This window comes from Lysobacter sp. 05T417 (assembly GCF_056396405.1).
In genome coordinates, this window is sequence record NZ_JBFTLK010000002.1 from 1 (window position 1) to 56,610 (window position 56,610).

At 68.2% G+C, this 56,610-nt stretch carries 53 protein-coding genes and 1 tRNA gene; 29 read left to right on the plus strand and 25 right to left on the minus strand.

Features of this window, described 5'->3' with window-relative positions; genetic code table 11:
- Window positions 1–198: 198 nt before the first annotated feature.
- From AC1DER_RS03365 to AC1DER_RS03395, 7 genes are all read right to left on the minus strand, one after another.
- Window positions 199–960, minus strand: a complete 762-nt coding sequence (locus AC1DER_RS03365; protein WP_477245444.1) for a slipin family protein — start codon at window positions 958–960, stop codon at window positions 199–201.
- 12 nt (window positions 961–972) lie between these two features.
- Window positions 973–2,388 carry an NfeD family protein gene (locus AC1DER_RS03370; protein ID WP_477245446.1) on the minus strand — a complete coding sequence of 472 codons (1,416 nt, stop codon included), beginning with the start codon at window positions 2,386–2,388 and terminating at the stop codon, window positions 973–975.
- Between the two features lie 89 nt (window positions 2,389–2,477).
- Window positions 2,478–4,718, minus strand: coding sequence for a hypothetical protein (locus tag AC1DER_RS03375; RefSeq protein ID WP_477245448.1), 2,241 nt, complete (start codon window positions 4,716–4,718; stop codon window positions 2,478–2,480).
- A 78-nt stretch (window positions 4,719–4,796) separates the two neighbouring features.
- The gene (locus tag AC1DER_RS03380; RefSeq protein ID WP_441814680.1) at window positions 4,797–5,261 is read right to left on the minus strand and encodes an aminoacyl-tRNA deacylase; all 465 of its coding nucleotides are present in this window, start codon (window positions 5,259–5,261) and stop codon (window positions 4,797–4,799) included.
- A 163-nt stretch (window positions 5,262–5,424) separates the two neighbouring features.
- Window positions 5,425–6,009 carry an OmpA family protein gene (locus tag AC1DER_RS03385; RefSeq protein ID WP_477245451.1) on the minus strand — a complete coding sequence of 195 codons (585 nt, stop codon included), beginning with the start codon at window positions 6,007–6,009 and terminating at the stop codon, window positions 5,425–5,427.
- A 361-nt stretch (window positions 6,010–6,370) separates the two neighbouring features.
- Window positions 6,371–7,183 (minus strand): amidohydrolase, encoded by an 813-nt coding sequence (locus tag AC1DER_RS03390; RefSeq protein WP_477245453.1) that lies wholly within the window; start codon window positions 7,181–7,183, stop codon window positions 6,371–6,373.
- Window positions 7,180–8,328 carry a pyridoxal phosphate-dependent aminotransferase gene (locus AC1DER_RS03395; RefSeq protein ID WP_477245455.1) on the minus strand — a complete coding sequence of 383 codons (1,149 nt, stop codon included), beginning with the start codon at window positions 8,326–8,328 and terminating at the stop codon, window positions 7,180–7,182. Before AC1DER_RS03395 ends, AC1DER_RS03390 begins: the two co-directional genes overlap by 4 nt.
- Before the next feature lie 148 nt (window positions 8,329–8,476).
- On the opposite strand from AC1DER_RS03395, the gene AC1DER_RS03400 reads away from it, so the two are divergent.
- From AC1DER_RS03400 to AC1DER_RS03505, 22 genes are all read left to right on the plus strand, one after another.
- Entirely contained in the window at window positions 8,477–8,983 is a 507-nt protein-coding gene (locus AC1DER_RS03400; RefSeq protein ID WP_477245458.1) for a DUF3293 domain-containing protein, read from the plus strand.
- Between the two features lie 140 nt (window positions 8,984–9,123).
- On the plus strand, window positions 9,124–9,774 hold the full coding sequence (gene ccmA, locus AC1DER_RS03405; RefSeq protein WP_477245460.1) for a heme ABC exporter ATP-binding protein CcmA: 651 nt from the start codon (window positions 9,124–9,126) through the stop codon (window positions 9,772–9,774).
- A complete protein-coding gene (gene ccmB / locus AC1DER_RS03410) occupies window positions 9,771–10,460 on the plus strand; it encodes a heme exporter protein CcmB (protein ID WP_441814686.1) in 690 nt (229 codons plus the stop codon). Before ccmA ends, ccmB begins: the two co-directional genes overlap by 4 nt.
- A 146-nt stretch (window positions 10,461–10,606) precedes the next feature.
- Window positions 10,607–11,359 carry a heme ABC transporter permease CcmC gene (gene ccmC, locus AC1DER_RS03415; RefSeq protein ID WP_441814687.1) on the plus strand — a complete coding sequence of 251 codons (753 nt, stop codon included), beginning with the start codon at window positions 10,607–10,609 and terminating at the stop codon, window positions 11,357–11,359.
- A complete protein-coding gene (locus AC1DER_RS03420; protein WP_441814688.1) occupies window positions 11,356–11,532 on the plus strand; it encodes a heme exporter protein CcmD in 177 nt (58 codons plus the stop codon). The genes ccmC and AC1DER_RS03420 overlap by 4 nt, the downstream gene beginning before the upstream one ends.
- A 25-nt stretch (window positions 11,533–11,557) precedes the next feature.
- Window positions 11,558–12,022: a cytochrome c maturation protein CcmE gene (ccmE, locus tag AC1DER_RS03425; protein ID WP_441814689.1), complete on the plus strand. Its 465-nt coding sequence runs from the start codon at window positions 11,558–11,560 to the stop codon at window positions 12,020–12,022.
- A 33-nt stretch (window positions 12,023–12,055) separates the two neighbouring features.
- Window positions 12,056–14,071, plus strand: coding sequence for a heme lyase CcmF/NrfE family subunit (locus AC1DER_RS03430; RefSeq protein ID WP_441814690.1), 2,016 nt, complete (start codon window positions 12,056–12,058; stop codon window positions 14,069–14,071).
- Window positions 14,068–14,643, plus strand: coding sequence for a DsbE family thiol:disulfide interchange protein (locus tag AC1DER_RS03435; protein ID WP_477245463.1), 576 nt, complete (start codon window positions 14,068–14,070; stop codon window positions 14,641–14,643). The genes AC1DER_RS03430 and AC1DER_RS03435 overlap by 4 nt, the downstream gene beginning before the upstream one ends.
- Window positions 14,640–15,146: a cytochrome c-type biogenesis protein gene (locus tag AC1DER_RS03440; protein ID WP_477245465.1), complete on the plus strand. Its 507-nt coding sequence runs from the start codon at window positions 14,640–14,642 to the stop codon at window positions 15,144–15,146. Before AC1DER_RS03435 ends, AC1DER_RS03440 begins: the two co-directional genes overlap by 4 nt.
- The gene (locus AC1DER_RS03445) at window positions 15,146–16,150 is read left to right on the plus strand and encodes a tetratricopeptide repeat protein (RefSeq protein WP_477245467.1); all 1,005 of its coding nucleotides are present in this window, start codon (window positions 15,146–15,148) and stop codon (window positions 16,148–16,150) included. The genes AC1DER_RS03440 and AC1DER_RS03445 overlap by 1 nt, the downstream gene beginning before the upstream one ends.
- Window positions 16,151–16,161: 11 nt before the next feature.
- The gene (gene metX / locus AC1DER_RS03450; RefSeq protein ID WP_477245543.1) at window positions 16,162–17,298 is read left to right on the plus strand and encodes a homoserine O-acetyltransferase MetX; all 1,137 of its coding nucleotides are present in this window, start codon (window positions 16,162–16,164) and stop codon (window positions 17,296–17,298) included.
- 78 nt (window positions 17,299–17,376) lie between these two features.
- Entirely contained in the window at window positions 17,377–17,973 is a 597-nt protein-coding gene (locus tag AC1DER_RS03455; protein WP_441814694.1) for a cysteine dioxygenase family protein, read from the plus strand.
- Window positions 17,974–18,078: 105 nt separating this feature from the next.
- The gene (locus AC1DER_RS03460) at window positions 18,079–18,531 is read left to right on the plus strand and encodes a DUF2214 family protein (protein ID WP_477245469.1); all 453 of its coding nucleotides are present in this window, start codon (window positions 18,079–18,081) and stop codon (window positions 18,529–18,531) included.
- Window positions 18,532–18,580: 49 nt separating this feature from the next.
- A tRNA-Leu gene (locus AC1DER_RS03465) sits at window positions 18,581–18,664 on the plus strand.
- A gap of 436 nt (window positions 18,665–19,100) precedes the next feature.
- Window positions 19,101–19,370: a hypothetical protein gene (locus AC1DER_RS03470; RefSeq protein WP_441814707.1), complete on the plus strand. Its 270-nt coding sequence runs from the start codon at window positions 19,101–19,103 to the stop codon at window positions 19,368–19,370.
- 157 nt (window positions 19,371–19,527) lie between these two features.
- A complete protein-coding gene (locus AC1DER_RS03475; protein WP_477245545.1) occupies window positions 19,528–20,208 on the plus strand; it encodes a hypothetical protein in 681 nt (226 codons plus the stop codon).
- Window positions 20,209–20,317: 109 nt separating this feature from the next.
- Entirely contained in the window at window positions 20,318–21,277 is a 960-nt protein-coding gene (locus AC1DER_RS03480; protein ID WP_477245472.1) for an SOS response-associated peptidase family protein, read from the plus strand.
- 172 nt (window positions 21,278–21,449) lie between these two features.
- Entirely contained in the window at window positions 21,450–21,908 is a 459-nt protein-coding gene (locus tag AC1DER_RS03485) for a hypothetical protein (RefSeq protein WP_441814709.1), read from the plus strand.
- Window positions 21,909–22,015: 107 nt separating this feature from the next.
- Window positions 22,016–23,182 carry an AI-2E family transporter gene (locus AC1DER_RS03490; protein WP_441814710.1) on the plus strand — a complete coding sequence of 389 codons (1,167 nt, stop codon included), beginning with the start codon at window positions 22,016–22,018 and terminating at the stop codon, window positions 23,180–23,182.
- Between the two features lie 34 nt (window positions 23,183–23,216).
- A complete protein-coding gene (locus tag AC1DER_RS03495) occupies window positions 23,217–24,788 on the plus strand; it encodes a TolC family protein (RefSeq protein WP_477245475.1) in 1,572 nt (523 codons plus the stop codon).
- Window positions 24,785–25,939 (plus strand): HlyD family secretion protein, encoded by a 1,155-nt coding sequence (locus AC1DER_RS03500; protein ID WP_477245477.1) that lies wholly within the window; start codon window positions 24,785–24,787, stop codon window positions 25,937–25,939. Before AC1DER_RS03495 ends, AC1DER_RS03500 begins: the two co-directional genes overlap by 4 nt.
- A 14-nt stretch (window positions 25,940–25,953) precedes the next feature.
- Window positions 25,954–26,997: a DUF2955 domain-containing protein gene (locus AC1DER_RS03505; protein WP_477245479.1), complete on the plus strand. Its 1,044-nt coding sequence runs from the start codon at window positions 25,954–25,956 to the stop codon at window positions 26,995–26,997.
- Here the strand turns inward: AC1DER_RS03505 and AC1DER_RS03510 are convergent.
- Genes AC1DER_RS03510 through AC1DER_RS03520 form a run of 3 tightly spaced genes read right to left on the minus strand, consistent with a single transcriptional unit; the run spans window position 26,994 to window position 30,167 of the window.
- On the minus strand, window positions 26,994–29,582 hold the full coding sequence (locus AC1DER_RS03510) for an ATP-binding protein (protein ID WP_477245481.1): 2,589 nt from the start codon (window positions 29,580–29,582) through the stop codon (window positions 26,994–26,996). The two genes, AC1DER_RS03505 and AC1DER_RS03510, sit on opposite strands and share 4 nt — an antisense overlap.
- Before the next feature lie 36 nt (window positions 29,583–29,618).
- Entirely contained in the window at window positions 29,619–29,891 is a 273-nt protein-coding gene (locus AC1DER_RS03515; RefSeq protein ID WP_441814715.1) for a DUF4242 domain-containing protein, read from the minus strand.
- Window positions 29,892–29,921: 30 nt separating this feature from the next.
- Complete coding sequence (locus AC1DER_RS03520) at window positions 29,922–30,167, minus strand: hypothetical protein (protein ID WP_441814716.1); 246 nt, start codon at window positions 30,165–30,167, stop codon at window positions 29,922–29,924.
- Window positions 30,168–30,420: 253 nt separating this feature from the next.
- Between AC1DER_RS03520 and AC1DER_RS03525 the strand changes: the two genes are divergently transcribed.
- Window positions 30,421–30,648, plus strand: coding sequence for a hypothetical protein (locus AC1DER_RS03525; RefSeq protein WP_441814717.1), 228 nt, complete (start codon window positions 30,421–30,423; stop codon window positions 30,646–30,648).
- On the opposite strand, the gene AC1DER_RS03530 is transcribed toward AC1DER_RS03525, so the two are convergent.
- Together AC1DER_RS03530 and AC1DER_RS03535 are read right to left on the minus strand one after the other, a co-directional pair.
- Entirely contained in the window at window positions 30,622–31,983 is a 1,362-nt protein-coding gene (locus AC1DER_RS03530) for an alpha/beta hydrolase family protein (protein WP_477245484.1), read from the minus strand. The genes AC1DER_RS03525 and AC1DER_RS03530 overlap by 27 nt on opposite strands.
- Before the next feature lie 122 nt (window positions 31,984–32,105).
- Window positions 32,106–32,312, minus strand: a complete 207-nt coding sequence (locus tag AC1DER_RS03535; RefSeq protein ID WP_441814719.1) for a hypothetical protein — start codon at window positions 32,310–32,312, stop codon at window positions 32,106–32,108.
- Window positions 32,313–32,528: 216 nt separating this feature from the next.
- Between AC1DER_RS03535 and AC1DER_RS03540 the strand changes: the two genes are divergently transcribed.
- From AC1DER_RS03540 to AC1DER_RS03550, 3 genes are all read left to right on the plus strand, one after another.
- Window positions 32,529–33,311: an NRDE family protein gene (locus AC1DER_RS03540; protein WP_441814720.1), complete on the plus strand. Its 783-nt coding sequence runs from the start codon at window positions 32,529–32,531 to the stop codon at window positions 33,309–33,311.
- A gap of 113 nt (window positions 33,312–33,424) precedes the next feature.
- Window positions 33,425–34,342: a DedA family protein/thiosulfate sulfurtransferase GlpE gene (locus AC1DER_RS03545; RefSeq protein ID WP_477245487.1), complete on the plus strand. Its 918-nt coding sequence runs from the start codon at window positions 33,425–33,427 to the stop codon at window positions 34,340–34,342.
- 22 nt (window positions 34,343–34,364) lie between these two features.
- Window positions 34,365–35,282 (plus strand): LysR family transcriptional regulator, encoded by a 918-nt coding sequence (locus AC1DER_RS03550; RefSeq protein WP_441814722.1) that lies wholly within the window; start codon window positions 34,365–34,367, stop codon window positions 35,280–35,282.
- 27 nt (window positions 35,283–35,309) lie between these two features.
- Here the strand turns inward: AC1DER_RS03550 and AC1DER_RS03555 are convergent, their stop codons facing one another.
- From AC1DER_RS03555 to AC1DER_RS03595, 9 genes are all read right to left on the minus strand, one after another.
- On the minus strand, window positions 35,310–35,753 hold the full coding sequence (locus AC1DER_RS03555; RefSeq protein WP_441814723.1) for a hypothetical protein: 444 nt from the start codon (window positions 35,751–35,753) through the stop codon (window positions 35,310–35,312).
- 19 nt (window positions 35,754–35,772) lie between these two features.
- A complete protein-coding gene (locus AC1DER_RS03560) occupies window positions 35,773–36,399 on the minus strand; it encodes a M15 family metallopeptidase (RefSeq protein ID WP_477245490.1) in 627 nt (208 codons plus the stop codon).
- Window positions 36,400–36,409: 10 nt separating this feature from the next.
- Window positions 36,410–36,622, minus strand: a complete 213-nt coding sequence (locus AC1DER_RS03565) for a PspC domain-containing protein (protein WP_441814725.1) — start codon at window positions 36,620–36,622, stop codon at window positions 36,410–36,412.
- Between the two features lie 45 nt (window positions 36,623–36,667).
- Window positions 36,668–37,084: a YfeK family protein gene (locus AC1DER_RS03570; RefSeq protein ID WP_477245492.1), complete on the minus strand. Its 417-nt coding sequence runs from the start codon at window positions 37,082–37,084 to the stop codon at window positions 36,668–36,670.
- A 7-nt stretch (window positions 37,085–37,091) separates the two neighbouring features.
- Complete coding sequence (locus AC1DER_RS03575) at window positions 37,092–37,784, minus strand: SGNH/GDSL hydrolase family protein (protein ID WP_477245494.1); 693 nt, start codon at window positions 37,782–37,784, stop codon at window positions 37,092–37,094.
- A 107-nt stretch (window positions 37,785–37,891) separates the two neighbouring features.
- Entirely contained in the window at window positions 37,892–38,989 is a 1,098-nt protein-coding gene (locus AC1DER_RS03580) for a class III poly(R)-hydroxyalkanoic acid synthase subunit PhaC (protein WP_441814728.1), read from the minus strand.
- A 1-nt stretch (window position 38,990) separates the two neighbouring features.
- The gene (gene phaE, locus AC1DER_RS03585; protein WP_477245496.1) at window positions 38,991–40,025 is read right to left on the minus strand and encodes a class III poly(R)-hydroxyalkanoic acid synthase subunit PhaE; all 1,035 of its coding nucleotides are present in this window, start codon (window positions 40,023–40,025) and stop codon (window positions 38,991–38,993) included.
- 66 nt (window positions 40,026–40,091) lie between these two features.
- On the minus strand, window positions 40,092–40,706 hold the full coding sequence (locus AC1DER_RS03590; RefSeq protein ID WP_477245498.1) for a CDP-alcohol phosphatidyltransferase family protein: 615 nt from the start codon (window positions 40,704–40,706) through the stop codon (window positions 40,092–40,094).
- 72 nt (window positions 40,707–40,778) lie between these two features.
- A complete protein-coding gene (locus AC1DER_RS03595) occupies window positions 40,779–42,593 on the minus strand; it encodes a 3-hydroxybutyrate oligomer hydrolase family protein (protein WP_477245500.1) in 1,815 nt (604 codons plus the stop codon).
- A 96-nt stretch (window positions 42,594–42,689) separates the two neighbouring features.
- On the opposite strand from AC1DER_RS03595, the gene AC1DER_RS03600 reads away from it, so the two are divergent.
- On the plus strand, window positions 42,690–43,364 hold the full coding sequence (locus AC1DER_RS03600; RefSeq protein WP_441814732.1) for a response regulator: 675 nt from the start codon (window positions 42,690–42,692) through the stop codon (window positions 43,362–43,364).
- Window positions 43,365–43,371: 7 nt separating this feature from the next.
- Here AC1DER_RS03600 and AC1DER_RS03605 read toward each other — a convergent pair whose 3' ends face one another.
- Together AC1DER_RS03605 and AC1DER_RS03610 are read right to left on the minus strand one after the other, a co-directional pair.
- Window positions 43,372–46,716: a hybrid sensor histidine kinase/response regulator gene (locus AC1DER_RS03605; RefSeq protein WP_441814733.1), complete on the minus strand. Its 3,345-nt coding sequence runs from the start codon at window positions 46,714–46,716 to the stop codon at window positions 43,372–43,374.
- Window positions 46,717–47,028: 312 nt separating this feature from the next.
- On the minus strand, window positions 47,029–49,275 hold the full coding sequence (locus tag AC1DER_RS03610; RefSeq protein WP_477245503.1) for a TonB-dependent receptor: 2,247 nt from the start codon (window positions 49,273–49,275) through the stop codon (window positions 47,029–47,031).
- A gap of 319 nt (window positions 49,276–49,594) precedes the next feature.
- Between AC1DER_RS03610 and AC1DER_RS03615 the strand changes: the two genes are divergently transcribed.
- Entirely contained in the window at window positions 49,595–50,992 is a 1,398-nt protein-coding gene (locus AC1DER_RS03615) for a GntP family permease (protein ID WP_477245505.1), read from the plus strand.
- A gap of 11 nt (window positions 50,993–51,003) precedes the next feature.
- Here the strand turns inward: AC1DER_RS03615 and AC1DER_RS03620 are convergent, their stop codons facing one another.
- Complete coding sequence (locus AC1DER_RS03620; protein ID WP_477245507.1) at window positions 51,004–53,703, minus strand: bifunctional acetate--CoA ligase family protein/GNAT family N-acetyltransferase; 2,700 nt, start codon at window positions 53,701–53,703, stop codon at window positions 51,004–51,006.
- Between the two features lie 181 nt (window positions 53,704–53,884).
- Here AC1DER_RS03620 and dinB point away from each other — a divergent pair, with 181 nt between their 5' ends.
- Window positions 53,885–54,985 carry a DNA polymerase IV gene (dinB, locus tag AC1DER_RS03625; protein WP_477245509.1) on the plus strand — a complete coding sequence of 367 codons (1,101 nt, stop codon included), beginning with the start codon at window positions 53,885–53,887 and terminating at the stop codon, window positions 54,983–54,985.
- Between the two features lie 15 nt (window positions 54,986–55,000).
- On the opposite strand, the gene AC1DER_RS03630 is transcribed toward dinB, so the two are convergent.
- The gene (locus AC1DER_RS03630) at window positions 55,001–56,500 is read right to left on the minus strand and encodes a ComEA family DNA-binding protein (RefSeq protein ID WP_477357676.1); all 1,500 of its coding nucleotides are present in this window, start codon (window positions 56,498–56,500) and stop codon (window positions 55,001–55,003) included.
- Window positions 56,501–56,610 lie beyond the last annotated feature (110 nt).

Consider the following 56,610-nt stretch of genomic DNA (forward strand, 5'->3'; position numbering starts at 1 on the left):
GCGCACGTCCCGGCGGCGCAGGCCGTCCGGCCGGCGGCCCGCGTCCTGGCGGTCCGCGCGGTGGCGGACGCCCGGGTGGCGGTCGCGGTCCGCGCGGCGGCGCTTGACGGCAATCGGCACTGAACGAGTGAAATGACAAAGGGCGCTTCGGCGCCCTTTGTTTTTTGACGAGCAAGTTTTCCTGACGAGCAAGGCTGCCTACGACCGCCCTTGCCCGCCCTTGTCCATCAACTGTTGCAGCAGATCCATGGGCAGCGGGAAAACAATCGTCGAGCTCTTCTCGCCGGCGATCTCGGTCAACGTCTGCAGGTAGCGCAACTGGATCGCGCGCGGATCGCCGCCCAGCAGCCGCCCCGCTTCGACCAGCATCGCGGCGGCCTGCGCCTCGCCTTCGGCATGGATCACCTTCGCCCGACGCACGCGCTCGGCTTCGGCCTGGCGCGCGATCGCGCGGACCATCGTCTCGTTGAGGTCGACCCGCTTGATCTCGACATTGGCGACCTTGATGCCCCACGCATCGGTCTGGCTGTCGAGGATGTTGCGAATGTCGTCGTTGAGCTTCTCCCGCTCGGCCAGCATCTCGTCGAGCTCATGCTGCCCCAGCACCGAGCGCAACGTCGTCTGCGCAAGCTGGCTGGTGGCTTCGTAGAAATGCTCGACGTTGATGATCGCCTTCTGCGGGTCGACCACGCGGAAGTACACCACCGCGTTGACCTGCACCGAGACATTGTCGCGCGAGATCACGTCCTGTGGCGGCACGTCCATCACCACGGTGCGCAGGTCCACGCGCACCATCTGCTGCACGATCGGTATCAGCAGGATCAACCCGGGTCCCTTGACCTTCCAGAAGCGGCCGAGCTGGAACACGACGCCGCGCTCGTATTCACGCAGCACCTTGACCGCGGTGATCAGGATCACCGCCAGCAGCACGATCACCGGGAAGTACATGGCCATGTACATGCAAGCTCTCCTTCAGTCAGACGCAGGTGTGTCGTTCTCGGGTGCGACCTGCAGCACCAGTCCGTCCAGCGCCAGCACGCGCACCGCCTGGCCGCCCCGCACCGGCACAGCCGACCGCGCCTGCCACTGTTCGCCACGGATGCGCACTTGCCCGCGTCCGTCGAAGTCACGCATGGCTACCGCCAGGTGGCCGATCATTTCTTCGCGGCCGCTGACCACCGGCCGTCGTCGCGCACGCGCGGCCAGCCACACCATGCCCATGAACCCCAGCGCGCTGGCGATCGCTATCCCGGCAATGAGCCCGCCGGGTACGCCGAATCCGGGCACCTGTGTGTCGAACAGGATCAGCGAGCCGGCCACCAGCGCGACCACGCCACCGACGCCGGCCGCACCCAGGCTGGGCACCGCGAACTCGATGGCGATCAGCGCAACCCCGAGCACGATCAATGCAACCCCGGCGTAATTGACCGGCAGAACCTGCAGCCCGTAGGCGGCCAGCAGCAGGCAGATCGCACCGACCATGCCGGGCAGGATCGCGCCGGGGCTGTAGCCCTCGAACACCAGCCCGTACAGACCGATCAACAGCAGCAGATACGCCACCGTCGGTTCGGTCAGCACCGCGAGCAAGCGTGCGCGCCAGTCCGGGGTCACCACCGTCACCGGCTGCCCGGCAAGGTCGAGCGTCACTTCGCGCTGCGCCAGCCGGACCCTGCGACCGTGCGCCTGCCGCAGCAACTCGTCGACGTTGCCGGCAACGATCTCGATCACGCCCTGCGACAGCGCCTGCGATGCCGTCAGCGTCGCGGCGTCGCGCACGGCGGCTTCGGCGAACTCGCCGTTGCGTCCGCGCAGTTCGGCAAGACTGCGCAGGTAGCCGGCGGCATCATTGACCACCTTTCGCGCCATCGCGTCGCGCGGCTCGCGCCGTGGCGACGGCGTGGCCGTGGGTGCGCCTGGCGGCTGGTTGCGCGGGTCGGCCGCCTCGTCCGGCTCCTTCTCCGGCGCGCCTGCGGGTCCGCTTCCACCCATCGACACCGGCGTGGCCGCACCGAGCGACGTCGCCGGCGCCATGGCTGCCAGATGGCAGGCATAGAGGATGTAGGTGCCGGCACTGGCCGCGCGCGCGCCTTCCGGTGCGACCCAGGCGATCACGGGCACCGGCGATGCAAGGATCGCCTGGTTGATGTCGCGCGTGGCCGCATCGAGCCCACCTGGGGTGTCGATCCGCAGCACCACGGCGCGGGCACCGTCGTCGCTGGCGCGCTTGAGCCCGCTGCGAAGGTAGTCGCGAGTGGCCGGGCCTATACCGCCCTTGATGTCGAGCAGCAGCACGCCTGCCGATGGCGCCGGTGCCGGCTGCGCGTGCACCGCCAGCGCCGCCAGCAGCACAGCGCAGGCAATCGTCCACATCCGGAACTGCACGTTCATGGGTGCGCCGCAGGGCGCGCCAGGCGCCCGCCGTGGTACGAGTTAACTCCACCGCGCGTTAAGGAAACGGAATCGCTGCGACGGCGATCTCAGCGCAGCAGGTTCGGCTGCGATTCGTACCACTGCTTGGCCTTGATCATGTGGAAATCGCGCTGACCGTTGTTGACCGCCACCGCGCAGCTGAGCACACCCCAGTTCGCATAGAGGCTGCCGACACGGCTCTTGCCCTTCAGGCGCAGCCGGGCCTTGAGTTCGTAGCGCTGGTTGCTCGCTTCGACCCGGTCGAGCACCAGCACGTCGTCCTTCCACTGCACGTTGGCGCTGACCTGGGCCTGGCCGGAATCGATCATCTTGAAGACCCACTGCGGGTAGTCGCGCTTGCGCGAGAACAGCGCCAGCAGGAACCCGACATCCTTCATGGCGACGTTGGCGCGGCCGCTGACCGTGGCCGGTTTGTCCCAGTCCATGCGCGCCCGCTGCAGGTCGATCCGCGCCCACCAGCCGCTGCGCGACTCGCCACCGGGCTCGGTGAAGCTCATGTTGTTCAACGCCACACGCGTGCCGTCGATGTTGAAGTTGTGGCCGCTCAGGTCGGCGCGACGCAGTTGCGTGTTGACGTCGACGTTGCCGCGCAGGGCGATGCCGGCGAAGTGAAGTTGCGTGCCGCTGCCCTTGACCCGCACCACGCCGGTGCCGACCGCACCGGCTCCGTCGAGTGTCAGGTCGCCGCTGACAGTACCGGCGCCGCCATCGAAGCGCATGTGCTCCACGGGCAGGTAGCGGTTGTAGGTGCGCAGGTCGGGAACGCGCGCGTCAACGAACACCAGGTGCGCCCGCAGTGCATCGCGCACTTCCTTCATCGCACCGGGCTGCTTCAGCTTGTCGCGCTCCAGCCCCGAAACGGTCTGCAGGTCCAGGCGCAGGTTCTGCCCTTCCACGTAGGGGCGGTCGGGCGCGTCTTCGGCTGCCATGTTGAAGTGTTCCATGACCAGCGCCAGCTGCGGCAGCAGCTCGTCGCCGTCGCCCGCATCAAGTCGGCCGTCGGCCCGCGCGCGGCCCTGGATGCGGCTGCCCATGACGTGCGCGACGGCATCGACTTCCGGGATGCCGATGCGGCTGCCTGCGGCAACCTTGCCCTCGACCACCTGCACGTCGGCGTCGACCGCGCCGGAACCGTCCAGCACCAGCCACGGTGCGTTGAACATGCTGCCCAGCCAGCGCAGCGAGGAGAATTCCCAGCGCCCCACCACGTGGCCGGATGCGCGTGGCAGCGCCGCCTTGAAGTCCTGGAAGGGAACCTGCGTGCCGCGAAGGCGAAGATCGGCGTCGAGATACAGCGCCTTGCCCTCGTGCGCCGGTACGTTGGCCTTGACCACGATGTCGCGATCGACGTCGATGAGGAAATCCATCGCGCTTTCGCGAGGCCGGCCGGCGATATCGGTGCCGGTGACCGGCATGTGCCAGCGAAGCTCGCTGCCGGGCTTGAGCGAACCGCGCGCGAACGCCAGCTTCGCATGCGCACGCCCCTGCCCGGGCACGGTGGAGACCGTGGTCTTGCCGTTGGGGTCTGTGACGGTCTGCAGGGCCGCGGTGAGGCCATCGAGGTTGAGCTCGGCATCGGTCATCAGCAGTTTGCGAATGCCTGGCGCCTGCGCCCGCGTATGCCGGGCGATCGCGAATTTCGCGTCGATTCGGGCGTCGTGCAGCATCGTGTCGCCCTTGTAGGACAGCCGCGCCTTGTCGAAATGCGCGGTCGATGGCATCAGCTCGAGCGCACCGCCGCGCAGCTGCTTGTAGAAGCCCACTTCGGCGCTGCCCGGCCCCTGCAGCTCAAGGCCGGCGAAGTGCCCGGACTTGATCGAGCGGGTGTGGATGCGATCGAAGCGCAGCACCCAGCCGCCGGGCCGCGGTTGCGGCGGCGGCTTGCGCACCTGGAGCAGGTCGGCGCCACCACTGACGTCGAACGCCTCGACGTCCGGTACGCGGACCTCTTTGTGCAGCAGCGGCAGGATGTCCACGCTGCCTTTCGCCTTGCCGGCCTGCACGGCCCACTTCGTCCGCGCGACCTGGCCTTTCATGTCGACGTCCCACACCGTCACCCTGCCCGGCCACAGGGTCAGGCCAGGCCCCCAGTGGATCTCGAACTTTTCCGGTTTGCGATTGGCGACCCACGGCCCCAACGGCGTGTTGAGGAACACGTTGCCGAGCAGTACGTAGGCGGCGTACACGATCAGCAGGCCAAGGCCGATGCGCCTGATCCACGGGCGCGCGCCCGCCGGGAGCCGATTCCAATACGCGCGCAGCTGGCTGTTCCATGGGGCGCTGTTCATGCGCCGGAGCTTAGCCAAGCGCCTGTGAGAATCGGCATCACGCGGGCATGCGTGACTGCCGACCGGCAGTGATCGCAACTAGTGCCGGGTGAGGTGAACCACCCGCGGGTGCACCAGCCGCTCGAAATCCTGCCAGCCCATCCGCATCACCTCACGGTGATTGCCGGCGTTGAAGGCGATACGCGCGTCCTCGGGAAGCGTGTCGGCGGCGTACACCTCCATGCCATAGAGGTTGCCGAACGGCGGCATGGCGCCGACCTCGCATTCGGGGAAGCGGTCCTTGAAATCGGATTCGCTGGCGAGGGCGACTTCACGCGCGCCGCTTACCTGTCGCAGGCTGGCAAGGTCGAGCCACTCGCTCGATGGAATCACCGCCATCGCCAGCTTGCCGTCGAGCCGGACCATGACCGTCTTGGCCATTTCGCGCTGGTCGATGTGAGCGCTGGCCGCGGTGGCCTGGGCAGTGAATGCGTGCGGGTGCGTCATCGTGTCGTACGGGACGCGATTGGAATGCAGGAACTGTTCTAGTCGTGGCGATGACATGGCCTGGGCTCCCTGATGGCGGAGCCGGCACGGCTGGTCCGGTGGCAGAGGGCGCGTCGCGCCGGCGTCCTTGTCGAAGCTGAAGACCGCGCACTCGTGCGCGGCAGGCGCAGTGTAATCCCTGCCGCCCCCTCCCGTTCCCGGGAGAGGGCGGTGATGCGACTCAGCCAGCCGGGGGAGCGGTGTTCTGCATCGCTACGCCGGCGTAGTCGACAACCAGCGAGACACGGCGGTTGTCGCGGCCGGCATCGCCGATGGCGCCTGCGCGGACCTGGCGGTTCTGGTCTTCGCCGTAGCTGACTGCGCGGACCTGCTGGGCGCCCAGGCCGGAGCTGACCAGGTAGTCACGCACCGCCTGCGCACGCTGCAGGCCGAGGCGACGGTTCGCAACCGCCGAACCGGCCGGGTCAGTGAAGCCTTCGATGGTGATCAGCGCGTCGGAATGGTTGTCCTTGATCACGCGGGCGAAGTCGTCGAGAAACGGTCTGTCTTCTTCATTGAGCGTGGCGTCGCCAGTGGCGAAGTGCGCTCCGGTTTCCACACGCACGCGCCCCGCGAGCTGGGTGACCAGTGCATCGTGCTTGTGCGAGAGCGAGTCGATCTGCGACTGCAGCTTCTGGTCGGTGGCGCGAAGGTCGGCAACGGTGCTGTCGAACTCGTCGCGCTTGATGTAGCTGGAGCAACCGGCCAGGGTGGCGGCGCTCACGGCGACGACGAGGCCGACATTGCGGAAGGTGCGGGTAACCATGACATGTCTCCTTCAATATCCATGCGCGATGCATGCGCACGGGAAATGCGTGCAGGACCGGGGGAAGTCGCTGCAGCCCGATTGGAACGATTCTTGATTTTCTGTGCGCGGGGCGCGCGGTGGTGGCTAGTCAGCGTTGATGGTGGAGCTGTATCAATGTCATAGCCAACGTTAATGAGGCGTTGCCTGAACAGGCGATGGAACGCCGTCGATCGCGAACGTGTGCACAGTTCAGCGATGTCAATATTGCGCTGCAGTCCTTCGTATCAGCTCGGTTCACGAAAAACCACGCGACGCCGCGACGCATTGCCATTCGCCGGCGCGCGATTACGCGTGCCGGCGACGGTTCATCTCAAGACGTTCATCTCAGCTCGAACGAATCGCCGTCGAGCATGGCCGGGAACCGCTCGCGGTGCGCGGCAAGTTCCGTGGCAAGCAAGGTTGTGGTGACCACCACTTCCTCGTCGGTGCATTCGCTGAGCGGATGGCCGAGGAAATCGATCACCGCGCTGTCGCCGGCGTAGTGCAGGCCGTTGCCATCGGTGCCGACGCGGTTTACCGCGGCGACGTAGCTGAGGTTCTCGATCGCGCGAGCCCGCAGCAGCGTCTTCCACGGATAGCTGCGCGCCGACGGCCAGTTGGCGACGTAGGTCAGCAGGTCGTAGTCGAGCTGGCCAGGGCGCTCCACATCGAAACGGTTGCGCGAGAACACCGGGAAGCGCAGGTCGTAGCAGACCAGCGGGCAGATACGCCAACCCTTCCACTCCAGCACCAGCCGGTCGCGGCCGGCGGCGTAGCGCTCGTGCTCGCGCGCATAACGGAACAGATGGCGCTTGTCGTAGGTGCTCAGTGCGCCGTCGGGCGTGGCGAACAGCAGGCGGTTGAACACGCCCTCGTCCGTGCGCAGTTGCACGCTGCCCATCACTGCAGCATCGAGCTTGCGTGCCTGTTCGCCGATCCACGCCACGGTCGGGCCGTCCATGCCTTCGGCATTGCCGATGGCATCGTTGGAGAATCCGCTGGTGAAGGTTTCGGGCAGGATCACCAGGTCGGTGATGCCGTGCAGCGGTGCGATCAGGCGGCCGTAATAGTCACGGTTGCCGGCCGGGTCGTGCCAGCGGGTTTCGCCCTGGACCAGCGATACCCGCAGGTCGTTCGTCGGTGCCTGGCTCATAGCTTCTGCAGCCTTTCAATTGCCGCGTCCAGGGTCGCCTCGTTCTTGGCGAAGCACAGGCGGGCAAGGCGCTGGCCCTGCGGCGGCGTTTCGTAGAACGGCGACAGCGGAATCGCGGCAACGCCCTTCTCGGTGGTGAGCCAGCGGCAGAACGCGGCATCGTCCAGGTCGCTCACCGCCGAGTAGTCGACCAGCTGGAAATAGCCACCCGGCACCGGCAACGGCTTCAGGCGAGTGGTCAACAGCTGCTCGCGGAAGCGGTCGCGCTTGGCCTGGTAGAACGCGCCGAGCTGCTCGTAGTGTTCCGGCTCGGCCTCGATCATTTCGGCGAAGGCCCACTGTGCCGGGGCGAAGGTGCAGAAGGTGTTGTACTGGTGCACCTTGCGCAGCTCGGCCGACAGTGCCGGCGGTGCGATGCAGTAGCCGACTTTCCAGCCGGTGCAGTGGTAGGTCTTGCCGAAGCTGGATACGACGAATGCGCGCTCGCGCAGTTCGCGATAGCGCAGCACCGACTCGTGGACGCGGCCGTCGAAGACGATGTGCTCGTAAACCTCGTCCGACAGCAGCAGGACCTCGGTGCCGCGCAGCAGTGCGGTCAGCTGCTCGATATCGTCGCCGTCGAACATGGCGCCGGACGGGTTGTGCGGCGAGTTGATCATCAGCAGCCGCGTCTTGTCCGTCACCGCCGCGCGCACCAGGGCCCAGTCCGGGGCGAACGTGGCCGGATCCAGCGGCACGTGCACGGCGCGGCCACCGGCCAGGTCGATCGCCGGTTCGTAGCAGTCGTAGCAGGGGTCGAGCACGATCACTTCGTCGCCGGGGCGCACCACCGCGGCAATCGCGTCGAAGATCGCCTCGCTGGCGCCGGAAGCGACCGTGACCTCGGTATCGGCATCGGGCCGGTGGCCGTAGCAGCGCTCGGTCTTGGCGGCGATGGCCTGGCGCAGGGCCGGGATGCCGGTCATCGGCGCGTACTGGTTGTGACCGTCGCGCATGGCGCGGTCCAGCGCTTCGATCAGGCGCTCGGGCACGGCAAAGTCAGGGAAGCCCTGGCCCAGGTTCACGGCCTTGTGCTCGACCGCGAGCTGGGACATCACGGTGAAGATGGTGGTGCCGACCTTCGGCAGCTTGGTTTGCAGGGTCATCGGTGGGGGCTTGCTCGCAAGAGGCTGGACAACAGGGAAACCGTCGAGGCGGACAAGTGTAAGGATGCGCGCCTGGCGGCGTCATGACGAGTGGTCATCACCCCGTCGGCCCGGCGGGCTTGACGCTGCCATGCGATTGCACTGTCGCGTGGCCACACTCACACTGCGCGCCATGCGCGAGCTGCGGATCGTCAATGCCGTCGAACTGGCCATCGCCTACGCTGCCGCGGAGTACGTGGTGGTGCTCGACGGAGACGCCCTGCCGCTGCGGGTCGGCCTGCCGGCCAGCGACCTGGAAGCGTACTGGCCCGCCTCGCGCTACGCCTTCATCACCGCCTGGAACCCGGCCTCGCAGCCGCGTTCGGAGTCGGCCAACCAGGCCGCCGACGCGCTATTGGTGAACAAGCTCGATGCCGCCGGCGCAGTCCGCCACCCCGCCTGGGCGCAGGACCCGACCGGGCACTGGCGCGAACCGGGCTGGCTGCTGGGCGGCATCGACGAAGCCGAACTGCTGCGCCTTGCGCTCGAGTTCGGCCAGGCCGCGGTCCTGGCCTGGCAGCCCGGCGAACCGGTTCGCCTGCGGATGCTGATGCCCAGGCCGCCCGCGCCTGCTTCGGCGGCGCCGGTGGACCACACCGACTGGGTCACCGGCTGAGCCCCCGGGCTGACAGTTACAGCCCGCCCATCCCGGGCGGAAGACCGCCGGCTACCCCCGCCCGACGCCGACAAACCCGTCCCCCGGCGACTCGCATAAACTGACGCCTTCGCGGCCACCGGGCCGCAGCCTCCCAGCCGATGACGCCAACCGACCGACCTGCTCCGCCGCTGCTCGCAGCCCGCGGCTTACGCTTTGCGCGCAACGACGAGCCCGTGTTCGGCCCGCTCGACTTCAGTGTCGACGCCGGCGAGGCACTGCTGGTCCAGGGCGACAACGGCGCCGGCAAGACCACCTTGCTGCGGGTCCTGGCGGGCCTGCTGCGCGCCGACGAGGGTGAAGTCGACCTCGACGGCCAGCCGGCCGGCACCGCCCGGCGCGCCCGCGCCATTGCCTACCTCAGCCATCTGCCCGGGCTGAAGGCGGACCTGAGCGCGCTGGAGAACCTCAATTTCCTGTGCGGCCTGCACGGCCGCCGCCGCGCCCAGTTGCCGGGCAATGCCCTGGCCATCGTCGGTCTCGCCGGCTTCGAGGACACCCTGGCCCGCCAGCTCTCGGCCGGGCAGAAGAAGCGCCTCAGCCTGGCGCGTCTGTGGATGTCCCCGGCGCCGTTGTGGCTGCTCGACGAGCCCTACGCCAACCTGGACCTGGACGGCATCGAGCTGGTCAACCGCATGGTCCAGGCGCACCTGCGCGAGGGCGGGGCCGCCCTGGTGACCACCCACGGCGCCTACGCCGCACCGCCGGTGCGCACGCGGATGCTGGTGATGGCCAAGGGAGGCATGCAATGAGCGCCCAGACCGCCACCCTCGCCGGTGCCGCCCGCGCCCTGCTCGCGCGCGACCTGCGCCTGCTCTGGCGCCGCCGCGGCGATGCGCTGCAGCCGGCGCTGTTCGCCCTGCTCGTGATCGTGCTGTTCGCCCTCGCCCTGGGCGGCGAGAAACTGGCGCTGGCCAAGGTCGCCGGCGCGGTGCTGTGGCTGGCGATGCTGCTGGCCGGGCTGCTATCGCTCGACACCCTGTTCCGCGGCGATGCCGAGGACGGCTCGCTGGAGCAGTGGATGCTCGCGCCGGTGCCGCTGGCCTGGCTGGTCGCGGTGCGCACCTTCATGCACTGGGCCACCAGCGCGCTGCCGCTGCTGATCGCCACCCCGTTCCTGGCCGAGCTGCTGTACCTGCCACGCGAGCAGTTGCCGGTGCTGCTGGCCTCGCTCGCGCTGGGCACGCCGCTGCTGAGCCTGCTGGGCGCGGTGGTGGCGGCGCTGACGGTCGGAATGCGGCGCTCCGGTATACTTGTCGCGTTGCTGGCGCTGCCGCTGTACGTGCCCGTACTGGTGTTCGGCGCCGGCAGCGTGGCTGCCGCGGCGCAGGGGCTCAATCCCGTCGGCGCGCTGCTGTTGCTGGGCGCGGGCCTGGCCGTGGCGCTGGTACTGGCACCGGTTGCCGCCGCCGCGGCGATACGGATTGCGCTCAGCTAGTCACCAGACTGTTGAGCCAGATCAAATGCCGCGCCCCGGCCCCGTCCTTTAATGTCCGCCGCGACCCACTGCCGCAACCATCGCCGCAACCACTGCTCCCCCACGCCAGCAACCGGACCGCGGTCCGCAAGCAGGCCGAGAACACGATGAATCCGATCGTCCGCTGGTTCCACAAACTCGGTTCACCGCCCTACTTCGACCGCTTCGCCGCGCGCTGGGCACCCTGGGGCTACGGCCTGGGACTGCTGGTCATGGCCTGGGGCCTGTACGGCGCGCTGTTCCAGGTCCCGGCCGATTACCAGCAGGGCGACAGCTTCCGCATCCTCTACATCCACGTGCCCAGCGCCTGGATGAGCATGGCCGTGTTTGGACTCATGGCCATCTACGCGGCGATCGCGCTGATCTGGCGGATCAAGCTGTGCGAGGTCCTGGCGATGGCCTGCGCGCCGATCGGCGCCGCCTTCACCCTGATCACGCTGTTGACCGGTTCGATCTGGGGCAAGCCGATGTGGGGCACGTGGTGGGACTGGGACCCGCGCCTGACCACCGAACTGATCCTGCTGTTCCTGTATCTGGGCGTGATCGGCCTGTACAACGCCATCGACGACCGCCGCGCCGCTGCGCGCGCCGCCGGCCTGCTGGCGATCGTCGGCGTGGTGCTGCTGCCGGTGATCCGCTACTCGGTGGTGTGGTGGAACTCGCTGCACCAGGGCCAGACCATCAGCATCTTCGGCCAGTCCAAGATGGACTCGAGCATGTACGCGCCGCTGATCTGGATGATCGTGGGCACCAAGCTGTGGTTCGTCGGTGCGCTGCTCACGCGCGCCCGCGCCGACAACCTGCGTCGCGAAAGCGGCAAGGGCTGGGTCGCCGAACTGGCCCGGGGGAAGGCGCGATGAGCTACCTGAACTACGTGATTGCCGCCTACGCGGTGTTCGTGATCGTGCTGGGCTGGGACTTCGTCGCCACGCACCTGCAGATCCGCCGCGAACTGCGTGGCGCGCGCCTGCGTGCCGAACGCGAAGCCGCACGCCCTGGCAAGGGCAGCGCGACCAATGAACTGATTCGATGAGTGCCTGTTCGATGAGAGCGTATCCATGAACCCTGTACGTCGCCGCCGCCTGCTTTGGGTCATCGCGCTGGTCGTGGCCGCAGGCCTCGCCGCCACGCTGGTGGCCATGGCCCTGCAGCGCAACATCGCCTACCTGTACACGCCCAGCGAAGTGCTTCGCGGCGAAGCCGGCGGGCAGGCGCGGTTCCGTCTTGGCGGCATGGTCGCGGCCGATTCCTTCACGCGCGCACCCGGTTCGCTGGAAGCGCACTTCAAGGTCAGCGATGGGGACGCGCTGATGCCGGTGGTCTATACCGGCATCCTGCCCGACCTGTTCCGCGAGAAGCAGGCCGTGGTCGCCACCGGCCGCATGCGCGGCGACACCTTCGTCGCCGAGCAGATCCTCGCCAAGCACGACGAGACCTACATGCCCAAGGAAGTCGCCGACAAGATGGGCATGGCGCACAAGAAGCACGACGTGCCGCCGCCTGCGGCAGGTTCGGCGCAATGACGACGACACTGCATTGCCGGGTGAGGGCACGCCATGCTCGCTGAAATCGGCCAGATCACCCTGATCCTCGCCCTGCTGGTGTCGCTGCTGCAGGCGGCACTGCCGCTGGCCGGCGCGCAGCGCGGCATCGGCAGCTGGATGGCGGTGGCGCGCCCGGCCGCGTACGCGCAGCTGGTACTCATCGCCATCGCCTTCGTCATCCTCAGCCACGCCTTCGTCACCCAGGACTTCTCGCTGCTCTACGTCGCCGAGAACAGCAACTCGCTGCTGCCGTTGATGTACCGCTACACCGCGGTGTGGGGCGCGCACGAGGGTTCGCTGCTGTTGTGGGCACTGATCCTGGCGTTGTGGACCGGCGCGGTCGCGCTGTTCTCCAAGGCATTGCCCGAGCAGGTCATCGCGCGCGTGCTCGGCGTGATGGGCCTGGTCAGCACCGGCTTCCTCGCCTTCCTGATCTTCACCAGCAACCCGTTCCAGCGCCTGTTGCCTGCCGCCGCCGAAGGCCGCGACCTCAACCCGCTGCTGCAGGACCCGGGCATGATCATCCACCCGCCCATGCTGTATCTGGGCTACGTGGGGTTCGCGGTGCCATTCGCGTTCGCGATCGCGGCCCTGCTCGACGGCCGCATCGACGCACGCTGGCTGCGCTGGACGCGGCCGTGGACCAATGTCGCCTGGGCCTTTCTGACCTTCGGCATCGCGCTTGGTTCGTGGTGGGCCTATTACGAGCTTGGCTGGGGTGGCTGGTGGTTCTGGGATCCGGTCGAGAACGCCAGCTTCATGCCGTGGCTCGCCGGCGCTGCGTTGCTGCACTCGCAGGCGGTGACCGAGAAGCGCGGCAACTTCCGTGGCTGGACGCTGCTGCTGGCCATCGCCACGTTCTCGCTGTCGCTGCTGGGCACCTTCCTGGTGCGTTCGGGCGTGGTGACCAGCGTGCACGCGTTCGCGGCCGATCCGGCGCGCGGCTTGTTCATCCTGATATTCCTCGGCATCGTCATCGGCGGCTCGCTGGTGCTGTATGCACTGCGCGCGCCCTCGGCCGAAGACGGCGGCAGCAAACCCTTCGAGGTCAATTCGCGCGAGACGTTGCTGCTGGCCAACAACCTGCTGCTGACCACCGCCTGCGCGATGGTGTTGCTCGGCACCTTGTATCCGCTGCTTGCCGATGCGCTGGAACTGGGCAAGATTTCGGTGGGCCCGCCCTACTTTGCGCTGATGTTCACGCTGCTGATGGCGCCGCTGGTGGCGCTGCTGCCGTTTGGTCCGGTCACGCGCTGGCAGCGTGAGCAGGTGTCCAGGCCGCTGGCGATGCTGCTGCCGTGGGCGGCGTTGGCGCTGGTGCTGGGCGTGATCGCCTACTTCTTCGCACCGCAGGGTCCGTGGAAGGTGGCTGCCGGCGTGTTCGGCGCGGCATGGGTGCTGTTCGGCACGATCCGTTTCGTCGTCACGCGCCTGCGCAGCCAGGGCAGCGGCTCGCGCTTCACCGCCGAGATGCTCGGCATGACCCTGGCCCACTTCGGCGTCGCCGTGTTCCTGATCGGCGCCCTGCTGGTCGAAGGGCTGAGCCAGCAGCGCGAACTCGCCGTCGCACCGGGGCAGACCGTGGAGCTGGGTCGCTACGCGTTCCGCTTCGACGGCGTCGCCCATTCGCAGGGCCCGAACTACGAAGCCGACCGCGGCACGGTCACCGTCTTCGCGAACCAGCGCCAGCTGACCGTGATGCACCCGGAGAAGCGCACGTACGCCAGCGGCGGCCAGGTCATGACCGAAGCGGCCATCGACAACGGCGTCACCCGCGATCTCTATGTCGCGCTGGGCGAGCCGCTGGGCGACGGCGCCTGGGCCGTGCGCGTGCACGTCAAGCCGTTCGTCCGCTGGATCTGGGCGGGCGCGCTGCTGATGATGCTCGGCGGCCTGGTGACGGCGACGGACAGGCGTTTCCGCCGGACCAGCACCGCGACTGATCCGGCCGTCGCACGCCCGGCTGCGGGAAATCCGGCGGTCGCCGCTGCAACCGTCGCCCACCCGAGTCCGGAGCCCGCACGATGAGCGAACCGTCACCGCAGCCGCGCAGGTCCACGATGCGCTGGGTGCCGTTGCTGATCGTCGCCGCGCTGGGCGTACTGCTCTTTGCAGGTGTCATGCTCAGCCGCAACCCGAACCGCGAGGCGCTGCCGTCGCCGCTGATCGGCAAGCCCGCGCCCGCCTTCCGCCTGCCGGTGCTGCACGAAGCCGGCCGCGCGGTGTCGTCGGAAGAACTGCGCGGTTCCCCGTACCTGCTCAATGTCTGGGGCAGCTGGTGCCCGGCCTGCCGCGAAGAGCACCCGGTGCTGACGCGCTTCGCCGAAAGCAAGCGCCTGCGCGTGATCGGCTTCAACTGGAAAGACGAACACGCCGACGCGATGCGCTGGCTGGAGCAGTTCGGCAATCCGTATTTCATGGTCCTGGTCGACTACGACGGCAAGGTTGCCATCGACTGGGGCATCTATGGCGCACCGGAAACCTTCCTGGTCGACGGCAAGGGCATCGTGCGCTGGAAGTACGTCGGCCCGCTGACCGATGAGGTGATCGGCGACGAGCTGCTGCCGAAGCTGGCCGAGATCGAAAAGGGCGCGCGATGAGCAGAACGCGCGATCAGCAACGTGCCGTCATTCGCGGCAATGGCGGGAACTGGAAGCTCGCGCTGCTGCTGTGCGTCGCGCTGGTGCTCTCCTCCTTCAGCGCATTCGCCCAGCCCGCCACCGACCCTGCCCCGCTCAGGTTCCAGTCCGCGGCTGAAGAACAGCGTTTCCACACGATCGTCAGCGAACTGCGTTGCGTGATGTGCCAGAACCAGTCGTTGGCCGACTCCAATGCGCAGATCGCCGTCGACCTGCGCCGCGAAGTGCTGGAGCTGATGCGCCAGGGCAAGGACGAGCAACAGATAAAACAGTTCCTGGTCGATCGCTACGGCGAGTTCGTACTGTATCGACCGCAGGTCGAATCCAAGACATGGTTGCTGTGGTTTGGCCCGGCGCTGGTGCTGTTGGCCGGCGGCGTGGTCGTGGCCGGCGCGGTGCGCAGGCGCCGCCAGGCGCCAACCCCGCCCACAGGCAACGACGGCAACGAAGAGCAGGAGTGGTAATGGTCGGTTTCGTGATTGCCGGCCTCGTGCTGGCCGTGCTGGTGCTGGCCTATGTGCTTCGCCCCCTGTGGCAGACGCGACCGATCGCCGGGTTCGCGGTGATTGCCGGCCTGACGCTGGCCACCGGACTGATCTATTTCGCCATCGGCACGCCGGCCGCCTTGGACGTGGCGCAGCGTCGCGCGCCCGAAACGCTCGGTGACGCCATCACCCAGCTGCAGGCCGAGCTCAAGCGCGACCCCAGCCAGGTCGAGGGCTGGCGCCTGCTGGCCCGCGCCCACGTCGCCGAAGGCGAACCGGTGAAGGCACGCGACGCGCTGATGCGCGCGCTCAAGCTGATGCCCGACGACCCCGACCTGCTGGCCGAAGCCGCCGAAATGCGCGCGATCGCCGCACCCGGTCGGCAGTTCGATGCCGAGGGCGTGGCGATGCTGCAACATGCGCTGCAACAACAGCCCATGCACCAGCGCGCACGCTGGTTCCTCGGCATCGCCCAGCGCCAGGCCAAGCAACCGGCGGAAGCGGCCCGCACCTGGGAGCCGTTGCTGGCCCTGGTCGACGGACGCACCGGCGAGAGCCTGCGCGAGCAGATCAACGCCGCCCGCGGTGAAGCCGGCCTGCCGCCGTTACCGCCTGCCGCCGCTTCGGCGCAGATCGCCAGCGCCGGCCTCAAGGTGAAGGTGGCGCTGGCGCCGGCATTGCTGGCGAAACTGCCGGCCAACGCGAGCCTGTTCGTCATCGCGCGCCGGCCCGGCGGCCCGCCGATGCCGGTTGCGGTGGAAAAGCTGGCGGCGGCGAAGTTCCCGGTCGAGGTCACGCTCGACGACGGCGACAGCCCGATGCCGACGATGAAGCTTTCGCAGCTTGATCGCGTCGAAGTGCTGGCGCGCGTCTCGGCCAGCGGCAACGCGATTCCGCAGGCGGGCGACTTCGAAGCCGTCGCCAAGCCTGCCGGCAAGGATGCGGGCACGATCGAACTGCTGATCGACCAGGTTCGCCCATGACCGAATTCATCATGACCGAATTCATCCCGCCCGGTACCCGCTGGTTCGACCTGCCCACGCCGTTCCCGATGAAGCGTGGCGGTGCACTCAACCATGCCCGCGTCGCCTACGAAACCTGGGGCACGCTCAATGCCGCCCGCGACAACGCCGTGCTGATCGTCACCGGCCTGTCGCCCGATGCCCACGCGGCCAGCAATGAAGGCAACGCCGAACCGGGCTGGTGGGAACAGATGCTCGGCCCGGGCAAGCCGATCGACAGCGATCGCTGGTTCGTCATCTGCGTCAATTCGCTGGGCAGTTGCAAAGGCTCGACCGGCCCGGCATCGATCAACCCCGACACCGGCGCGCCCTATCGGCTCGCGTTTCCCGACCTGTCGGTCGAGGACGGCGCGCACGCCGCCGCGCATGTCGTGCGCGAGCTGGGCATCGACAACCTCGCCTGCATCATCGGTAACTCGATGGGCGGCATGACCGCGCTGGCGTTCCTGCACCTGCATCCTGGCCTGGCGCGCAGCCACATCAACATCTCCGGCGCGGCCAAGGCGCTGCCGTTCTCCATCGCGATCCGCTCGCTGCAACGCGAAGCCATCCGCCTGGACCCGAACTGGAACCATGGCCAATACGACGACGAGCGCTACCCGGAAGCGGGCATGCGCATGGCGCGCAAGCTCGGCGTGATCACCTACCGCTCCGCGCTGGAGTGGGACGGCCGCTTCGGCCGCGTGCGGCTGGACTCCGATCGCAGCGACGACGAGCCGTTCGGCCTGGAGTTCGAGGTCGAAAGCTACCTGGAAGGCCACGCCCGCCGTTTCGTGCGCCGTTTCGACCCCAACTGCTACCTCTACCTCAGCCGCTCGATGGACTGGTTCGATCTGGGCGAGTACTGCCCCGACCGCCACGGCAACGGCGATGCCGACACCCGCACCGGGCTGGCCAGCCTGCGCGTGGAGAAGGCGCTGGCGATAGGTGTCCACACCGACATCCTGTTCCCCCTGCAGCAACAGGAAGAGATCGCCGAAGGCCTGCGCGCCGGCGGCGCCGACTCGCGGTTCCTGCCGCTGCCGTCGCCACAGGGCCATGACGCGTTCCTGGTGGACATCGCGCGTTTCGGACCGGCCGTCGCCGACTTCCTGAACGGGCTTGGCTGAACGCCGCAGCGCGCCCGTACCGCCGTAGATTGATGCGGCGCAAGATTCGCTGCGCCGGGCGCGCGATAGAATTGCACCATGACGATCACCGACGCACTGCCCGACCTCGATTTCCCCGGCCACGACAAGCTGGTCGCCGCCATCGATGCTGCCGTGGTGGCGGGCGATGAGCACGCCGTCACCGCGGCGCTGCGCACGACCCTGTGCGGCATGATCCGCGACCGCGACGTGCAGTTGCCTTCGTGCGTGCACGACGCGATCGACGACCACTACGCCCGCCGCGAGATCTACCGCAGCCCGCGCCTGGGCTACAGCGTCGTCGCCATGACCTGGGGCCCCGGCCAGGGCACGCCGGTGCATGACCACTGCGGCCTGTGGTGCGTGGAAGGCGTCTGGGACGGCGAACTGGAGATCACCCAGTACGAACTGCTCGAGCGCGACGGTGAGAATTTCCGGTTCCGCGCCGCCGGTGGCATGCACGCCGGTCCCGGCAGCGCCGGCAGCCTGATCCCGCCGCACGAGTACCACACCATCCGCAACGCCAGCCGCGAGTCGGTCGCCGTTTCGCTGCACATCTACAAGGCGCCGATGGAAGCGTGCTCGATGTTCGTCCCGAACGAAGGCGAATGGTTCGCGCGCGTCGCCAAGACGCTGCAGACCGACGAAGCGGCATAAGTCCTGGGCCCCTCTCCGCCCGCGGCCGCCCATAACCTGACCTCTGGCACTACATTGCAGGTTGAAACCCCCTAGGGTGAGCGCTTTCCGCCGGAGCCTCCCCCGATGCAGACCGACTTCGCCCTCGCCTCCCTGCACCACCTGCTGGTCTATGCCCTGATCGCGATGCTCGTCGGCGAATCGGTGCTGCTGCGCGGAGGCGTCGACCGCACGACCCTGCAGCGACTGGCCGGCCTCGACCGGGGCTACGGCATCTGCGCGATGTTGCTGATCGTGGTTGGCATCTGCCGCATCACCTTCGGCATCAAGGGCTACGACTTCTATCTGCACAACCCCTGGTTCCACGCCAAGATGACCGCCTTCGTGCTGGTCGGCCTGCTGTCGATCCTGCCGACGGTCCGCTTCCTGCGCTGGCGCAAGGCCCTGGCCGCCAACCCGTCGTTCCTCCCGGACGCCGCGGAGGTCGGCAGGCTGCGCGGCATCGTCCGCTTCGAGCTGATCCTGATCGCGGCGATCTTCGTGTTTGCCGCCGCCATGGCCCGCTACGGCGGGCTCTGAGCCGGCCCCCTGCTACCGGAGCGCGACGTCGGCTATACTGCGCGGCCGCGCCGGAATGGCGGAATCGGTAGACGCAGCGGACTCAAAATCCGCCACCGTTAAAAGTGTGTGGGTTCGAGTCCCACTTCCGGCATGCCCGCAAGTCGTTGATAAAAAAATACAAACGACGACTTCTGCGCCAACAATCCCCAGAGTGTGCCCACCGTAGCGGATATCCACCCCGCTGCGAGTTTCTACTTGGCCACCACTGGAAGGCAGTTCCACTCCGCCGCGCCCACAACTGCTCAAGCGGTTCGCGAGGGTTGGTCCATTGCAGCGGCTCGATATGCAGATTGGACGTAGCCCCATGGCGTTTCCTTGCCGATGAATGGGGAGGAGTCTGAGCAGTTTCTGAAGATCAGTCGGTGCAAAACGGCCGGATTATTAAAGTCTCGTGCAGACTGATGCCGGAACTCACTGGTTGCCACATCTTCACATTCCATCTACGTATTCCAACGTCAACTGCAGACGCGCCATGACTCCGGTGAGAAGGCGCTATGTTTCCGACACCCCAGAGAAGGAGGATTGGTATGTTTGTGACCAAGCAACATATAGCGATTGCGCGTACGGTCGGCGTGGCGCTCGTCGCCACCCTGGGCCTTGCCGCCTGCGCCACCTATGACGACGACTTTGCGCGAGTCAACTCACGCCTCGATCAACTCGACACGAAGGTGCAGAGCGCGGCCCAGAGCGCCGAATCTGCCAATCAGTCCGCGCAGCAGGCCAACCAACGGCTGGATCAATTGGAAGGCCGCGTCCAGCAGCTCGAAACGAAGCCGGGCCGCCCGCCGCGCGGTTAGTCGCTCTTGCACCATTCGCGACGAACGGCCTGAACCGGGACCCGGTGGCCTTTGCTGGCCACCGGTCTCCTAATCCTCACCAATCTTCATTGCAAGGAACCGTCCCATCCGTACGTGCAAACATTCTGCGAACCGTGCCATTCATTGCGCGCTGGCGCTGGCGCTGGCGTTCGCAAGCTTCGGCGCGGCCAGCGCAGAGGAAGTCGCCGCGCAACCGACCGCCGAAGTCGACCAGCTTCCACCAGGCCAAGAAGTGTCCAGCTCGGTGATCGAGCTCGCGGGCTGGGTGGTCGCAGCCAAGGACAGCGTAGGCTATCCATTCGCGGTCATCGACAAGGCCGCCGCACAGATACTGGTGTTCGGTGGCGACGGCCGGCTTCGCGGCGCGGCACCCGGGCTCTTTGGTTCGGCGATCGGCGACCATACGGCCCCCGGCGTCGCCGGTCTCGCTCTTCGCGAGATTCCGGGCCGTGATCGCACGACACCTGCTGGTCGCTTTGTGGGCGGTTTCGGTCCGTCAATCGACGCCGGGCGCGTGCTGTGGGTGGACTACGATTCCGCGGTCTCCATCCACCCCACCGCTACTGGCGTCCCGGCCGAGAAACGCGTCGAACGCCTTCAATCGCCTTCGCCGGACGACAATCGCATCACTCATGGCTGCATCAACGTCTCGCCCGAGTTTTACGAGCAGGTCATCCGTCCGACGTTCGCCCGAGGCGGGGTGTTCTACATCTTGCCGGATGAAGCGCCGATAGAGGAGACCTTCCCGGAGTTCGCGCAAAGCCGCGGGACTACGCAACGCAACGAGGGAACACACGCAACGCCAGCTCCTCATTGAAGGGCGCGTTGGTGCCAGCACCGCATAACCAGTAGCCGCCCCTGTCACCGCCGCCACGCGTCCGGGCGTATATTCCGGCGACGGTCACAGCGACAGGGGGCCATCGGCCATGTGCTACTCCGCCCAGATCTGGGCCGACTACCGCAAGTTCGCCAAGGTCTTTGGCGCCACGATCAGCATCCAGGATTTCGTCCGCCTGTACTGGGAGCGCGGCCAGAGCGGCAAGCAGAAAATCCCCAAGGCGATGGACGCTGCGTTCGCCGAGCCGCTCACCGACCTGCAGCACGAGATCAAGGAACTCATCAACGAGTTCGACCGCGACCAGACCGGCCGCTTCGAGCAGGAGCTGTTCAAGCAGCGCAAGCGCCTGTTCGATGCCGAACGCATCCTGCTCGACAAGACCACCAGGAAGGCGCTCGAAGACAAGCGCATTGCCACCGACAAGATCGAGTGGATACGCGGCAAGCTGGCTGACCTGCACCGCGGTGCGCTGGTCGCAGATGATTCGCGCATCTTCCCCGGACACTACGCACCGGTCATGGTCTGGGAGAATGGCGCGCGCGTGATCAAGCCGATGCGCTACCAGTGCCGGCCGCAGGGCAAGCCGGCCAACTTCGACCAGCGATTCCCGGGCACCTACAACGCGCGACGCGACAACCTCGAAGGGTTCTGGAAGGACCTGTTCGGTTTCTCCCATGGCATCGTCGTGGTCAACGCGTTCTACGAAAACGTCAGCCGCCACGCCGTCGAGCACCGCGAGCTGAAACCTGGCGAGAAGGACGAGAACGTCGTCCTGGAGTTTCGCCCTGAGCCGGAGCAGGACATGCTGGTGGCCTGCCTGTGGTCGAAGTGGACCGGATCGCACGGGGCCCAGTTGCTGTCGTTTGCCGCCATCACCGACGAGCCACCCGCCGAGATCGCCGCGGTCGGCCACGACCGCTGCATCATCCCGATCAAGCCGCGCAACATCGACGCTTGGCTCAACCCGGACCCGAACGACCTGGCGGCGATGTACGCGATCCTGGAAGACCGGGAGCGTCCCTACTACGAGCATCGGCTGGCGGCTTGATCGCCCGCGAGGTCCTTTGACTTCGGCGCGTTGCGACAACGCTCACGACGAACGGGAGGGCGGCCAGAGGCTTTGGCAGTGCCCGCTGACGTTGTCTTAACAAGCCCATTGGCATGGTTACCCGAATGGGCGCCCGCCCCGTCACCAGCCGACCACCACATCAGGGGAATCGATGACGACCGCGGACTCCTTCATGCCGCTGCAGGCCGAGGTCCCCTCGACCAAGCAACGGCTGTTCGTACGCTATTACAGCGCGATCCTGATCGACCTGGTGGTGTTGAACCTCTTCAACGAGTTCTCGGAGAAGGTCCACATCGAGTCGTTCACCGTGTCGCTGATGGTGGCACTGGTCCTGCAGATCCTGTTGAAACTGACAATCGCCCTGGAGCACTACGTCGCGGCGTATTTCAAGGCACGGCCCGGCGGCTTCATGACGTTCATGCGCTGGTTCTCGGCATGGCTGATCCTGTTCGGTTCGAAGTTCGTGATCCTCGAGGCGATCTCGTTCGCGTTCGGGACCGACGTTCGCTTCGATGGGCGCTGGCACGGCCTGATCGTGCTGATCGTCGTGATCGTCGTGATGCTGGTGGCTGAAGAAGTGGTCGTCAGGATCTACCGGCGCCTGAACTGAGTAGCGCCGAAGCAACGGACAACCGGGGACGGAAGGATCCATTCCCACACAACCGCAGGCGTCCGACTCCACGCGGGAGTCCGGTCGACGTCAAGGAGGATTTCCACGTGAACACAGTCCCGGTCAATACCGTCCCGTCGAACGTCGACCAGCAGACGCTGCGCAAGATCTTCACCAGCGATCTGACAGAGACGCTGATCAAGGTCGGCCTCATCGCGTTCCTGGCGTACGTGTGCGTGCGCATCTTCGCGCCGTTCGCCAACCTGGTGATGCTGGGCGTGATCCTTGCCATCTCCATCTATCCTCTGTACCTGTGGCTGGTGCGCAAGCTGGGCGGCAAGCGTGGCTTGTCGGCGACGGTACTGGTGCTGGCCCTGCTGTTGCTGCTGGGCGTACCGCTGGTAATCCTGGGCAGTTCCTTCGCCACCCAGATCAGCGATGTCCACCAGCAATTCGAGAAGGGCACGTTCGCGATACCGGCGCCGGACCCGAAGGTCGCCGAATGGCCGGTCATAGGCGAACGCCTGCACACGGCGTGGAGCGAAGCAGCGAGCAACCTGCCCGCCTACCTGCAGAAGAACGCCGAGATCATCCGCGGCTATTCGCGCAAGGCGCTGGCTGTGGCGGCCGGTGCGGCCGGCGCGGTCCTGCTGTTCCTGGCCGCGATAGCCGTCGCCGGCATCATGATGGTCTACGCCGAGGGCGGCAGCCGCGTCACCGAGCGCATCCTCGCGCGCCTGACCACGCCCGAGCGAGGCGCGAGTCTGCTCCACCTGAGCGTGGCGACCGTGCGCTCGGTGGCCACCGGCGTGGTTGGCGTGGCCTTCATCCAGGCGCTGCTGCTGGGCATGGGCTTCCTGCTGGCCGGCATCCCGGCGGCCGGCGTGTTTGCCGCCATCACGATGCTGCTGGGCATCCTGCAGCTGCCGGCGCTGATCATCTCGCTGCCTGCGATCGGTTACCTGTGGTGGGCCGACACGGGTTCGTCCAACACGATGAAGATCATCTTCACGATCTACTTCCTGATCGCCGGCATGGCCGACAACGTGCTCAAGCCGTTGCTGCTGGGCCGTGGCGTGGATGCACCGATGCTGGTCATCCTGATCGGCGCGATCGGCGGCATGGTCACCGGCGGCATCATCGGCCTGTTTGTCGGCGCGGTGCTGCTGGCGGTGGCCTACACGTTGTTCATGGAGTGGGTCGATTCGCGCAGGCCGGAAGCGGTGGTGCCGGTAACGGCCGCCGACCCTGCCCCCAGGGAAGTCGCCGATTAGCCGCGGCCACGCACGCACGGACAGGCGGGGCACCATGGGCAAGCGCGCAGCACGATGCCTGGGCAGCACCGCCGTCCTTGCATCGGCGCTGTTGCTGGCCGCCTGCACGACCCTCGGGCCCGACTACGAGGAGCCCGACGTCGCCTGGCTCAGCGACTGGCAAACCGACCTGTACGGCCAGGTGGCCGGCCCCGAAGAGGAGCGCGAGGTCGACCTGCAGTTCTGGTGGCACGCCTTCAACGATCCGGTGCTCAACTCGCTGATCGACACCGCACGCAGGAACAACCTCTCGCTACGCATCGCCGGCCTGCGCATCATGGAAAGCCGCGCGGTGCTCGGTATCGCCAGCAGCAACATGTACCCGCAGCTGCAGCAGCTCAAGGGCTCGGCCGCGTACATCGACAACCGCAGCAGCGGTGGCTCCGGGCCTGACATCCACGACAACTACGGCGCGTACAGCGCCGGCTTCGACCTGGCGTGGGAGCTGGACTTCTGGGGTCGGTTCCGTCGCGGCATCGAGTCGGCCGAAGCCGGCTTCTTCGCCTCGGTCACCAACCAGCAGGACGTGCAGGTGCTGTTGAGCGCGCAGGTCGCCGACCTCTACTACGCCTATCGCACCACCGTGCTCAGGATCGACATCGCGCGCAAGAACACGGCGATCCAGAAGCGCAGCCTGGAGATCACCCAGCAGTTGTTCAGCAGCGGCCAGGAATCGGAACTCGACCTGCAACAGGCCAAGGCCCAGTACCTGGGCACGCTGGCGACCATCCCCGACCTGGAAGGTCAACTGGTCAGGCTCCGCAATGCGATTGCCGCCGTGCTCGGCCGCAAGCCGGGCGACGTGCCGGAGCTGGATTCGGTCGTGCGTCCGCTGCCGATCGTCAACGGCGCGGTGCTGCACGAGTTGCCTGCGACGCTGCTGCTGCGCCGGCGCGACCTGCGCACGGCGGCCTGGCAGGTCGCGGCGCAGTCGGCGCAGATCGGCATCGCCAAGGCCGACTACTTCCCGGCCATCACCCTGCTTGGCAGCGTCGGCTGGTCGACCACCTCGCTGGGCGGCAGCCCGACGGTGCGCAGCATTGCCGCTGGCCCCGCCATCAGCTGGAACATCCTCGACTACGGCCGCATCCGCAGCAACGTGCGGCTGCAGGACGTGCGGCTGCAACAGACGATCGAGCTGTTCCAGAACACGGCGCTGCTGGCGGCGCGCGAGATCGACGATGCCGCCATCACCGTGGTCAAGACCGCCGAGCAGAAGGCGCCGCTGGGTGGCGCGGCGCGCGCATCGGAACGCTCGCTGGACCTGGCCAACACGCAGTACCAGGAAGGCTATGCCGATTTCGAACGCGTCCTCGACGCGCAGCGCGTGATGTTCACCCAGACCGAGCGCGAGCTTCTCAACGACAGCGCCCACATCAGCGCCGTGATCACGCTGTACAAGGCTGCCGGCGGCGGCTGGACCGAGATGTCGCCTGAGCAAGTGCTGCCCGAGGCCACGCGCGACACCATGAAGAACAGGACCAACTGGGGCGGTCTGCTCGAAGCGCCCCTCCCTGCCAGCCCCGATGGGCAGGCCAGCGACAGCGACACCGGGAAGCCGAAATGAGCGCAGGCAACGACGACAAGACCGCGAGCGGCGCCACGCCGCCAGGTGGCGACAAGGCCGCACAGGAACAGGCCGGGAAAACCGTGCGCAATGGCGGACGCTGGGTGGCGGCCGCCATCGTGCTCACGCTGTTGCTGTATCTGTTTGCCGACCGCTTCACGCCCTATACCTCGCAGGCGCGCATCGAGGGCTACATCGTGGGTGTCGCGCCGAAGGTGGCCGGCGAAGTGACCAAGGTCGCGGTCGCCAACAACCAGACCGTGAAGTACGGGCAGACGCTGTTCGAGATCGACCAGTCGCAGTACCGCATCGCGCTGGCCAAGGCGCGCTCGGACCTGGAGAACGCGCGCAAGCAGGTCGGCGCCGGCGGCGCCGCGGTCGATGCCGCACGCGCCAACCTCGACGCCGCACGCGCGAACGAACTCAAGGCACGGCAGGACGCGACGCGGCTGCGGCGCTTGCGCGAAGCCGATCCGGGGACGATCTCCCTGCGCCGGCAGGAAATGGCCGACGCCAGCCTCGAGCAGGCCAAGGCCATGGTCGTGGCCGCGCAGGCGGATATCCGCCGCGCCATCGAATCGATGGGCGGCGACGACCTCGACAAGAACACCCTGCTCGCCACGGCCCTGACGGCCGTCGACAAGGCAGAGCTCGACATGCGCAACACCGTGGTCCAGGCCTCCACCGACGGCGTCATCACCGACCTGCGCACCGAAGTGGGGCAATTTGCCGGCACCGGCAGCCCGGTGCTGACCCTGGTTGGCGTGCGCGATATCTGGGTCAACGCCGAGTACACCGAGAACAACCTCGGCCACATGAAGGCCGGCACACCGGTCGACATCGTCTTCGACGTGTTCCCCGGCCGCGTCTTCAAGGGCAAGGTGCGCAGCGTCGGCCTGGGCGTCAGCGCCGGGCGCACGCCCAATGCCGGCGACCTGCCGTCGATCGACAACGACCGCGACTGGCTGCGGCAGTCGCAACGCTTCCCGGTGTTCATCAGCATCGACCCTGGCGAGGATCCGGAGGATCGCGCCAGGTTGCGCATCGGCGGGCAGGCGTCGGTGATCGCCTACGGTGAAGGCGCGGGCATCCTCAAGCTGCTCGGCAAGATCTACATCCGCGTCGCCAGCTGGCTGACCTATGCGTACTGACCGGAGCTGACGAAGTGATCGCGCCTGCCGCCAGGCGTACCTTCCGGCTCGCCTCCGTGGTGGCGCTGTCGGTCGCGTTCGCCTACGGCCTGGCAATGCCGTTGCCGTTCATGGCGCCGCTGTTCGCGGTGATCCTGACCGCGACGCCGGGGCCGCCACCGGGGCCCAAGGGCCTGCTCGGGCTGCTGGCCCTGGTCGGCATCACCCTTGGCATCGGCCTGGTGCTCAATCCGCTGCTGCGCAACTACCCCACCTCGGCCGTGCTGATCATCGCCGCCGGCCTCTACATGAGCACCTACCTCAGCGTCGGCAAGGGCAAGGGCCTGGTCGGCACGCTGCTCGCGGTCGGCCTGACCATGATCCCGGCCGCAGGCCTCATGGACTACGCGCTTGCCAGCGCGGTGGTGAACTCGCTGATGATCGGCATCGCCGTGGCCGTCGCCTGTCAGTGGCTGGTGCAGCCGTTGTTTCCCGAGCCCAGGCCTGCCGGCCCCAAGCCGCAGCCGCCGACGGCCGATCCCGAGCGCGCGGCCTGGCTCGCGCTGCGCACCGTGCTGATCGTGCTGCCGCCGGTCATGCTGGCCTTCACCAATCCCGGCATGTACATGCCGACGATCATGAAGTCGGTGATGCTGGCCCAGCAGGGCTCCACCGTCAGCGCGCGCGCGGCCGGACGCGAGCTGATTGGCTCCACGTTCCTGGCCGGTGTCTACGCGCTCGCGTTCTGGTTCGCACTGAAGCTGCTGCCGAACCTGTGGATGTTCTGCCTGTGGATGCTGCTGTTCGGCATCCATATCGGTAGCCGGCTGTATGGCGTAGTCGCCAATCGCCACCCGCCGTCGTACTGGGTCAACGTGTTCGTGACGATGCTGATCCTGGTCGGCCCCGCCGTCCAGGACAGCACCGGCGACGATGTCTACGGCGAGTTCATCGTGCGCTTCTCGCTGTTCGTGCTGGTCACGCTGTACGCCTGGGGCGCGATCCTGGCGCTGGACTGGATGCGTACGTCGCGCGCGCAGCGCAGGCCGCAACCGCAGGCGTTGAACCCGTCCGCCTAGTCCTGCGTCGCGATCACTCCGGTGCGTCGCGCAACCGCCGCAGCCTCGCTGCGTGAGCGCACGTCGAGTTTGCGCAGGATCGCCGAGATGTGGTGGTCCACGGTCTTCTCCGAGCGCACCAGTCGCCGGGCGATGTCGGCATTGCTCAGGCCATCGGCGAGCAGGCCGAGGATCTGCAGTTCGCGCGCGGTGAGGCCGGCCGGGTTGGCGCTGGTGGTCGCGCGCGGGCCACGCGACAAGCCGCGCACGCCGGCATCGCGCAGGTGATCGCGACAGCGCTTGACCGCGACACTGGCGCCGAGGGCTTCGAACAGCGCCAAGGCCTCGCGCATCGCACCCTCGTCGCCCTCCAGCAGCGCCAGCGCCTGCTCGTAGGGGCACCCCAGTTGCTCCCAGGTGGCGGCCGCCTCTTTCCAGTCGCCGCCGATCTGCAATGCGTACGCGGGCTCGGTGCCGCCGGCACCGCCACCGGCGATGCCCAGGCGCAGGCACCAGTAACGCAACTCGCCGAGCGAGCGCTCATCGCCGCGCTGCTCGGCCATGTCATGGGCCTGCACGATGAACCCGGCGACGCCGCCGACCTCGCCGCGCAGCCAGGCATCTTCCGCGTGCGCGGCGGCAACCGGCGCCAGGCGCTGCAGTTCGCCGGACTGCAGCGCCAATGCCGTCGCTTCGTCCAGCAGTTCGCCCGCGCCAGGATCGCCGCGACGCAGACGCAGCCGCGCCAGCACCGCCAGCGCGCAGATCCGGGTGATCGGGGCGACGCCGTGCGCCCTGACCAGGCTTGAGGCTTCGGACGCGGCGGCGTCCCAGTGGCCGCGCTCGAAATCGAGCCGGGCTTGCCACGCCCGGATGTAGTTCGACCACGAGTCCAGGTCGCGCGCGGCAAAGAAGCGGGTGGCCGCGTCGATCTGCTGCCCGGCCAGGGCATAGTCGCGCAACTTCACCGCGGTGCTGATGAAGTTGGCGTGGCAGCGCGCGACGTGCTCTTCGTAGTTGTTGTCCAGGGATATCTGCAGGCTGCGTTCGATCATCGTCCGGCCGTCGGCGTCGCCGTCGGCGTAGCGGGCGGTGCCGACGTTGTTGAGGGCGTGCGCGAGCACTTCGTTGCTGCCGATCCGCGTCGCCAGCTCGATCGCGCGCAACCCCCACTCGACCGATTCGCCGGTGTGCCCGGACAGCATGTAAAGCTGCGAGCGGTTGCTCAGCGCCCAGGCGTACGCTTCGTCGTCCGGCAGGTCCTGCAGCAGTTGCACGGCCTCGTTGGCATACTCCTCCGCCTCCTGTTTGCGCCCGCCGAACCAGTTCAGCCGCGACAACCAGCGCAACGTGAGCCCTTCCTGGCGGACGTCGCCGATCTCGCGCCAGATCGCCAGCGCCTCCTGCCGTCGCGCGATGGCCTCCTCGTTCTTGTCGATGAGGTAGCACTGGTACGACAGGTCCCCGAGCAGGCGCGCCCGCGTGACCGGCTCCAGTGCCGCCGCGTGCTTGAGCGCCGTGCCATATAGCGCGGCTGCCTCGCGGTGCGCACCATGGGCCGCCGCCTCGTTGCCGGCATGCAGCGCGTACTTGAGCACCGCGTCGGCATCGCCTGCGCCGGATGCGTGGTGCACCAGGCGCGACATCGCCACACCGCGGTCGCGTTGCTCCAGGTGCGCCAGCACCTTGGCGTGCAGGGCCGCGGCCATCGGCGCCGACAGCGCCTGTTCGATCGCGATCCGCGCCAGTTCGTGGCGGAAGGCGTAGGCGTGGCCAGCTGCCGTCAGCAGACCCGACGCCAGTGCCGCCGACACGTCCTCGGGCGCGGGCGCCAGCACCGCTTCGACGACAGCGACCTCGATGCGCGCCGGAACGATCGCGGCGAGGTCGAGCAGCGCACGTACCGCAGGCGGCTGGCGTGCGGCACGCGCCAGCACCGCATCGCGCACGCTCACCGGCAGGCCTTCGGCGCGCAATGCTTCGGTGACGAAGAACGGATTTCCGCCGGTGGTGGCGTAGATGCCGTCGGCTGCGTGGCTCGACTGCCGCGCCAGCTCCGCCACGCCCGCTTCCGACAACGGCAACAGCGGCACCCGCACCACCGCGTCCGCGGGCAGGTCGCCGAGCACGAGTTTCAGCGGATGGCGGTCGCCCAGTTCGTCGTCGCGATAGCTCAGCACGAGCAGCGCGCGCACGCGCTGGATTCGACGGGCGAGGAACTTGACCAGGTCGAGCGTCGCCGCATCGGCCCAGTGCAGGTCTTCGAGCACGACGATGGTGGGATCGCTGGATTCCTGCAGTTCGGACAGGAAGCAGCTGAACAGTTCCGGGCGGCGCCCTTCCAGGCCCAGCAGCGCCTGCAGCCTGGACCCCATCGCGCTGGCCATGTCGTACAGCGGCCCGAGCGGGCGCGGTGAAAACAAGGCTTCGCAGCCGCCCCACAACACGCGTCCGGCGGCATGGCCTGCGACCAGTTGCGTAAGCAGCGAGGTCTTGCCGATGCCGGCTTCGCCGCACACCAGCGCGGTACGACCGGTACCCTGCCCGGCGACCTGCAGTGCGCCTTGCAGCTGCTGCAACGCATGGTTCCGTTCGATCAACTCCACCTGGGGGCTCCGGGGGTGCGCGGCCCGATTATCCCCTCAGAAGTAGAAGAACGGCGACAGGTCGCAGATCTCGATGATGCTGGCCACCGGCAGGCCGTTGCGCCGGGCCGCCTGCCGGATCGCCTCCGGCGACGGCGCGTCGTAAATGCAGAACGTGCGGCGGCGGTCGGCGCTCACGTAGGAGTGCAGCCAGCTCACGCCGCTGTCACCGTTGATGCTGGCTATTCGCGCGCAATCCCGGACGCCCTCCTCGCTCATCGGGATGGCGAGGTCGGCGGCGAACGCGCGTTCGATCAGGTAACGGGGCATGACCGGACTCCTGGCGATGGCTGGACGGACTCAGACGAATCCAAAGCGGCTGGGCATCCAGTCGCTCGTGTAGTGGCGCTCGCTCGCGTAGCCGGAGCTGTTGCCGTAACCGACGCCGAAATCGCGCTGGCGATGGACGTGGTGGATGGCCCCGGCCGGAACCGCAGCGTCGTGCCACTCGTGCAGGCGCGATGTGGCACGGGCAGCGGTGGCGCGCGCGTTCAGCGGCGCGAACAGACCGGTGGAGGCGACGAACTCGATCAGGAAGCTGGACATGGCGTGATCCTCGGGGTGCGCGGTGGTGCTTGCCGCTTCTGCGCAGCCCGAGATCCGGACTGCGATGCCAGCGTAGGCAATGCCCCCCTCGGCAACATCGGGAACGCTCCCCAGATTGCGCCCGCCCCCTCCCCATATTCGGCGCTCACACGGTCACGACGGGCCCCATGGCATGGATGTTGCCGCCGGAGACGTCGCAGCCTGCGAGACCGTCGCACCCCACTCTTCCGGCCGGCCCAAGGGGAGCATTGCCATGACGATTGACACGTTCCACGCCTATGACGATGCAGGAAACCGCTACACCATCCATGTGCGGCGTACTTTCATCGACACGCGCGGCGCCGATGGACTCGGACGCCGCGTCGAAAGCCTGCGCTCGTACCATCTCAACGATGGCGGGCCGGTTGACCGGCTCGACGACGACACGTTCGCCATCGTCGATTCCGGGATCGGCTTACGGTTGACGCGAAGCGCTGCGTAGCGAAGCGCTCGCCTTGGGCACCGCCAGGATCCTGGCGGTGCCGTAGGGCGCATTGTTGAATGCGCCGGTCCTGATCCAGTCGTTGACAATCCGGAAATAACCATCGGCATACCGCGTGGAAGTGCGGCTGCCGTCGGTCGCGGTCTCAAACTCGATGATGCCGTGATCGGTGGCCGGGAACTCGACGACGCTGACCGCACGGCCGTCATGCGCCAGCTGCAGCAGGCGTTCGCGCGTCTGCTTCGGCGGTGCTTCCAGATCCTCGCCTGCCAGCACCCAGAGCAACGGCACGCGCAGATTGCGCAGCGTTGGCATCGGGTCGTATTCCCAACTGGTTTCCTGCTCCAGCACCGGCGCCAGCGCGGCCGCCTTGTCACGCGTGAGCGTGACCACCAGCCCGGTGAACTCGCCCTTCATCGCCGCCCACCACGGCTGCGCGCCGTACTTGCCGCGCACCGCATCCAGCTGCTCCCAACCGCGTGTACCGCGCGAGGCGACAATGGCGCCGGTGACGTCGGTCACCTCGCGCGCCTTGCCCAGGACGTCATCGCCGTATCCAGCATTGCGCAGGTCCAGCGCCACCTGGTCGCGGTCCTCGGCCAGCGGGCTGTCGGCCAGGCCAAAACGCACGACGACGAAATCCGGATCGCTGTCGCTGGCCGCCAGTGGCGCAACCCAGCCGCCCTGGCTGCCGCCGTCGTAGCCGATGCGCTTCACGCGCTTACCGGCCAGGCGCCGCGCCTCCTTCAGCGCCGCGCGCGCATCGTCGGCCAGCAGGTGGAAGTTCTGGGTGTAGGTGCCGGTCGATTCGCCGGTGCCGCGCTTGTCGTAGACGAACACGCCGATGCCGTCGGCCGGGTACAGATACTGCGTGTACAAGCCCTGCACGGCCGAGTTGCTTTCGGAACCGTGTACTTCGATGGCGATGGGGACGGGCTGGTCGCCGCGCGGCAGCACCAGGCGGCCGCGCAACTTCACGCCATTGCCTTCGAATGTCGTTTCGGTGATGTCGAACTGCTGGCGCTGGCCGGAGTGGCCATCGAAGGTGATGCGGCCTTCATTGCAGTTGCCGAACGCAACCTTGATGCCGTCGGATCGGCCGGTCCAGCCCAGGCTGCTGTTCCACTGCCCGCTGGCGTCGGCCTTGAGCAGGCCGCTGCGGCCGTCGAGCGCGCGCCAACGCAGGTCGGGCGAATCGCTGATCGCCGCGATGACGACGGTGCGGCCATCATCGAGCGCATAGGCGCCGGCGTGGCATCGGGCATCGCCGTCAGCAGCAATGGCGACGCCGGTGGATCCGACGCAGATCAACAACAACGATGCGGCTGCCTTCATATCGGGTTCCTGTCAGGGGGACGCCACGATCCGGTCGGGATTCTCGCGGCTTGCATCGTTGGATGCAGTGACAGGCCGATCCGTTGAAACCGGTTACGTTTCGCCGGTGGACCGCGGCGGGCTCACATCAGCAGGGTGCCAAAGACCACCCGGGCGCGGTCGTCGTAGATGCGCAGCCACAGCGCCTGGCTCATGGTCTCGGCGCAGCGCTTGGCCTGGGGCAACACCGCCGCCAGCGCCGCTTCGGCACTGGAGTAGTCGACCGCAGCTTCTGCAATCTGCTGGGCGAGGATGCTGCCATCCTGTCGCGATAGTTCGACTCGGTACATGGGTCACCTCCCGGCGGTTGGAGCGGACAGTTGGGAGCGGGCGGCCGTCCTGCGCAGTGGACGGTTCCTGTGTCATCGTCGTAGGGTCCGCCCAGCGGTGCCAAAACGCAGTCGGCCGGCATCGTCTTCTTGTGTAGGACTTTCCCTACAGCGCCCTGCTCCGCAGCACCGCCCCGAGCCGCCCACCTTGATGAATCCGTCCCCCGAGATGCCGTCATGTGCCTGATCGCCGTCGCCTGGCGCGCTCACCCCCGCTATCGACTGGCACTGATCGCCAACCGCGATGAGGCGCATGACCGCGCGGCGGCCCCGGCCGGGCTCGACCCCGCCGACCCGGACCTCTACGGCGGCCGCGACCTGCGCGCTGGCGGCAGCTGGCTGATGGTGTCCAGGCGCGGGCGCATGGCGGCCGTGACCAATGTGCGCGCCGGCCTCGCCGAGGGCGCGATGCCGCGCTCGCGCGGTGCACTGGTGCGGGGATTCGTCTCGGCAAGCGATCGCAGCGGGCATTTCCTCTCCGGCCTCGCCGGGGACGCGGCTGAATACGGCCGCTTCAACCTGCTGGCCTGGGACGGCAGCACGCTCGGCTTCGCCAGCAACCACCCTGGCTTTGAACAGCACGACGTGACGCCGGGCCTGCACGCCATGTCCAACGGCGCCTTCGACGCGCGCTGGCCCAAGAGCGGCCACGCCGTGGCGGCGCTCGACGCCTGGCTGCAGTCGCCGCTGTCGCAGGCCACCGACGATGCCGCGCTGGCGCCGCTGTTCGAGGCGCTGGCCGACACCACCCCGGCACCCGATCAGGCGCTGCCAGACACCGGGGTCGGCCTGGAGCTGGAACGCCGGCTGTCACCACCGTTCGTGCGCGGACCCAACTACGGCACGCGCTGCAGCAGCGTGGCCCTCGTCGACGACACCGGCATCACCTTCGTCGAGCAGAGCTTCGGCCCGGACGGGGTCCGCCTCGGCCGGACGCGGGGACGCCTGGACTTCGAGTGAGACCGGCCGCCGGCACTGGTGCGGCGGCAGGAACGCACTAGTGCACCCGGCGCGCTATCCCCGGCCGGGCCGCGCGCCTACCATGGCGACATTGACCCTCGGCTCCCCCTGTCATGGACACCCTGCTGCACCTGATCACCGTCTACGGCCTGCTGGTCGTATTCGTCAGCGTGTTCCTGGATCAGGGTGGCATACCGGTTCCGGCCTATCCGCCGATCATCCTGACCGCGGCCCTGGCGGTGGATCGCGGCGACAGCGTGTGGCCGATCGTGGTGGTCGCCACGGTGGCCGCGGTGATGGCCGACTGGCTGTGGTTCATCGGCGGTCGACGCCTGGGCGCGAAACTGCTGCGGCTGATGTGCCGGTTGTCGTTGTCGCCCGACTCGTGCGTGCTGATGACCCGCGGCGTCTACTCGCGCTGGGGTGCGCCGTCGTTGATCGTGGCCAAGTTCATTCCGGGATTCGCCGCCGTCGCCACCACGCTGGCCGGCGAAACCGGAACGCGAACCGGCCGCTTCCTGCTGTACGACGGCATCGGCGCTCTGCTCTGGTCCGGGCTTGCCGTGGCGCTGGGCGCGATATTCCATGAGGCCGTGAACAGCGTGCTCGAACGCCTGGAAGACCTGGGCCGGTTCGCGCTGCCGGCCATCGCCATCCTGATCGTGGCATTCGTCTGCTGGAAGCTGTGGCGGCGGCAGATGTTCCTGCGCCAGCTGCGCATGGCGCGGATCACGCCACTCGAACTGCGCCGGCTGATCGACCAGGGCGCCTCGCCGCTGATCCTCGACGTACGCCCGGAACCCCTGCGCAATGCGTCGGGCTGGATCCCGGGCGCGATCTTCGTGCGCACGCTCGGCGAAGCCGCGCTGACGCCACGCGACGAGGTGGTCGTGTATTGCGACTGCCCCAACGAGGCGTCGGCGGCGGTACTGGCGCGCGAACTCAACAAGCACGGCTTCAAGCGCGTGCGGCCGCTGGCCGGTGGCTTCGAAGGCTGGCGTAGCGAAGGCAACCAGGTGGCGTTCGAGTAAGCCGCTTTCGAAGGGATCGAACATGTTGTCTCCGGATGAATTGGCCTTGCTGGAAGCCATCCGCGACAGCGGCAGCCTGTCGCGTGCGGCCGCGCGCCTGGGCAAGGCGCCGTCAACCGTTTCGCACGCCGCGCGCCAGCTCGAGGAGCGCTTCGATGCCCTGCTCTTCGATCGCCGCCGCTACCGCCTGCAGCTCACGCCCGCCGGGCAGTTGCTGGCGCATGAAGCCGCGCGCCTGATGCTCGACGTGTCGCGACTGACGCGACGCGTGAAACAGGTCGCGGGCGGCTGGGAAGACCGGTTGTGGATCGTGACCGACGAGATCCTCGAATTCGAGACGCTGCTGCCGGTGATCCGCAGCTTCGACAAGCTGCAGTCCGGCGTGACCGTGCGCATCACCCACGAGGTGCTCGGCGGCACCTGGGACGCATTGCGCGATGGCCGCGCCGATCTGGTCGTTGGCGCGACCAACGAACCGCCGGTGATCCCCGGTTTGCGCTGGTTCGAACTGGGCGTCATGGAGTGGGTGTTCGCGGTGTCGCCACGGCACCCGCTGGCCAGGGCGCGCGAGCCGTTGTCGCGCGAGACGGTGCTCGAACACCGCTCGGTCGTGGTCGCCGACACGTCGCGCCGGGTGGATGCGCGCGGCTACGGCCTGCTCGGCGGCCAGTCATCGCTGGCGGTGCCGAGCATGCGCGCCAAGATCCAGGCGCAGCACGAAGGCCTCGGCGTGGGGTGGTTGCCGCGGCAGCGCATCGCCGGCCTGCTCAAGCGCGGCGAACTGGTGGAAAGGAAGACCGACGACCCGCGCGAACCGAACACGCTGTACGTCGCGTGGCGCGGCGATCACCAGGGTCGTGCACTGGAGTGGTGGTTGGAGCAGTTCAGGCAGGAGCGGCTGGCGCGCAGGCTCGTGCAGGGCATCGATACCGTGCTCTGAGGGTGCTCTGAGCGCGCCATGCGCCCGTCAGCCTGCCCACGGCCACCATCCCCTGCCGGTGCGCGCGTAGCGATCGGCCGCGCGCTCGAAACGGTTGCGCACGCTGATGCCGCCAAACACCAGGTACAGCGGCAGGAACAGCGGGCCGAGCGCGAGGTACTGATAAACGTGCGCGCGCTCGTGGTCTGCCAGCACGATCGACGGTTCGTCGCCATGACCGGCGCGGTGGGCATAGGTCACGCAGGGCGAGTCGAGGCTGTCGCCGGTATGCAGGATCACGTTGCCGAACGTGATCGCCCCGCCCGGCCCCCACGGCCATTTGTGGAACACCAGCGCCAGCTCGCGCCGGCGCCAGTGCACATGCGCGCCGAAGGCCAGCCCGGCGATGCCGAGGGTCAGGCCGATGAGCGTGTTGGGCAGCGTCCAGAGCGCGCCCAGCGCGACCAGCGCGCGGGTCAGTGACGTCGACATGGGTGAAGCCTAGCGCAGCTCATGCCCCGGTCTGGTCATCGGCAGGAAGGTACGCCCTCCCCGCTTCGAACCGGCGCCGTACTTCGGCGACGGGCCAGCCCAGGCGCAACTGGTAGTGCGGGCGATCGACGAAGCGCGTGTTGTCGCCACCCCACTCCAGCCCGGCGACCAGGCCGACCCGGGCAGCCTCGTCGTATGCAGTAACGGCCTGGAGGTAGCGTCCCTGCGCGTCGAACAGGCCGATGTCCCAGGCCGTGCCGAAGTTGTGCATGCTCTGGCCACCGCGGGCGTTGGTCACCACCGGGCCGGGGTTGCCGTAACGACCACGACGAAACAAGGCGTTCTGTTCGACGTAACCGCGTGTGCCCGACAGCAGGCGCGGGCGCGAACCGGCATCGAGCATGCGCGCCAGGCTGGTGCGCGCCAGCCGCTGCGCCGGCAGCAGCAGGCCGGCCAGTTGCGCTTCGCTGCGTGCGTCGAACGTTCGCGTCTGCTCGCGGATCAGCGCCGCGCGGCGTTCGAATTCGGCAGACGCCGCTTCCGTCAGTGGCCCCCAGCGCCCATCCAGCCGTCCGCCGTACAGCGTTTGCGCCCTGAGCAGTCGCTGGGTGAACAGCACGTCACCCGGAAACAGGCGCAGGCTCATGGGCTGGGTGTCACTCCGCTTCCGGGCAGTCGCCTTCCGGAATCAGAAGCCACAGGACCAGGTATACGAGCAGGCCCGGAAATGCGGCGGAGACGATCGAGCCGAGCACGTAGAGGGCGCGCAACAGGGTCGAGTTCCAGCCGTACCGGCGCGAGATTCCGCCGATGACTCCGGCGATCATCCGGTCGTGACGTGAGCGGCATAGTCTGCGGGTGGCATTCATGACGGCGCTTCCCAGGCGGCGGCGCTGCCAGTCTAGCGCCGGATGTCAGGGCGTAGCGTGACGAATTGCGGCCAACCGCGTGGTCAACCAGGTCGAGGAGGTCACGACCGGCTGACCCGGGCAGCGCACCTGGTAGGGCTTGCCGCTCATGCTGCTGGCGCTGCCGGCCCGTTCGATGAACTGTTCGGCGCTGGCGACCAGGTCGCGCTTGCGCAGGTAGTCGTATTTCCGCCGCAGGTGCGACTGCGCCTCGCTCGCCGGGTACCAGCTGCCGTTGCGCTGGAACTGGCAGCCCGAGCCCCCGAGCGCGGTGATCAGCTGGTCGATCTCCCGCTGCGCCTTCGCTGCCTTCGGTGCCTGCTGTGCAGCGGGCGCGGGCGCCTGCGCCAGCGCCGCGGCGCTGCCGGCTAGCAGGCCGGCTAGCAGGACTGGACGAATCAGCGGGCGCAGGCGACGGGTCATGCCGCCATTACAGCGTATCCAGCCAGCGACCGACCACGTCGGTCCAGATGGCGTAGCCGCTGCGGTTCATGTGCAGCTGGTCATCCAGGAACAGCTCGCCGCGCGGCTGGCCATCGGCGCCGAGCATCGGCGTGGCGATGTCGAGGAAGTCCACGCCCTTGGCCTGCCGCGTGTAATCGCGGATCAGCGCATTGGCCTGGCGCATCTGGCCCAGCAGGGCCTGCCGCGCCGGGCTGGGCTTGATCGAGACGAACGCGATCCGCACCTGCGGCAACTGGCTGCGCACCTGCGCGACCAGCGCGGCGAAATCGTCGCGCACCTGCTGCGGCGTGCGGCCTTCGGCAAGGTCGTTGTCGCCGGCGTAGACGACCACGGCGCGCGGCTGGTACGGGGTGATGATGCGTTGCGCATAGAAGGTCGTGTCGCGCACGCGCGAGCCGCCAAAGCCGCGGTTGATCGGGGCCGCGCCGGGGAAATCGTCGCCCAGGGTGTCCCACAGGCGGATCGAGGAACTGCCGACGAACACCACGCCACCGGGCCTGCGCCGGACCACGCTGTCGGCCTGCTCGAAGGCGACGATGTCGGGCTCGAACCTGGTCGAGGCCTGCAGTTGCGCCGCAGGCGTGCTGGCCGGCGACAGCGGCTTGGATGCGCAGGCAGTGAGCAGCGCGAGGCAGAAAAGCAGTGCGAACTTGGGCATCGGTGCAGTGTCAGGAGAGGTGCCTGACTGTGCCATGAGGGCGATGACGCGGTCTGTCGATCCGTGCGCCTTTCTACAAAAACCGGGCAACCGCAGGCGCGCGCATCTCAGCGCGAGCGCGCACCCAGCCATTCGTGGATCGCCGACGGCACTTCGCGCTGCGCACGACTGGAGACGTAGATGCCGATGTGGCCGCCCTTGAACGACAGCTCGCTGTAGTCACCGGTTCCGACCAGGTCGGCGAGCGCCTTGGACGATGCCGGCGGGACAAGATGGTCCTGCTCGGCATAGATGTTGAGCACCGGCATGTCGACGCTGCGCAGGTCGACCGGACGGCCGCCGATGTCGATGCCGCCCTTGACGAAACCGTTGCCCTGGTAGAACTGCTTGACGAACTGGCGGAACGCCTCGCCGGCCTGGTCGGGCGAATCGAAGATCCACTTTTCCATGCGCAGGAAGTCTTCCAGCGCCTTCTGGTCGTCGAGCACGTCGACCAGGCCGACGTACTTCTGCACGAACAGGCGCCAGGGCTTGAGCGTGAGGTAGCACCAGTTCATCACGTCGGCCGGGACGTTGCCGAGGGTATCGACGAAGAGGTCCACATCCAGTCCGCGCGTCCAGTTGCCCAGCATGTTGTCGCTGGTGTGGAAGTCGACCGGCGTGACCATGGTGATTAGGTTGCGCACCTTGTGCGGGTTGAGCGCGGCATGGCAGAGCGAGAACGCACCGCCCTGGCAGATCCCGAGCAGGTTGACCGCGTCGAGGCGGTACTCGGCGCGCAGGTGATCGATGGCGCCGCCGATGTAGCGCTGGATGTAGTCCTCCAGCTCCAGATAGCGGTCGGAACGGTCGGGGTAACCCCAGTCGAGCACGAAGACGTCCTCGCCGCGCTCGAGCAGGCCGCGCACCAGCGACTTGTCCGCCTGCAGATCGACCATGTAGGGACGGTTGACCAGGGCGTAGACGATCAGCAGCGGCACCTTGGCCGTGGGCGCCCGGCCGTTGGGCAGCGTGTGGCCGCGGAAGCGGTACAGCACCACCTTGCCGTCGCGCCAGACTTCCTCGCGCGCGGTCGCGCCGTAGTCGATGTCGTGGACCTGATGCAGGGTATCCAGGCCGGCACGGAGCTTGGCCTGGAAGCGCAGCGATTCTTCTGCCAGCGACTGCGGCGTGAAGCCGAGTGGGCCGTTGCCGAATCCATCCATCTCAGCGCTTCCCCTTTGCCTTGGCGGTGGCCTTCGCAGCAGCCTTGGCCGGCGCCTTGCGCGCCTTCGGCGCAGGCTTCGGCGCAGGCTTCGCTGCCGGCTGCGGTGGCGCTGCCTGTCGCGGTGCCGCCGCTTCGCTGCGGCCCGCTCGCGCCGCGCCGGCTTCGACCGCGTCGCGCAGGCGTCGCAGTTCGCGTTCGAGCTGGACGATCTTGCGATGCGCCGAATCCAGTTCGGTCCGGGTCGGCATGCCCAGTTGCGCGCACACCTGCTCGATTTCCCGCTGCTGGTGGCCGCGCAGGGTCATCTGCGCATTGACGAATGCGGCGTAGGCATCGCGGAAGCGCGGCGACAGCGCGACCTCCGCGTAGGCCTCTTCGGCCGCGTCGATCCACAGGTCGAACAATGCGCGCACCGACTCGAGCTGGCGACCGGGCGCACTGCGCTCGCCAAGCTTGCGCTCGAAACGGACGAAGGCATCCTGGCCGGCTTCGGCCAGCAGGGTCTGGTAGGTCTGGCTCTGCTGTTGCAGATCCGCTTGCGCCTGCATCAGGTGCTGCCAGCGCTCCTGGTGCTCGCGGGCAAAACCGAACGCCGGCAGGCCCAGCCAGGAGCGTCCATCGCGCTGCCACTGCTGCAACCACGGGGCGGCCTGCTCGAACCACTGCGACGGATCGGTGCTGGCGCTGCCGGGCATCATGCCGAGCATGTGCGCGAACGGATTGGCGCCATCGCCGCCGAGCGCCTGCTTCCAGGCAGCGGTGATGTCGGCGGCTGTGGCCTGCCTGCCGCTGAACTGCGCCGCCAGCTTCTGCATCTGCGCAAACCATCCCTGCGCCTGCGAGCTGAAGCGCGAGACGGCTTCGTCGCCCTGGGGCACGCCGCCCTTGGCGAGCTGCGTCCACCAGTTCATCGCTTCGGTCCAGCCGGGCATGCCGGGCACGGCCGTCGCCGCAGGCGCCGCCGCCGAACGCAGGCTGTCGCTCCACGCGTTCCAGTACTGTCGCGTCAACGCTTCGAAATCGTCCTGCTTCATCGCCGCCTCCGCTTGATGCGGGCCATGTTAGCAGCGGGCATGTTGCGGAGCCGCGACGGGCGCTGCTCAGGGCTTGGGAATCTTCAGCGTCTTGCTGATCATCAACGAGCCGGACAACGCGAACATCAGCACCAGCGGATGGAACTGCCAGGGTCCGAGCTTGATCATGCCCAGCCACAGATTGGCGCCGATCGCGCCCTGCCACGCGGCCACGGCCAGCACCACCACCAGCGCCAGGCTGGTCGGGATCGGCGTGCCCTCGAAGAACTTGACCTTGTCGCCGCCACCGGACAGCTGCTCGGCGGTGACGTTGTAGCGCGCCAACCGGCTGACGCCGCAACCGACGAAATAGCTCAGCACGGCCCAGTCCCAGCCACCCTGCAGGCCACAGGCGTAGGCCAGCGCCGCCGGCGCGACGCCGAAGGAGATCACGTCGGCCAGCGAGTCGAGCTCGCGCCCGAGGGTCGAGGCCGAATTGCGCCAGCGGGCGACACGGCCATCGAGCGCATCGAAGATGAAGGCCAGCGGGATCAGCGCCATGCCGATCAGCAGGTCACCTACCCCGCCCTCCTGCAGGAAACGCATCGCGGCGAAGATCGCGCCGGTGCCGCAGAAGGCATTGGCGAGCGTGAACCAGTCGGCGAGGTGGAACTCGCGCAGCATCGAAAAGTGGCGCGGCATGCGGCGCTCCGGATCCATCAAGGCCTGCCAGCGTGCCAAATTGGGTGTTAAGGGAGCAAGAGGCAGACGAAGTCAGCGCGGCATGGCCAAGTTCGACGCCTGCAGCGGATTGCCGGCCCGCGGCCTGGTTGAGATGACCGCATCGTCCGGCAGCGTGCCGCTGCCGTCCAGGGCCGCGTTGACCCGGTCCAGCGCCGAGTACACGTACGGCAGCAGCGGCACGTAGCGTGCGCCGTAATCGGGCAGGCCGAGGAAGCCGTCGAAGTGCTGGGCGTTGCGCACTTGCCAGTAGCGCACGTCGCGGCCGGCCGCCTGCGCCTGCTTCACGTACGGGGCACTGGTGAAGGCGGGCGGGATCAGGCCGTCGTCGCTGCCGTGGATGACCACCACCGGCAGGCCCTTGCGCGGCAGTCCGGCGCGGGTTTCGGCGATGCCCTTGCGCACGCGCTGCGCGTCGGCGTCGTCGCCGGTCCACAGGGCGCGCAGGCATTGCAACGTCGTCAGCGGCGCGGCCGGGTTCTGCTCGAGGATGTTGACACCGGCGCCGGGCGGAATGCCGCTGGCATCGGACCACCAGGCTGCTCGCTCGCTCGCGCTGGCAGCGCGTGGACTGACGTCCGGATTGATCGCGCCGTAGCGATTGCCGCAAGGCAACTCGCCGACGCCGTATCGACCGTAGGCCGAGGCATAGGTCACCGCGACGGCGCGCCACAGGTCGAAGCCGACCGAGAGCGCCCCGGCGTGCAGGGCCTCGTCGCTCCAGCCATGGGCCTTGAGCGCGTCGTATGCGGATTTCGCCTGCGCCGCGGTGTCGTTGCCCTCGATCAGCCCGGCCGCCTTCAATGCGACGCAGCGTTGCGTCCACAGCGGCGCGACCTGCGCGGTCAGCGGCGGCTGCGGCAGGTTCTGCAGGTGCAGCAACGCACACGGCATCAGCAGCGCGGCTTCGGTGGTGTAGTCGTAGAGGGCGCGACTTCCGGCGCCGTCGACGTAGACATTGGGTTCGCCAGCCACTACCGCGTCGAGCCAGTCGCCGTCGAGCTCGGCCGCGCGCAGCACGGCGCCGCCGCCGTTGGAGATGCCGACCGCGATGACGCGGGTGTTGCCGAAGGTGAAGGGCGCCGCCTGCGGGAACGCGCTGTCGAGCGACTGCAGCGCGAACTGCGCGGCCTGCTTCACGTGCCGGCCCCAGTCGGCCTCGGGATTGTCGCGCGAGTGGGCGTGCTTGAAGGCCACGCCGGAAGATGCGTTCGCAACCGGCTCGAACGCCAGGCCATCGCCGCGCGCGCCGACAGTGCCGTCAGCGCGGACGCCCTGCCCCGCGTCCAGGTCGAAATAGTCGGTGCCCGCGCCCTTGTCGGTGTAGGCCACCGCGCAGCCTTTCGGCAGGCCCCAGGCACCGGCGACGGCGATCGCGCCGTAGATGCCGCGCGAACCCGACGACGCGGTGACCACGACACAGCGCTTGCCGACATCGAACGCATCGGGCACCTGCACCAGCACGCGGTGCGGCTGGGTCGCGCCCGCCACCGTGGCCAGGGCGCTGTACTCGCGCCCCGGCACGCTGGCGGTGCTGCCGTAGAGCTCGCCGTATCCGCCCCCGGGGGCGAGATCGGCGATGCCGCGCCAGTTGTTCCACAACGCACGCCGGCGCAGTTCGCCCGCGCCGGGATGTTCGGCGTCGGCGAACGCGGGCGGGGTCATCGCGCGCAGGCCGGCCAGGCCAAGGCCGGCGCTGAGCAGGTCGTCGTCACCGCGATGTTCGGTCGTGCGCACTGCGGAGAACATCGGCGCGGCCTCCGTCTTGCTGCGCGGCGTGGTGGTGGTGCAGGCGGCCAGGACGAGCGTGGCGCCGGCAAGGGCAGTTCGGACGGGTCGCAGGTTCATTGCCGCAGCCTAGCAAGGCCAGCCGCGCCGCCCATCGTACTTTCGTACCACGCCGTTGCCGCCCTGCTGGTGCGGCCACTTGCTAGGCTAGGGCCAATGCCGACCCTGCTGATCGCCGACGACCATCCGCTGTTCCGCGCCGCCCTGCGGCAGGCGGCCATGGAGGCCGTCAGCGGCGCGGTGATCCTGGAAGCCGGCCATCTCGATGCCGTGCTGGCCGCACTCGATGCCGCGATCGATGCCGATTCGGGCGTGGACCTGGTACTGCTCGACCTGCACATGCCCGGCAACCACGGCCTGGCCGGACTGGCCGCGATCCGCGCCCAGCACCCGGGCGTGGCGGTGGTGGTGGTCTCGGCCAACGACGACCCGCGCGTGGTCCGGCGCGCACTGGATCACGGCGCCGCCGGCTACCTGCCCAAGAGTGCCGGACTCGACGAACTGCGCGATGCGATCCGCGCCGTCTTCGCCTGCGAGCAGTGGCTGCCGGCATCGCTGCGCGCCGCGGTCGCGCGCACGCAAAGCGACAGCGGCGACGCCGACCTGGCCGCGCGCCTGGCAAGCCTGTCGCCGCAGCAGTTCCGGGTGCTGACGCTGGTCGCGCAGGGCCTGCTCAACAAACAGATCGCCGACCGGCTGGATGTGCAGGAGCGGACGGTCAAGGCGCATCTGTCGGCGATCTTCGAGCGCCTTGGCGTGCGCAACCGCACCCAGGCCAGCGTGGTGCTGCGCGAGCTGGAGCTGTCGGATCCGGCGCGGCAGATCGCCTGATCGGACGCTACGACAGCGCCACTTCGCGCGCCGCGAGCGCGCGATCGAGCGCTGACTTCAGCGCCAGTGGCTTCACCGGCTTGGCCAGCAGCGACAGCCCCGCTTCCTCGACCGCCCGCCGCACCACCTCGCCACGGTCGGCGCTGAGGATCAGCGTCGGCCGCGCGCCGAAACGCAGCTCCAGGCGCGCGGCCAGGGCGACGCCGGTATCGCCATCGTCGAGGTGGTAGTCGAACAGCCACAACGCCGCAGGCGCGCGCGACAACGCCGCCTCGGCCTCGTCCGAGTCGCGCGCGGTGACCACGTCGAAGCCCCAGCCAGCAAGCACGGCCGCCAGCGCCGACATCGCCTGCGGGTCGTTGTCGACCACCAGCACGCGCACGCCGGGATTTTCGTCGGGCAAGGATGACAGCGACATCGGCAGCGGCCTGGGCGCGCGCCGCACCCGCACCGCGAACACCGTGCCGCGATCTATCTGGCTGCGCAGGCCCAGCGGTGCGTCGAGCAACTGCGCGATGCGCTCGGCGATCGACAGGCCAAGGCCCAGGCCCTGCCCCGGGGCATCCTGGCCGCGACGGAACTCTTCGAAAATCACAGCCTGCTGACCGGCGGCAATGCCGGGCCCGCTGTCGTGCACTTCGATGCGCAGGCCGTCGCCGTCATGGCGCACGCCCAGCACGACGCCACCGCGCTGGGTGTAGCGCACGGCGTTGGCGAGGAAGTTCTGCAGCACGCGGCGCAGCAACTGCGGGTCGGTATGCGCCCACGCGGTGCTGGCGACAAAGCGGAATTCAAGGCCGCGCGCCGCCGAAATGGCGCCGAACTCCGACGCCAGCGGCTCCAGCACCTCCGCCAGCGGGAACGGACGCGGCTGCGGCACCAGCCCGCCCGCCTCCAGGCGCGACATGTCGAGCAGGCCGGTGAGCAGGTCGCTGGTGGAATCCAGGGCGCCGCCGATCTGCGCCACCGTTTCGCGCTGGCGCGGCTCGAGCAGCTGTTGCGACAGCGCATCGGTGAACAACTGCGCCGCATGCAGCGGCTGCATCAGGTCATGGCCGATCGCGGCGAGGAAGCGGCTCTTGGCCTCGTTGGCGCGCTCGGCCTCGCGCTTGGCGACCTCGAGGTCGGTGGTGCGTTCGGCGACGCGCTGTTCCAGCGTCTCGTTGGCCATGATCAGGCCGGCCTCGGCGCGACGGAATGCGGTCACGTCGGTGAAGGTCGCGACGAAGCCGCCGCCGGGCATCGGGTTGCCGCGGATCTCGATGATGCTGCCGTCGTGCAGTACGCGTTCGGACAGGTGCGCGGTGCCGGCGCGCATGAAGCCCAGGCGTCGTTCCAGGGCGCGTTCGAGGTCGCCCTGGGGCGGCATCCGCTGCAGGGCCCAGCGCGACAGCTCGGCGATCGGACGACCGACCTGCAGCAGCTCCGGCGGGAATCCGAACAGCTCGACGTAGCGCCGGTTCCAGGCGACCAGTCGCAGTTGGGCATCGACCACGCTGATGCCCTGGCTCATGTTCTGCAGTGCCGCCTCGAGCACGCGCTGGTTGAAGCGCAGGTCGGCCGATGCCTCGCCGACGATCGCGGCCACGGTGTCGAGTTCGCGACCACTGGCGGCGCGTCGCGCAGCATCGAGCAGCACGCGTGCCGACGCGGACCCCAATACCGCCGCAAGTTCGCGTTCGATCCCGGCTTCGATCGGCGCGGCCACCGGCTCGCCCGCCGGCACGCCCTGCAGCAGTTGCAGCACGCGTTCGCGCGGCAGGAAGCGCAGGCCGGCATCGCGCAATGTCTTGACGTCGAGGCCGCGGTGGGCGCGATGCGGCGTCTCGCGGCGCCACAGCGCCGCCAGCACGGTGGCCAGGGTGCCGACGAACAGGCTGGCGCCGACGGCGCGACCCAGGCGGCTCCAGCCGGTCAGGCCGAACAGGGCATCGGGCGCCAGCCAGTGCAGGCCGAACGGTCCGCTTTCCAGCCAGGGCGCAGTCACGCCACGCACTTCCATCGTCATCGGCAGCAACTGCACCCAGGCCCAGGCGGCAAAGCCCGCGGCGATGCCGATCACCGCCGCGCGCGCCGGCGTCTGCGGCCGCCAGACCGCGAAGCACAGCGCCGGCACCAGTGTCGCCAGCGCCGAGAACGACACCGCGCCAACATCGGCGAGCGCATCGTTGCCGGCGATCAGGCGGCTGTAAGCCCAGGCCAACAGCATGATCACGACGATGCCGGCCCGGCGCAGCGCCAGCACGCGGCCGCGCAGGTCGCTGCCGTCGTTGCGCGACCACGCACCGCGCAGCAACCCCGGCGCGAACCAGTGGTTGCCGATCATCAGGCTCAAGGTGAGCGTGCTGACCACGACCATGCCGGTGGCCGCGCTCAGGCCACCGAGGAAAGCGAACAGCGCCAGGCCCTCATGACCCTGCGCCAGCGGCAGCGCCAGCACGTACAGGTCAGACGGCACGCCGCTGCCACCCAGCAGCGCCTGCCCGGCCTTGGCCAGCGGCAGCACTGGCAGCGCGATCAGCACCAGGTACAGCGGAAACTGCCAGCGAGCCGTGCGCACGTCGCGCTCGTCGCGGCACTCGACCACGCCGACATGGAACTGGTGCGGCAGGATGAACATCGCCAGCGCGCCCAGCAGCACCAGCGGTGCGAATCCGTCGGCCGACCGCGGCGGCGGCGCCATGGCCGCCGTCTCGGGAAGATCGCCCAGCCCCCACCAGACGAACAGCCCCAGCGCCAGCATCGCCGCCAGCTTGAACACCGACTCGAACGCCATCGCCAGCACCAGCCCGCGGTTGTGCTCGGCGGCACTGGCGCGGCGCGTGCCGAACAGCATCGCGAACAACGCCATCGCCAGCGCCACATACAGCGCACTGTCCTGCCAGGCCGGCGCCAGCCCGACCTCGGCACTGTGCGTGGTCAGCATGGCAAAACTCATCGCCACCGCCTTCAACTGCAGGGCGATGTAGGGAATCAGTCCGAGCGCGGCGACCAGGGTGACCGTGGCCGCAAGCCAGGCGTCTTTGCCCAGACGCGTGGCGATCAGATCGGCCAGCGAAGTCGCGTTGGTTTCCCGCGCCAGCTGCACCAGCCGGACCATGAAGGCGACCGCGATCGCATACAGCACGATCGCGCCGAGGAAGGTCGGCGGCAGCGGCCAACCGTAGCGAGCGGCCTGGGTCACGGTCCCGTAGAACGTCCACGAGGTGCAGTGCACCGCCAGCGACAGCGCGTAGACATGGCCCCAATGACGAGCCAGCACGGTGGGGCGACGCTCGGCGTAGAGCGCCGTCCCGAACATCAGTGCCAGCCAGGCGACGCTGGCCAGGGCGACCGCGGCGAAGCTCAGCATGGGGCGGCGGGAAGGTGCATTACTGGAGGATAGCCGAGCGTGGAGTCCCTAGAGACACTGTCCGTATCGGCACTCCCCAATGGATCCTGGGCCTTCGCCGAGGTTTACGGGCTTTTCTTGCATCAACGAAGACGGGGCGTCAACGCGCCGGAGCGTTGTCCGCTGCGCCGGGGATTGCGGAGCAGTGGGCCATGGATGGCCCACGCCCCGCGTAAAGCCAGGATGGCGTCCGCGGGGCGGAGCAATCCCCGGCGTAGCGGACAACGCCACGCCGGAGCCAGCCACAGACCACGAAACGCCGCCTTCAAACCATCAGAAGTCGTACCGCGCCGACAACGTGTACTGGCGCGGCGCACCGTAGAACCCGGTCAGCACGCCCAGAGCGGCGTTGAGGTTGTAACCGGTGGTGCGGTACTCCTTGTCGGCCAGATTGGTGCCCTGCAGCGACAGCGACCACGCATCGTCGATGCGCCAGATCACGCCGGCATTGACCAGCCCATAACCGTCCTGCGTGATCGGCAGCGCACCGGTGCGGACGATCTCGGTGGTGGCGACCACCTCGCTCTGATAGCTGTAGCCCACCCGCGCCGACAGATTTCCACCGCTGGACAGATCGGTCCGGTACTCCAGATTGACCGCACCAGAGAAATCAGGCGCGTTGGTGAACTCCTGCTCGTCGGCAATGTTGACCCCGGCGTACATGAACTCGTCGTACTTCGCGTCGAGCCAGGCCAGGTTGCCGCTGATCAGCCAGTTGTGCGTCGGCAGCCACTGGTACTCGACTTCCACACCCTGCACGGTGCCCTTGCCGGCATTGGTGAAGTCGCCGAAGAACGCATCGTTGGTGCCGTCTCCATTGCTGTCGTAGGACGTGAACACCGACAGCTGGATGTCCTTGTACTCGTTGTGGAACGCCGCCAGGTTCACGAACAGCGTCTGCTCCAGGAACGACATCTTGCTGCCGATCTCGTAGCTGTCGACCGACTCGTCATTGAACGGCTCAGCCGAACGCGGCACGGCGGTGGCCTGGGCACGGATGTTGAAACCACCCGACTTGAAACCGCGCGAGGCCAGCCCGTAGACCATGATGTCCGGGGTGATCTGGTAGTCGAGCGAGATCTTTGGCGACGTGTTGTCGAAGCCGATGCGCTTGTCGAAGTTGGCCGCGATCGGCGTCGGATTGTTGGCCGCGCAGCGCGCCGCCAGCACGGTGAACGTCGCGTCGGTGTAGCAGCGGTTGAGCACCACCGCGTGCTTCTTCTCGTCGGTGTAGCGCGCGCCCAGGTCGAGCTTGAGCTTGTCGGTCAGGTCGAACGTCCAGTCCGCATAGAGCGCCAGCGCATCGGTGTAGACCGTGCCATGAGTGTCGCCGAACGACAGATTGAAGAAGTTGTTGAGGACCTGGCCACCGGCCTCGCCGTCGAAGGAATAGAAACCGATCACGCCACGCGAGCGGCCGCCCGCGTCGTAGTTGACCTGCAGCTCGTTGGTGATCTGCTCGTCGGCGTAGAACGCCTTCACGTCGGCAACCTTGTTGGGCAACGTGTCGAAGTCGATGTTGGTCTCGGTGTCTGACTCGCGCTTGGCGAGGATGTACTTGAAGCCCCAATCCTCGTTGATGCGCCAGTTGACCGTTGCCGAGGCGCCCTTCATCGAGGTGTCGTTGACGTTGGGCATGCCGCTGCGGATGTCGTAGCGGCTGTCCAGCGGCGCGAAGCCCGGGGCAAACCGGTTCGGCGCCAGCATCTTGGCCCCGCGCACGCCGGACTGGTCGTCCATCCAGTCGTAGGCGAACTGGATGTTGAGGTCGTCGCTGATGTAGGCGCCCAACTGGCCGCGCAACGCCAGCACTTCCTTGTCGCTGACTTCCTGGCCACTGAACAGGTTGTCGCCGAAGCCGTCGCGGTTGAAGCTGCCCATCGCCAGGCGCCCGCGCAGTGCGCCGTCGCCGACCGATGCGCCCAGCGAGGCTTTCACGTCGAGCTGGTTGTAGTTGCCGACGGTGACCGAGACCTGGCCTTCCGGCGCGACCGGCAGGCCGCGCGAGATGTACTTGATCGCACCACCAATCGTGTTCTTGCCGTACAAGGTGCCCTGCGGGCCGCGCAGCACTTCGATGCGCTCGACGTCGAACACGTCCAGCAGCGCGCCCTGCGGTCGGGCAATGTAGACATCGTCCATGTACATGCCCACACCCGGGTCGACGCCCCACAGCGGATCGGACTGGCCGACGCCGCGGATGTAGGCGGTGACCGTGCTGCTGGAGCCGCGTGCGGCATAGATGGTCAGGTTGGGCACCTGTGCATCGAGGTCGCTGAGGTCCTCGATGTTGAGCTTGTCGAGGGCGTCGGCGGTGAATGCGGTGACCGCAACCGGGACTTCCTGCAGCGTTTCCTCGCGCTTGCGGGCGGTGACGGTGACGCCGCCGAGCGTGGTGGCCTGCGCATCGCTGGCCGGTGCTGCGCTCGTCGTCTCTTGGGCGAAGGCGGCGGGCGCCAGCAGGGCGAAGGCAATGGCGATGCTCAGGCTGCTTCGGGTCTTGTTGTCGCTGCGATTCATGGTGACGCTGTCTCCCCAGTCCCAAATCGTTGGCCGCGGACCGGCGGTGTGCCGGAAGCGAAATGAAAGACGAGTCCCTCCCCCGTCATGCTGGCAAGCCTAGGACCAGGCGCCTGTCGCCGCTGCTGTACCTTCGGACAATGCCGGCCCATCGGGCCATTGCGGAGACTGCATGCCTACACGGGCTGCAGGCATGCCGTCATCCCCGCGTAGGCGGGGACCCAGCGACTCGACGCTTCCAAGGCAACGACACTGGGTTCCCGCCTGCGCGGGAATGACGGCAAGCAGGCGATCCACACGCTTCGACAAGGAACGGGGAATGGCATTTCTGATCGTGCTGGCCGCACTGTGCTTCCTGATGTTCGTGGCCTACCGCGGCTACAGCGTGATCCTGTTCGCGCCGGTGGCAGCGCTCGGCGCGGTGCTGTTGACGGACCCGTCGCTGGTCGCGCCGATGTTCACCGGTCTGTTCATGGACAAGATGGTCGGCTTCCTGAAGCTGTACTTCCCGGTGTTCCTGCTCGGCGCGGTGTTCGGAAAATTGATCGAACTGTCGGGTTTCTCCAAGGCGATAGTGGCCGCGACGATCCGCCTGTTCGGTGCCGGCAGGGCGATGCTGTCGATCGTGGTGGTGTGCGCGCTGCTGACCTACGGCGGCGTGTCGCTGTTCGTGGTGGTATTCGCGGTGTACCCCTTCGCTGCGGAACTGTTCCGCCAGAGCGACATCCCCAAGCGCCTGATCCCCGGCACGATCGCGCTGGGCGCCTTCACCTTCACCATGGACGCGCTGCCGGGCACGCCGCAGATCCAGAACATCATCCCGACCACGTTCTTCGGCACCAACACCTGGGCGGCGCCGTGGCTGGGCACGATCGGCGGCCTCTTCATTCTCGCCGTCGGCCTGGCCTACCTCGATTGGCGCCGGCGCGCTGCACTGGCCGCCGGTGAGGGCTACGGCGACAAGCTGGTCAACGAACCGGCGCCGTTCGCCGGCGGCACCCTCGCCCATCCGCTGATCGCGATCCTGCCGCTGGTGCTGGTCGGCGTCGTCAACAAAGTGCTGACCATCGCCATCCCGAGCTTCTACGGCGAGGCGCACAGCTTCGATCCGGCGGTGATCGGCAGCGCCGCGCCGGTGGTGCAGGAAGTGTCGAAGATCGCGGCGATCTGGGCCGTGCAGGGTGCGCTGCTGGTCGGCATCCTCGCTGTGCTCGCCTTCGCCTGGAAGCCGGTGATGGCCAGCTTCGCCGAGGGCAGCAAGTCGGCCATCGGCGGCGCATTGCTGGCGGCGATGAACACCGCATCCGAGTACGGTTTCGGCGCGGTGATCGCTGCCCTGCCCGGCTTCCTTGTGGTGGCCAACGCACTGGCGGCGATCCCCAACCCGCTGGTCAACGAAGCCATCACCGTGACCGCGCTGGCCGGCATCACCGGCTCTGCCTCGGGCGGCATGAGCATCGCCCTGGCGGCGATGGCCGAAACCTTCATCGCCAACGCGAACGCGGCAGGCATTCCGATGGACGTGCTGCACCGGGTCGCGGCGATGGCGTCGGGCGGCATGGACACGTTGCCGCACAACGGCGCGGTGATCACCCTGCTGGCGGTGACGGGCCTGTCGCACCGCCAGGCCTACAAGGACATCTTCGCGATCACGCTGATCAAGACCGCGGCGGTGTTCGTGGTGATCGGCACGTTCTACGCCACGGGGCTGGTGTGATCTGAAAGCCCTCATCCGCCTTGCACGATCGGCAGCGACACCGTCACCACGGTCGGATCGTCCGGATTGACGGTGGTGGTGAACCCCAGGCGCCGGCACATGTCCAGCATCGTCCGGTTCTCCTGCAGCACTTCGCCCTCGATCGAGCGCAGGCCCAGCCAGCGTGCGTACTCGATGATCGTCTGCATCAATCGCCAGCCCAGCCCTTGCCCCTTGAGGTCGGAGCGCACCAGGATCCCGTACTCGCCGTGGTCGTAGTTGGCATCGGCGTGCAGGCGCACCGCGCCTAGCATCTCGCCGTCGTCCGGATCGATCGCCACCAGCGCAATCGAACGCGCGTAGTCGAGCTGGGTCAGCTGGGCGATGAACTCGTGGCTGAAATGGCGGATGGTCTGGAAAAAGCGCAGGCGCAGGTCTTCGTCGGTGACCTTGGTGAAGAAGCGGCGAAAGAGTTCATCGTCTTCCGGCCGCACCGGCCGCAGGAACGCGGCGCTGCCATCGGACAGCTCGAGCGTGCGCTCCCATTCCTTCGGATACGGCCTGATCGCGAAGCGCGGATGGCCCGGGCCCTTGTGCACGATGCGCGAGGCTGACACGCCGATTCGCGCATCCACCGCAATGATGCCGTCGCGATCGACCAGCAACGGGTTGATGTCGACCTCGCGGATCTCGGGGATGTCGGCAACCAGCTGCGCCAGCTTCACCAGCGTCATCGCCACCGCGCGCTCGTCGGCGGCCGGCACGTCGCGATAGGCCTTGAGGATGCGGGACACGCGGGTGCGGCCGATCATCTCGTGGGCCAGGCGCAGGTCCAGGGGTGGCAACGCCAGCGCCTTGTCGTCGATCACCTCCACCGCGGTGCCGCCGCGGCCGAAGACGATCACCGGCCCGAAGGTCTCGTCATCGACCATGCCGATGATCAGTTCGCGCGCCCGCGGCCGCACCACCATCGGCTGGATCGTGACGCCATCGATGCGCGCGCCCGGCCGCGCCTCGCGCGCACGCTGCAGGATCGCCGCGGCAGCCTCGTGCACCGCCTGGGCGGTGAACAGGTTCAGGCGCACGCCGTCTACATCCGACTTGTGGCTGATGTCGGGCGACAGGATCTTGACCGCGACCGGCGTCCCGTCTGCCAGCAGCGGCGCGGCGATGCACACGGCTTCGTCGGCATCGCGCGCGGCCGTGGTCGGGGTGATGTCGATTCCATACGCCACCAGCACGCGCGCGACTTCGATCGGGTCGAGCCAGTTCCGGCCCGCTGCCATGGCCGTCTCGACCACCCAACGCGCGGTCGCCGTGTCGACCACCAGGTCGTCTGGCATGCTCGGCGGCGTTTCCATCAGCGCCTGCTGCGCCTCGCGATGGCGCACCAGGTACATGAAGCCGCGCACGGCATCGGCTTCTGTCGCATAGGTGGGGATCCGCGCCGCATTGAGCCGGGCGGCAGCGCTGTCATCCTTGCCCAGCCAGACCGCGAATACCGGCTTGCGGCTGCCCGCCTTCATCGCCAGCGCTTTCGCTTCGGCCAGCGCCTGCGCACGGCTGTCGGCTCCGATCAGCGCCGTCGGGACGTTCAGTGCCAGCACCGCATCGTTGCCGTCGTCGGCCAAAAGCGCGCTGACGGCCCCGGCGTAGGCGGCGTGGTCGGCGTCGCCGTTGATGTCGACCGGGTTGGTGCGCGGCCACACCGACGAGGCCACCGCATCGAGTTGCTGCACGGTCGCATCCGACAACCCGGCCAGCGTGCCGCCCATGTCGACCAGGCGGTCGGCGGCCAGCATGCCGGTGCCGCGGCCATTGGCGAAGATCGCCAGGCGGCGGCCCGGAAACGTGTGCATGCGCCCCAGCGTTTCGGCAGCGGCGAACAGTTCATCCAGCGCGCTCACGCGCAGCATGCCGGCGCGATGGAAGGCGGCGGCGTAGACGCCATCGGGCGTGGCCAGCGCCGCAGAATGCGTGCCGACGGGAGCGGCGCGCCGCGCATGGCGGTCCGATTTCACCACCACCACCGGCTTCAGCCGCGCCGCCGCGCGTGCCGCCGAGAGGAACTTGCGCGCATCGCGGATCGACTCGACGTACAGCAGGATCGCCCGCGTGTAGCGGTCGCGGGCGAAGTAATCGAGCAGGTCGGCGAAGTCGACATCGAGCGCGTCGCCCAGCGAGGCGACCGCTGAAAAACCGAGCGAGCGGCGAGCGCCCCATTCCACCAGCGCGGCGGCAATGGCGGCGGATTGCGAAATCACCGCGAGGTCGCCCGGCAGCGCGGCATGCGCGGCAAAGCTGGCATTGAGCCGGGCGTGCGGCGCGAGGATGCCCAGCGAGTTGGGACCGACGATGCGCAGGCCTCTGGCGCGCGCGGCGCTGGCCAGTTCCGCCGCCGGCGACTGGGCGCCCTGGCCCATGCCGGTGTTGAGCACGACCGCGGCCGATGCGCCCTTGGCCGCGGCGGCGCTGGCAAATCGCGGCACCAGCGAGTGTGGCGCGGCGATCACCACCAGCTCCGGCGTCCACGCCAGGTCCTGGATCCGCGACACCGCGGCGACGCCCTCGATCGCATCGAAGTTCGGATTGACCAGGCCGATCTGGCCGGCGAAACCGCCCTCGACCAGATTGCGCAGCACCGCCCGACCGGCCGACTGCTCGCGCGTGCTGCCGCCGACCACGGCGACCGAGGCGGGACTGAAAACCGATTGAAGCTGGTAGGTGCTCAACGTTGCGCGCTCATCTGCAGCCGAATGCCTTCCTGGACCCGCTGTAGCGCCAGCTGGCTGGCGACCGTGCTCCTACGATAGCCGGGCGGCTGTTCAATGGCGCCTCGCGGCGTTAGTATTTTCACTAACAGGCCGACCGACCGCGGCCGTCTGCGCAGCCGCGTTGCCCGCCTTGCCCGACTTGCCTGCCCCGACCCGCAAGATCCTCCACGTCGACATGGACGCGTTCTATGCGTCGGTCGAGCAGCGCGACGACCCGTCCCTGCGCGGGCTGCCGGTGGTCGTGGCCTGGCGCGGTGCGCGCTCGGTGGTCTGTGCGGCCAGCTACGAGGCGCGCAGGTTCGGGGTGCGCTCGGCCATGCCGGCGGTGCGCGCCGAGCGCCTGTGCCCGCAGGCGGTGTTCGTGCCGCCGGATTTCGTCCGCTACAAGGCCGTGTCGCGGCAGGTGCGCGAGATCTTCGCCCGCCACACCGAGCTGATCGAGCCGCTGTCGCTGGACGAGGCCTACCTGGACGTCACCACCACCCGCACCGGGCTGGCCACGGCCACCGCGACCGCCGAAGCCATCCGCTCGGCGATCCGCGAGGAGACGCAGCTGACCGCGTCGGCCGGCGTGGCGCCGAACAAGTTCGTGGCCAAGATCGCCTCCGACTGGCGCAAGCCCGACGGCCTGTTCGTGGTCCGGCCGCACCAGGTCGAGGCCTTCCTCGCGCCGCTGCCGGTCGGCCGCCTGCCCGGCGTGGGCAAGGTCAGCGAACAGCGCCTGGCCGAACTGGGCATCGCCACCGTCTCCGACCTGCGCACGCTCGGCGCGGCCGAACTGGAAAAGCATTTCGGCCGCTGGGGCCGGCGCCTGCATGAGTTGTCGTTCGGCATCGACGACAACCCCGTGCAACCCGAGCGCCCCACCCTGCAGATCTCCTCGGAGGACACCTTCGAACGCGACCTGCCGCTGGACGAACTGCAACCGCACATCGAGCGCCTGGCGAGCAAGACCTGGGAGGGTTACCAGCGCGAGCTCGCCCGCGACGACTCGCGCATCGCGCGCACGGTGGTGCTCAAGCTCAAGACGTCGGACTTCCGCATCCTCACCCGCAGCCTGACCGCGGCCGAAACGCCCGCGTCACAGCAGGAACTGGCGCGCATCGCCTGCGACCTGCGCGCACGGGTGGCGCTGCCGGCGCGGACGAAGTACCGGCTGGTCGGCGTCGGCCTGTCAGGCTTCGCCGATCGCGACGACACCGACGTGCAGAGCGACCTGTTCGCAGCGCAACAGGTGTAGGCACCGGCCCGAGCGCTAGGCGCGCTCGTTGGGTCCGGCCTTGCGTGCGGCCTCGGCTGCCTGTTTCAGTTTCACGACGTTGGCGTCGTCGATACCGGCCCGGCGGACGAAATCGGCGAGGTCGGTGAACACGCCGACCTTGCGACGGCTGTCCAATGCGCGCTCGGCCGCGGCGCGATCCACCCCCGGCAGCAACTGCAGCGATTCCAGTTCGGCCGTGTTGAGATTCACGGCGACCACGTCGCTCTCCGCGCGCCACCCCAGGTGCTGTCCGGGGACCATCAGCCACAGGTCTGGCCCCAGCCCCGCACGCAGCTTCGCCGGATCCTTCGCCACCTGCTCCTGCAGCTGCGCCATCTGAGTGCGCGCCTGCTTGAGGCCGCCGACAAAGGACTCCATGTCGCCCAGGCGACCGTTCGTCGCCAGCGATTCGGTCAGCGCCGGCAGCCCGCGGCCGGTGGTGGCGCCGTAGGTGGTATCGAGCACCACCGCCTGCACGCGTTTGCAGTCGTCCACAGCATCGACGCAGTAGCGATCGACCAGGTCGAGCAGCACCGGCGAGTCGTGGCGCAGGTGGCGGCCGTCGCGCCGCGCAAACGACGCAAACAGACGCCAATAGCGCTGCACGACGGCGTCGCGGTCGTCCGGCCCTGGCACCAGCCAGCGATAGAAGATCGTGGCGACCACGCCCTCCGATGACAGCATCTGCTGGCCGTCACGCAGGCGCGCACTGTCGAAGGCCGTGCTCAGGTCGCGTCGCGCAAGCGCAGTGGCGTCGTCGCCAGGCGGCAGCAGTTGCGCCTGCACGAACCAGTTGCGACGCACGCCCTCGATGCGTCCGGCGCGGTCGAGATTGCTCATCCAGTAGCCCAGGAATGGCTTCGAGGCCAGGCCGAGTTCCTGCTCGCGCAGCTTCGGGTTTGCGGTCAGGCGCCGCGCAAGCCCCTGGAAGTGCGTGGCGAAGCCTTCATCGAACGCGGTCGAATAATCGGTGATGCTCATGCTCGCGTGCGGCGTGCGCGAGTAGCCCGGCGGCAGGTCCGGCACCAGCCGGCGCAGGAACACATGGCCCATTTCGTGGGCGAAGATTTCCTCGAAGTCGCCGTTGGCGACGCTGTCCTCGTCAACGACCAGATCGACATAGAGCTCGTCGACGAAGCGCTGCCTGCCGTTCTCCTGCAACCAGAATCCCTGGCGGGCGAATCCGCCGTCCTCGGCCGACAGGTACAGCCAGCTCGGCCGGAGTTCGCGCGCACCGGCGGCGCGCTGGGCGCCTTCATCAATCGCGAGCACGGTCGCGACGAAGCCATCGCGGGCTTCGCGCTGCAGCTGCGCGTACAGATCGCCATCGACCACGCGGGTCACCACCGGCGCGGGCTTGCCGTTCGCGGCGTCCCTGAATTGGGGTTTGTYGCCGGCCATCACCGGCGCCAGCACGCCGAGTTCGGCGGCCTGCGTCGGCAGCAGCGCGCACCCTGCCAGCAGGCAGCCGGCCAGAATTCTCAAGATCAGCATCAGGCACTCCTCAAGCTTGCCGAGAGGATGCCGGCCACGATGCCCGCCTGCACCTGCCAAGCGGTCGCCCACTGGCGACACTTGCCATGCATGGCCGACCTTGCCATGCA

Bases quoted from the DNA above. Each gene is read 5' to 3' on its own strand.
- AC1DER_RS03455 (WP_441814694.1), top strand. From the start codon at position 17,377: ATGACGATCACCGACGCACTGCCCGACCTCGATTTCCCCGGCCACGAC.
- AC1DER_RS03520 (WP_441814716.1), bottom strand. From the start codon at position 30,167: ATGTCCAGCTTCCTGATCGAGTTCGTCGCCTCCACCGGTCTGTTCGCG.
- AC1DER_RS03500 (WP_477245477.1), top strand. From the start codon at position 24,785: ATGAGCGCAGGCAACGACGACAAGACCGCGAGCGGCGCCACGCCGCCA.
- AC1DER_RS03430 (WP_441814690.1), top strand. From the start codon at position 12,056: ATGCTCGCTGAAATCGGCCAGATCACCCTGATCCTCGCCCTGCTGGTG.
- AC1DER_RS03580 (WP_441814728.1), bottom strand. From the start codon at position 38,989: ATGGATGGATTCGGCAACGGCCCACTCGGCTTCACGCCGCAGTCGCTG.
- AC1DER_RS03610 (WP_477245503.1), bottom strand. From the start codon at position 49,275: ATGAATCGCAGCGACAACAAGACCCGAAGCAGCCTGAGCATCGCCATT.
- AC1DER_RS03385 (WP_477245451.1), bottom strand. From the start codon at position 6,009: ATGGTTACCCGCACCTTCCGCAATGTCGGCCTCGTCGTCGCCGTGAGC.
- AC1DER_RS03525 (WP_441814717.1), top strand. From the start codon at position 30,421: ATGACGATTGACACGTTCCACGCCTATGACGATGCAGGAAACCGCTAC.
- AC1DER_RS03590 (WP_477245498.1), bottom strand. From the start codon at position 40,706: ATGCCGCGCCACTTTTCGATGCTGCGCGAGTTCCACCTCGCCGACTGG.
- AC1DER_RS03535 (WP_441814719.1), bottom strand. From the start codon at position 32,312: ATGTACCGAGTCGAACTATCGCGACAGGATGGCAGCATCCTCGCCCAG.
- AC1DER_RS03565 (WP_441814725.1), bottom strand. From the start codon at position 36,622: ATGAATGCCACCCGCAGACTATGCCGCTCACGTCACGACCGGATGATC.
- AC1DER_RS03600 (WP_441814732.1), top strand. From the start codon at position 42,690: ATGCCGACCCTGCTGATCGCCGACGACCATCCGCTGTTCCGCGCCGCC.
- metX (WP_477245543.1), top strand. From the start codon at position 16,162: ATGACCGAATTCATCCCGCCCGGTACCCGCTGGTTCGACCTGCCCACG.
- AC1DER_RS03550 (WP_441814722.1), top strand. From the start codon at position 34,365: ATGTTGTCTCCGGATGAATTGGCCTTGCTGGAAGCCATCCGCGACAGC.
- AC1DER_RS03445 (WP_477245467.1), top strand. From the start codon at position 15,146: ATGGTCGGTTTCGTGATTGCCGGCCTCGTGCTGGCCGTGCTGGTGCTG.
- AC1DER_RS03575 (WP_477245494.1), bottom strand. From the start codon at position 37,784: ATGCCCAAGTTCGCACTGCTTTTCTGCCTCGCGCTGCTCACTGCCTGC.
- ccmE (WP_441814689.1), top strand. From the start codon at position 11,558: ATGAACCCTGTACGTCGCCGCCGCCTGCTTTGGGTCATCGCGCTGGTC.
- AC1DER_RS03375 (WP_477245448.1), bottom strand. From the start codon at position 4,718: ATGAACAGCGCCCCATGGAACAGCCAGCTGCGCGCGTATTGGAATCGG.
- AC1DER_RS03480 (WP_477245472.1), top strand. From the start codon at position 20,318: ATGTGCTACTCCGCCCAGATCTGGGCCGACTACCGCAAGTTCGCCAAG.
- AC1DER_RS03460 (WP_477245469.1), top strand. From the start codon at position 18,079: ATGCAGACCGACTTCGCCCTCGCCTCCCTGCACCACCTGCTGGTCTAT.
- AC1DER_RS03595 (WP_477245500.1), bottom strand. From the start codon at position 42,593: ATGAACCTGCGACCCGTCCGAACTGCCCTTGCCGGCGCCACGCTCGTC.
- AC1DER_RS03390 (WP_477245453.1), bottom strand. From the start codon at position 7,183: ATGAGCCAGGCACCGACGAACGACCTGCGGGTATCGCTGGTCCAGGGC.
- ccmB (WP_441814686.1), top strand. From the start codon at position 9,771: ATGAGCGCCCAGACCGCCACCCTCGCCGGTGCCGCCCGCGCCCTGCTC.
- AC1DER_RS03370 (WP_477245446.1), bottom strand. From the start codon at position 2,388: ATGAACGTGCAGTTCCGGATGTGGACGATTGCCTGCGCTGTGCTGCTG.
- AC1DER_RS03420 (WP_441814688.1), top strand. From the start codon at position 11,356: ATGAGCTACCTGAACTACGTGATTGCCGCCTACGCGGTGTTCGTGATC.
- AC1DER_RS03440 (WP_477245465.1), top strand. From the start codon at position 14,640: ATGAGCAGAACGCGCGATCAGCAACGTGCCGTCATTCGCGGCAATGGC.
- phaE (WP_477245496.1), bottom strand. From the start codon at position 40,025: ATGAAGCAGGACGATTTCGAAGCGTTGACGCGACAGTACTGGAACGCG.
- AC1DER_RS03615 (WP_477245505.1), top strand. From the start codon at position 49,595: ATGGCATTTCTGATCGTGCTGGCCGCACTGTGCTTCCTGATGTTCGTG.
- AC1DER_RS03560 (WP_477245490.1), bottom strand. From the start codon at position 36,399: ATGAGCCTGCGCCTGTTTCCGGGTGACGTGCTGTTCACCCAGCGACTG.
- AC1DER_RS03545 (WP_477245487.1), top strand. From the start codon at position 33,425: ATGGACACCCTGCTGCACCTGATCACCGTCTACGGCCTGCTGGTCGTA.
- AC1DER_RS03380 (WP_441814680.1), bottom strand. From the start codon at position 5,261: ATGTCATCGCCACGACTAGAACAGTTCCTGCATTCCAATCGCGTCCCG.
- AC1DER_RS03365 (WP_477245444.1), bottom strand. From the start codon at position 960: ATGTACATGGCCATGTACTTCCCGGTGATCGTGCTGCTGGCGGTGATC.
- ccmC (WP_441814687.1), top strand. From the start codon at position 10,607: ATGAATCCGATCGTCCGCTGGTTCCACAAACTCGGTTCACCGCCCTAC.
- AC1DER_RS03495 (WP_477245475.1), top strand. From the start codon at position 23,217: ATGGGCAAGCGCGCAGCACGATGCCTGGGCAGCACCGCCGTCCTTGCA.
- AC1DER_RS03605 (WP_441814733.1), bottom strand. From the start codon at position 46,716: ATGCTGAGCTTCGCCGCGGTCGCCCTGGCCAGCGTCGCCTGGCTGGCA.
- AC1DER_RS03540 (WP_441814720.1), top strand. From the start codon at position 32,529: ATGTGCCTGATCGCCGTCGCCTGGCGCGCTCACCCCCGCTATCGACTG.
- AC1DER_RS03530 (WP_477245484.1), bottom strand. From the start codon at position 31,983: ATGAAGGCAGCCGCATCGTTGTTGTTGATCTGCGTCGGATCCACCGGC.
- AC1DER_RS03435 (WP_477245463.1), top strand. From the start codon at position 14,068: ATGAGCGAACCGTCACCGCAGCCGCGCAGGTCCACGATGCGCTGGGTG.
- AC1DER_RS03470 (WP_441814707.1), top strand. From the start codon at position 19,101: ATGTTTGTGACCAAGCAACATATAGCGATTGCGCGTACGGTCGGCGTG.
- AC1DER_RS03515 (WP_441814715.1), bottom strand. From the start codon at position 29,891: ATGCCCCGTTACCTGATCGAACGCGCGTTCGCCGCCGACCTCGCCATC.
- AC1DER_RS03570 (WP_477245492.1), bottom strand. From the start codon at position 37,084: ATGACCCGTCGCCTGCGCCCGCTGATTCGTCCAGTCCTGCTAGCCGGC.
- AC1DER_RS03485 (WP_441814709.1), top strand. From the start codon at position 21,450: ATGACGACCGCGGACTCCTTCATGCCGCTGCAGGCCGAGGTCCCCTCG.
- AC1DER_RS03555 (WP_441814723.1), bottom strand. From the start codon at position 35,753: ATGTCGACGTCACTGACCCGCGCGCTGGTCGCGCTGGGCGCGCTCTGG.
- ccmA (WP_477245460.1), top strand. From the start codon at position 9,124: ATGACGCCAACCGACCGACCTGCTCCGCCGCTGCTCGCAGCCCGCGGC.
- AC1DER_RS03395 (WP_477245455.1), bottom strand. From the start codon at position 8,328: ATGACCCTGCAAACCAAGCTGCCGAAGGTCGGCACCACCATCTTCACC.